This is a genomic window from Streptomyces sp. NPDC001515 (genome assembly GCF_053597115.1).
On the sequence record NZ_JBSFHN010000005.1, the window covers coordinates 1 to 55,352 of the forward strand.

Here is a 55,352-nt window from a genome sequence, read left to right on the forward strand (position 1 = left end):
CAGGAGTCCACACAACCCCCGATGATCACGCGGTGGCCGTACCCGTTTCCAGCCGGGTCCACCAGCAAGATCGCGAAGTCAGACTGGAGTACTAGGTGCATTGCCCTGTGAGGTTGGGGACGCGGCTGGCGGGTGGTTTGCCTGCGAGTGCGGTGTGTCCGCAGGGGTGATTGCAGGTGTGCAGTCAGCCGGGGAACGCGTCGCGTCGCTCCTGCTCCGGTTGGTAGGGGCGGGCGTAGGCCCATTCGTCGAGCAGGGTGCGGTTGAGGCGTTCGACCTTGCCGTTGGTCTGCGGCCGGTAGGGCCGGGTTCGCTCGTGGGTGATCCCGGCCGCTGCCAGGGTGTCGCGCCAGGTGTGGGACTTGTAGCAGGAGCCGTTGTCGGTCAGGACGCGTTCGACGGTGATTCCGACGCTGGTGAAGTAGGCGTGGGCCCGCTGCCAGAAGGCGGTGGCGGTCTCCTTCCTCTCGTCGGCGTGGATCTCGCTGCAGGCGAGGCGGGAATGGTCATCGACGGCGGTGCGGATGTAGCTGTAGCCGGCGTTCTTGCGGGTCTTGCGGCCGGCCTGCGGCCCAGCACCTTGTGGCCGCCGCCGTCGGGGATGTTGCCGAGCTTCTTGATGTCCACATGCACCAGTTCGCCGGGCTTCTCGCGTTCGTAGCGGCGTATGTTCCGGCCGGTCGCACGGTCCAGATGGGTCAGACGGGCCAGCCCGAACCGGGTCAGGACCCGGTGCACGGTCGAGGGCACCAGTCGCAGGTGGTGGGCAATGCGGGCCGGGCACCAGCGCCGCAGGACACGAACCTTGATGATGCGCCGCTCGGTGCGGGTCGGGGTCCGCCCGGGACTGTGACGAGGACGTGAGGGTCGGTCGGACATGCCCGCTGCGCCGGCGTGCCGGTAGCAGGCAGCCCACCGCCGGGCTGTGGTCGGTGAGACCTGGAAGCGTTCGGCGGCTCGGCGCAGCGGCCAGCCCTCCTCGACCACACAACGGGCCAGGCGCAGGCGGCCGGTCTCGGTCAGGGCGTCGTCCTTTTTTGGAACCCACGGCCTGGCCTTGCGGGCGCCGGCCGCGTGCTGGTTGACCCGGCAGGTCGTCGAGTCGACGCCGACCATGCCCCGGTCGATCAGCCCGGCAAGGTCGGCGTCGGCCTGGACCGCCCGCAGGAGGCGGGCCCAGGTGCCGTCCGCCGGCCAGCGGCGATGCCGTTCATAGACGGTCTTCCACGATCCGTAGTGTTCCGGCAGATCACGCCAGGGAATACCGGTGCGGACCCGGAACAGAATCCCGTTGAGCACGGTCCGGTGATCGTTCCACCGGCCGCCCCGGCCACCCGGCGAAGGCAGATGCGGCTCCCGTCGCGACCACACGCGATTCGACAGATCCCCCAGATCCATGACCCAACCAACGAACGGCCGGCCGGCCGGAACGTCACATGATCCGCCGGACAGGCCCTAGACCATTGCCGTCAGAACGCCCCCGTCGGCTCGCAGCGCGGCTCCGTTGGTGGCTGCCGACAGCGGGCTGGCCAGGTAGAGCGCGAGCTGCGCGATCTCGGACGGTTCGATGAAGCGTTGCAGGAGCGTGGTCTGGTTGGCGCCGATGATCGCGGCCTTCATCTCGTCGGCCGGCATGTTCCGGGACTGGGCGATGCCGGCGACGGCGTCTGCGACGCCGTCCGAGTAGGTGGGGCCGCCGAGGATCGTGTTGACGGTGACCTCGGTTCCCCGCGTCAGCTTGGAGAGGCCGTTGCCAAGGGCGATCATCGCCGCCTTCGTCACTCCGTAGTGCACCATGTCGGCGGGGATGTTCACGCCCGATTCGCTGCTGATGAAGATGATGCGGCCCCAGTTCCTGTCGAGCATGCCTGACAGGAACTGGCGCGAGAGCCGGACGCCGCTCATGACGTTGACGTCGAAGTAGCGCTGCCACTCGTCATCGGAGACAACCTCGAAGCGGTCGAGCCCGAAGAGACCGACGTTGTTGACGAGGATGTCGAGATCACCCAGTGATCCCAGCAGATCCTGGACCTGAGCGGCATCGCTGAAGTCGGCGACCCGTCCGGAGACTTCCGCGTCCGGCAGTTCGGCGCGGAGCCGCCGCAGGGCGTCCTGGACGCCGCTCTCGCTGCGCCCGTTGATGACCACCGTGGCGCCCTCACCGAGCAGTGCGCGCGCTACGGCGAAGCCGATGCCTTGTGTGGAACCGCTGACGAAGGCGGTCTTGTCTTTCAGTCGCAGGTCCATGAATCTTCTCGTTCCTGTGGTGCCGTACGGGCCGCATTGACTTTCCTGAGCAAGTAAAACTAGAACGGGATGACTTTCTCAGTCAAGTCATCCGAGGTAGGCTGGTGCCATGTCACGACTCAGCAGCGACGACCTCGAAACCTGGTCAGCCCTGGCCACCGTCCTGGAATGGCTACCGGCTGCCCTCGACACGCAGTTGCAGCGGGACGCCGCGCTGACGCACTTCGAATACGGCGTGATGTTCGCGCTTGCCCATGCCGATGACCGCACCCTGCGGATGAGCACCCTGGCCGGCTACTCCAACAGCTCTCTGTCTCGCCTCTCGCGCGCGGTGGCCCGCCTGGAGACGAAGGACTGGATACGCCGGGCGCCCGACCCGACCGACGGTCGCTTCACTCTCGCCATCCTCACCGACGCCGGCGAGCGGAAAGTCGAACAGGCCGCCCCCGGGCACGAGGCCACCGTCAACCGGCTGGTCTTTGATTCCCTGACCGCTGCCCAGACGCGGCAACTGCGCGACATCAGCCGGCGCATCACGACGGCCATCCGCTCCGAAGACGGCTGGACACTGCCCCCCAAGGCAACCCCGTAAGCGGGTCGTGCTCCCGATCGCGTCGATGTACTTCGTGGTCCAGAGCCGGTATTCCCTGGCGTGACCTGCCGGAACGCTACGGATCGTGGAAGACCGTCTATGAACGGCATCGCCGCTGGCCGGCGGACGGCACCTGGGCCCGCCGCCTCCTGCGGGCGGTCCAGGCCGACGCCGACCTTGCCGGGCTGATCGACCGGGGCATGGTCGGCGTCGACTCGACGTCCTGCCGGGTCCACCAGCACGCGGCCGGCCCCCGCAAGGCCAGGCCGCGGGTTCCGAAAGGAGGACGACGCCCCGGCACCACCGCCCCGATGAGGGACTCGGGCGGTCCCGGGGCGGTCTGACCTCCAAGATCCACCTTGCCGGTGAAGGCGGCTGCCGGCCCATGGCCTCCAAGTCAGTGGGGTGATGCCCCGCACATGATCGAGGTCATGGAGCGGATCAGGGTTCCCCGCCGACTGGTCGGGCGGCCCCGGACGAGGCCCGATCACGTCAGTGGCGACAGGCATACAGCTCCCGTCGAATCGCCGCTACCTGCGAAGACGACACATCCGGCACACGATCCCCGAGCCGAAAGACCAACGGGCCAACCGCCGGCGCAGAGGCAGCGCGGGCGGCAGACCCGCCGGCTTCGACCGCGAGCGCTACCGGCGCCGCAACCAGGTCGAGCGGACCATCAACCGACTCAAGAACTCCGTGCGGTCGCCACCCATCACGACAAGAGGGCCTACGTCTTCCATGGCACCGTCACCGCAGCGGCAGTCCGCTTATGGCTCCGCCCATGATCCACCGGACACGCCTCAACGGTCCGCGTCGCGGGCGCGCAGCAGCCGGCTGATCTGCTTGACGAGTTCGTCGTCGCTGCTGACCCGGGCGCCGGAGACCAGCGCGCCCAGCCGCTCCGCGGTCTGGAAGTCGTACGCCCGCTCCGCCTCCTCGCCGGGGACGTTCGCGTACTCCTCCTTGGCGCGGAAGCCGACGGTCAGGTCCACCACCTTGGCGATGATCCAGGTGAGGAGGAACGAGAAGGCGATCACCGAGACGATGGCGACGAGCTGTTTGCCGAGGAGTCCCCAGCCGCCGCCGTAGAAGAGGCCCTTCTTGCCGCTGATGCGCGCGGTGGCGAAGAGGCCGACCATGATCAGGCCGATCAGCCCGCCGACGCCGTGCACCCCGACCACGTCGAGGGTGTCGTCCACGTTGAAGCGGAACTTGAGGGTGATGGCGAAGGCGCACACCGCGCCGACGACGAGACCGGTGATGACGGCCCCGAGGGTGTTGATCTCGCCGCAGGCCGGGGTGATCGCGACCATGCCGGCCACCGCCGAGGAGACGACGCCCATGGTGGTGACCCGGCCGGTGCGCCACTTCTCCACCAGGGGCCAGGTGATCATGGCGCCGGCGGCGCCGAGCTGGGTGTTGATGAAGGCCGCGGCGGCGGTGCCCTGGTCGCTGAGCGCGGAACCGGAGTTGAAGCCGAACCAGCCGAACCACAGCAGCCCGACACCGATGACCACCAGCGGGATGTTGTTCGGGCGCTCCTCGCGGCGGGCGAAGTCGCGCGGCGCCCGCAGCACCAGCGCGACGGCCAGTCCGGCGACGCCCGAGTTGAGCTCCACCGGGAGCCCCCCGGCGAAGTCGAGGGCGCCGAGGTGCTTCACGATCCAGCCATCGGGGTCGAACACCCAGTGGGCGATGGGGATGTACACGATGAGCAGCCAGAGCACGACGAAGACCAGCCAGCCCCTCATCGTGGCGCGGTCGGCGATGGAGCCGCTGACCAGGGCCACGGTGATGACGGCGAAGCCCATCTGGAAGGTGCTGTAGACGTAGGTGGGGATGTGGCCCGTGAGGGTCGTGAGCCCGATGTCGTGCATGAAGACGTGATCGAGGTTGCCGATGAGTCCGGCGCCCCCGACGTCGGGACCGAAGGCCAGGGTGTAGCCGATGACCCACCAGACGAGCGTGCCGAACGCCAGCGCGGCGAAGCTCATCTTGATCATCATGAGCACCTGACGGGTGCGCACCATGCCGCCGTAGAAGAACGCGAGACCGGGCGTCATCAGCAGCACCATGGCGGTGGAGGCCAGCAGCCAGGCGGTGTCGCCGGAGTCGTACGCGGCCGGCATCGGCGCGGGAGCGGTGTTCATCGGCGGATCCCTCGGGTCGTGGGGGCGGGGCGGGCTACGGTTTGCGCAGGTCGGGTGCGGGGTGGCCGGTGAGCAGCCGGCGTACGGCCTGGTGGGCGGCTCGCTGCGCGGCGGCGACCAGGACCGGGCTGTCGTCCAGGACCCGCGCCCAGGCGCCGCAGTCGTGGGGCAGCACGCTCACCCCGTGGAGCACGCCGAGCCCGTCGAGCGCCTCGTGCAGGGCGTCGGCCAGCGCGGCGGCCGGCACGCGGTCGGTCACCGCGTAGAGCGTGGCCACGTGGTCGCGGCCGGCGAAGACCCCGGGGCCCACCACGCCCGCGCCGTCGTGCCCGGGGGCGAGCCGCAGGGTGTCCAGGGCGAGGAGCGCGCCGTCCGGCCGGGCGATGCGCAGATCGGTGGCGAGCACCCGGTAGGCGTGGCGCTCGCCCCGGGCGAGGCGGCCCGCGGTGACGGTCTCACCGAGGACGACGGTGGCGCCCGGGGCCACGGTGACCTCGGTGCGCTGGTAGAAGCGCGCGTCCCGGAACGGGATCAGCGGGTCGGGCAGGTATTCGACGTAACTCCCGGCCTCCGCCGTCAGATGCACCCGCTGGCTCGCGTAGTCGTGCTCCATGCGGAAGATCTTGGTGGCGGCCTGGGTGGTGAGGTGGACCTCGGTGTCCGGGCCGCAGCGGAAGTCCATCCGGTAGCGGTCCGCCTGGGCGATCCCGCCGCCGGTCGCCATCATGTAGACGTAGCTCATGCCGGGGCGCGCGGGGTCGATCCACAGCGGCCGCATGATCTGGAGCGGGGTCTTCTGGTAGCGCTCGACGAGTTCGGTGCGCTCGCCCCGCACCGCGAAGGCCAGGTCGAGGATGCCCACCTTGGCCGGGGAGCCGGGGGCGAGCGTGTCCGGCACGGAGGCCAGGGACGCCACCTCCGGGGGGACGCGGACGGGGGTGTAGTAGTCCTCGGCGAGGCGGTCGGCGCGGGGCCGGTGCGGGGCGAGCGTCATGTCAGATCAGCACCTTGCGGCGCGACTCCAGGAAGACCGCGATGTCGTCGATGCCGACGCCGGTCAGGCAGTCGGTGAGGACGACGGGGCGCTCGCCGCGGACGCGGTGGGCGTCGGACTCCATGACGCCGATGTCCGTGCGGACGTACTGCGCGATGTCGATCTTGTTGATGACGAGGAGATCGGATTCGGTGATGCCGGGGCCGCGCTTGCGGGGCATCTTCTCGCCCTCGGCGGTGTCCAGTACGAAGAGGAAGAGGTCGACGAGGGCGGGGCTGAACGTCAGGGTGAGGTTGTCGCCGCCGGACTCGTAGAGCAGGGTGTCGACGTCCCCGAAGCGCTCCAGCATCTCGGCGCCGGCCGCCAGGTTCATCGTGGGGTCGTCCCGTACGGCGGTGTGCGGGCAGGCGCCCGTCTCGACGCCGACGACCCGCTCGGGTTCGAGCACGCCGGCCAGGGTCCGGCGGACGTGCTGGGCGTCCTCCTGGGTGTAGATGTCGTTGGTGATGACGGCGGGGCGGTGGCCGCGCTCGATCAGGACGGGGACCAGCGCCTCGATGAGGGCGGTCTTGCCGGAGCCGACCGGTCCGCCGATGCCGACCCGCAGTACGTTGTCGTCCATGGTGCTCCTTCGGGGTGTGGGGTGTCAGCTCGCGAAGAGCCGGGCCTCGGCGCGCTCGTGGCGGCCGGACATGACGTCGGAGGCGAAGACGGTGGCACCGAGGTCGTCGAGGTCGCGGCGCAGGGCCGCCTCGACGGTCTCCTCGATGACGGGGGCCGCGCCGCGCAGCAGGGTCTGCGCCGTACGGTGGTCGGTCAGCCGCAGCCGCAGCGCGGCACCCGCGAAGCTGACGCAGAAGGCGAACAGATCGGCGGCGACGGCCTGCCGGGCCGGGACGCCGGTCGCCGCGTAGATGACTCCGGCGGCCACCGCCTGGGTGCCCGGTGCCTCGCCGCCCGTGACGCGGGCGAAGTAGGCGGCGATCTCGGGGCGGTCGAAGACCTCGCTGCCCAGGTCGAGGAGCTGGCGTCCGGTCCGGGTGGCCGCCTGGCGCATCTCCCGGCCCAGTTTGGTGGCCAGCAGATGGTGGTCGACGCGGACGACGGCGTCCGGCTCGCCCGCCGCCGTCGCGCGGTGGGCGAGCGCCAGCGCGGTGGCGTCGGCGGGGCCGACGCCGTGGAGCAGCAGGTCGTTCAGGAGGTCCGGCAGGCTCGCGGCGTCGACGGCCCCGGCCTGGGCGTACCCCTCCAGGCTGTGCGACAGCGTGTAGAAGCCGCTGGGGAAGGCGGAGTCGGTCAGCTGGAGGCTGACCAGCAGGGGCCCGAGGCCCGCGCCGGTGCCGCCACCGGTCACGGTGACGGCCTCCTCGCGGGCTTCGCTCTCGTTGCGGTACATCGCCCCTAGACCAGGAAGTAGAGGTGGTTGAGGGGCAGCGTCTCGGCCGGGTCGATGGTGGCGACCTTGCCGTTGAGCGTGACCTTGAAGGTCTCCGGGTCGACCTGGATGTCCGGCAGGGCGTCGTTGCGGACCATGTTGTGCTTGCCGATGGTCCGGGTGCGGCGCACCGGGAGGACCTTGCGCTCCAGGCCGAGCGCCTCGGGAACCCCGGCGGCGATGCCCGCCTGCGACATGAAGGTGGCGTGCGTGGCCTGGTGGGCCTTGCCGTACTGGCCGAACATCGGCCGGTAGATCACCGGCTGCGGGGTGGGCAGCGAGGCGTTGGGGTCGCCCATCTGCGCCCAGGAGATGATGCCGCCCTTGATCACCATCTTCGGCTTGGCGGCGAAGGAGTGGATGGGCCAGAGCACGATGTCGGCGAGCTTGCCCTTCTCGATGGACCCCACGTGGTCGGCGATGCCGGAGGCGATGGCCGGGTTGATGGTGACCTTGGCGAGGTAGCGCAGCACCCGCTCGTTGTCGTTGCGCTCGGAGTCGCCCTCCAGCACGCCGAGCTTGTCCTTGCAGTGGTGCGCGATCTGGAAGCAGCGGGTGAAGGACTCGCCGACGCGGCCCATGGCCTGGGAGTCGGAGGAGACGATGCTGATCACGCCGAGGTCGTGGAGCACCGATTCGGCGGCGATCGTCTCGGCCCTGACCCGGCTGTCCGCGAAGGAGACGTCCTCGGGGATGTCGTGGCTGAGGTGGTGGCAGACCATCACCATGTCGAGGAGTTCGTCGACGGAGTTCTTGGTGTACGGCAGCGTCGGGTTGGTCGAGGACGGCAGGACGTTGGGCTCGCCGGCGATCCGCAGGATGTCGGGGGCGTGGCCGCCGCCCGCGCCCTCGCTGTGGAAGGTGTGGATGGCCCGGCCGTCGATCGCGGACCGGGTGTCCTCGAAGAAGCCGCTCTCGTTGAGGCTGTCGGTGTGGATGGAGACCTGGACGTCATGGGCGTCGGCGACGTTCAGCGCGTTGTCGATGACGGCCGGGGTGGCGCCCCAGTCCTCGTGCACCTTGAGCCCGCAGGCCCCGGCCTCCACCTGCTCGTTGAGGGCGCCCGGGAGGCTGCCGTTGCCCTTGCCCATGATCCCGAGGTTGACCGGCAGGGTCTCCGCGGCCTGGAGGAGCTTGGCGATGTTGTACGGGCCGGGGGTGCAGGTGGTGCCGTTGGAGCCGTCGGAGGGTCCGGTGCCGCCGCCGATGAGCGTGGTGATGCCGTTGGTCAGCGCCTGCTCGGCCTGTTGCGGGGCGATCAGGTGGACGTGGGTGTCGATGGCGCCCGCCGTGGCGATCAGGTGCTCGCCCGCGATGGCCTCGGTGCCGGGGCCGATGACGAGGTCCGGGTCGACGTTGTTCTGGGTCTGCGGGTTGCCGGACTTGCCGATGCCGACGATGAAGCCGTCCTTGATCCCGATGTCGCACTTGACGACGCCGACCATCGGGTCGATGACGACCACATTGGTGATGACGGTGTCCAGGGCGCCCTGCGCGGCGGTGGCCTGCGGGTCGGCGGCCATGCCGTCGCGCATGGTCTTGCCGCCGCCGTAGACGACCTCGTCGCCGTACAGTCCCTCGCTGTAGTCCTTCTCGACCTCGACGACGAGGTTGGTGTCGGCGAGCTGGAAGCGGTCGCCGACCGTCGGGCCGAACATGTCGGTGTACTGCTTGCGCGGGAGGATGGGCATCAGCGCGAACCCTTCTTCTTTTCCTTGGCGGCCTTGGCGGACTTGGAGCCCTGCGAACCCTTGGGGTCCTGCGAACCCTTGGAACCCTGCGCACCCTTGGCGCCCTTGCCGGACGTGCCGCCCGCCCCGGTGTCCGCGGCGCCCTCGAAGCCCTGCTCGATCGCCTTGCGGACGGCCTCGAGCCGGGCCGGGTGGGAGGCGAGGCTGCCGTTGAGCAGCCCGCTGAAGCCGACGAGGCGGCCGGTTCCGGCGTACGCGCAGAGCTCGACCTCGCGCGAACCTCCGGGCTCGAACCGCACGGAGGTGCCGGCGGCGATGTTGAGGTGCATGCCGAGCGTCTCCTGGCGGTCGAACGCCAGGGCCGAGTTGACCTCGAAGAAGTGGTAGTGCGAACCGACCTGCACCGCCCGGTCACCGGTGTTGCTCACCGTGACCTTGAGGGTGCGGCGGCCCGCGTTCAGCTCGATGGGGTCCTTGCCGTACAGATATTTCTGACGGAACGTCATGCGATGCTCCCGATGGCTCGGTCCGCGCCAGCGGCGGACGGGTGATGGTGGTGCGGGTGCAGGTGCCCCGGTCCGTGCGGGCCGTGGCCGTGCGCGTCGTCCGGGGGATGCGGGTGCGGGTGGCCGTGCGCGTGTCCGTGGCCGTGGTCGTGGCCCTCGCCGGGCGGGTGCGTATGGGAGTGGCCGTGGTCGTCGGCGGCGGTCAGACCGGCGGCGATGCCGTCGTCGCCGTGGTCCCGCCACCGCCGCCGGGCGTCGGACACCCGTTCCGCGAGCACCCGGCGCAGCGCCTGCAGCGAGAGCAGCGGACCGGCCAGGTCCACCGGCACCGGCCCGTCCGCCCCCGGCACCTCCGGCAGCGCGAACGCGGCCGGCAGCAGCGTCACCCGCCGCGCGCCGAGCAGCCGGCACCGCCGGACTCCCTCGGCCGGATCCGGGTCGCCGCCGGAGAACGCCACTTCGACGAGGCCCGGCCGGCCGTGGCGGCGCACCAGGGCGGCGACGCGGTGGAGTTCGGCGTCCTCGAACGGGTCCCCCGCCGGGGCGGTGACCAGCAGCGCCGCGCTCTCCTCCACCCGTCCCGCCGCCGCGCGCAGCCAGCCCACGAGGTGCTGGGCGGTACCGAAGGGCGCGGCGAGCAGGACGGTGCCCCGCTCGCCGGGCGGGACCGCGCGCAGGGTGCGGGCGGTCTCCGCGACGAGTCCGGGCTCCCGGCCCAGCGTCATGGGGACGACGACGGTCTCCTCGCCGCGGCGGCCTCGGGCGGTGACGGTCCGGAACAGGGCGCGTCCGGCGGGGACGACGTTCACCCCGTCGGCCGCGAGGCCGTCCAGGGCGCTCCCGTCCCCGGCCTCGTGGCCGCGGACGGCGATGACGGCGCCGCGTTCGGCCACGGTCAGCCGCCGATGGGGTCGTGGCAGGACACCAGCTTGGTCCCGTCCACGAAGGACGCCTCGACCTGGAGCAGGCCGAGCATCTCCCGTACGCCGTCCATGGTGTCGGCCTCGCCCACGACATGGCGGCCCAGCTCCATGCAGTCGGCGACGCTCTTGCCGTCGCGGGCCGCTTCGAGGATCGCCTCGGTGATCAGCGCCACCGATTCGCTGTAGTTGAGCTTGAGTCCGCGGCTCTGGCGTTTGCGGGCCAGATCGGCCACGACGTAGACCAGCAGTTTGTCGATCTCGCGGGGGGCGAGGTTCATCGTCAGTACCTTCCTCGGGTGTACGGGCGGGAGGGGGCGGGTCCGGTGCGGTCAGTCGCTCCGGCGCAGACGGGGCAGGAGCGGCACGGCGGCCAGCAGGGCCCAGGTGGTGAGGATGAAGGGCCAGGTGAAGGTGTGGCCGCCGAAAGGTTTGAAGAAGGAGGTCAGCGAGGCGGTGAGCCCGGTGCTGGCGGCCGCGCCGAAGAGGGCGTAGACGCCCGTCCAGACGGTGTTGGCCATGAAGACGGCGCCCAGGGCGATGGCGACGAGCACCGCGTTGTAGCCGTAGATGCCGTTGGCGATCAGCGCGGTGGGCGCGCCGAGGAGCCAGGCGGCGAAAATCCCGGCCACGCTTCCGGCGGCGGCGTAGAGCACCACGCGCAGGGAGGCCAGGGCCAGGCCGACGAGCATGATCAGGCCGACGTACCAGCTCTCGACCAGGAAGATCTGCGAGACGTTGTTGAAGAACGCGTGCCACAGGGCGTTCCACGACATGGCCGTGTCCCCGCTGGTGGTGCTGGAGACCGCCTTGGGCGCCCCGTTCCAGACACGGGCGAAGGACGGGGCTCCGACCACCATCACGCCGGAGACCAGGCAGAACGGCGCGGTCATGGGGGTGAGCCGGTACGGGGTGAGGAAAGTGGCGAGGGTCGCCATGAGGATGGTGCTCATGACGGCGCCGACCACGGTGAGGACGTACGTGGCGGGGTGGTGGCCCAGCGAGGAGACCAGGGCGATACCGGTGAGGCAGCCGGCGAATCCCTGGAGGCCGAGCGCGATGCTGCCCCGGTCGACGGCGAGCGCGTAGGCGGTCGCCGTCGCGATCAGGGTGCCGAGCGTGGCGAACAGGCCGGTCTCCCAGCCCGCCACCCAGAGTCCGGCGAGGATCGCCGCCCCGGTGAGCAGACTCGACTGGAAGTCGACCTGGCCGACGCCCCTCAGGGAGGCCAGCAGATATGCGGACGGCTGACGGCTCTCCAGCCGCCGGACGATGTCCGGCTCGGCGAGGGGCATGACGTGCTCCAAGGGCGCGACAGATGATGCCCCAGCGCGGACACGATGTGGCATATGACGACATAAGCCATCCACGCACAGAGTGAGACGATTATCACCCTGTGTGCGTGTCCGATAGCCCAGTCAGGTGCGGTCCCGGCCCTTCGGGCGCGCTCAGCCCCGTGCGCGCGTCCCGCTTCCCTAGGTTCGCGGCATGCGCCAGAAGATGAGGTTGCACCTCCGCACCCACCCCGACCACCACCCCGGGGTGCAGTGGTCCGTCGTGGCCGTCGTCGCGGTCGGCGGCGCCGCCGGAGCCGCCGCGCGGCACAGCGCCGAGGACATCTGGCCGAACGCCGCCTCGGCCTTCCCCTGGACGATCCTGCTGGTCAACACGGTGGGCTGTTTCCTGATGGGGATCCTCATGGTCACGCTGAAGCTGCGCTTCCCGCACGCGCCCCGGCTGATCAGCCCGCTGCTGGGAACCGGGGTCCTGGGCGGCTTCACCTCCTTCTCGCACTACACGGACAACGTGCGCCAGCTCTTCGAGAACGATCAGCCGGGGTACGCGGTCGGCTGCCTGGTGCTGACGGTGGTGTGCGCGCTCGCCGCCGTCACCGCTGGCGCGCTCGCCACCCATGCCGCCTTCGGGCGCTCCTACCGCACGGAGGGCGACGCCCCGTGACCGACATGCTGCTCGTCCTGGCCGGGGGTCTGGTGGGGGCGCCGGTGCGCTATCTGCTCGGCGTCGACGCGAAGTTCCGCCTGCACAGCGCCTTCCCGTGGGGCACCTTCACGGCCAACGCCGCAGCCGCCCTGATCCTCGGCTTCCTGGCGGAGGCGGTGACCGACGGCGATCTGAGCACCCGGCTGAACCTGCTGCTGGCCACCGGTTTCTGCGGGGCGCTGTCGACCTGGTCGACCTTCTCGTACGAACTGCTCACCCTGACCTCCGCCCGCCGGCTGGTCCTGGCGGCGGGGTATCTGGTGGTCACCGTGGCCGCGGGCGTCGGGCTCTCGTTCGGCGGGGCGGCCGTGGCGGACGCGGTCTTCTGACCCCGCCGGAAAAGGGCTCCGGCCCCGTCCCTGTGCGGGGCGGGGCCGGAGCCGGTGTGACCTGGGGGGGCGGAGCACTCAGTCGATGCCAGGCAGGATGTGCGGCTCGGCGAGGTCGTCCTCGTAGCCGGCCAGCCGGATCGGTGCGGACCGGGCCCAGACCTCGATGTTGCGGAGCGGCTCGGGCCGGCGGGCCCGCTCTCCGCGTCGTTCGGCGGGCCGGTTCTCGTGCTTCGTCAGTTCGGGTGTGGTCACCGCGCACTCCTTTGTGTCGCGTAGCCCCGGGCGCAACCGACGCTACGGCGTCATATCCGGTCGTCGACCGCCCATGGTGCGGGGCAGGGCAGGATCAGTTCGGTCGCGGTGGCGCCGGGTGAGAGGCGGGACGGCGATCCGGTTGACGGACCTGTCCCAGGACGGCCGAGGGGTCTTCGTGGATCCCTTGGTGGCGTCCGTTCCCCTCAGCCTAACCAAATGAGCGCGTCCCTGCTCGATGGAACGTGTGCAGTGAGTCACTTTCGGCCATTGTCCAGGGAAAAGACCCGGCCGGAAGAGGTTCCGGCCGGGTCTGCAGAGGTCCCTGCGCCGCCCGTCGGCGGCTCCGCTCACCAGTTGGCGGGCGCGTAGTCCTTCAGGAAGCAGCCGTACAGCGCCTCGCCGGACTCGCCGCGCACGATCGGGTCGTAGACCCGGGCGGCCCCGTCCACCAGGTCGAGCGGGGCGTGGAAGCCCTCCTCGGCCAGGCGCATCTTGTCGGGGTGCGGGCGCTCGTCGGTGATCCAGCCGGTGTCGACGGCGGTCATCAGGATGCCGTCCTTCTCGTACATCTCCTGGGCGCTGGTGCGGGTCAGCATGTTCAGCGCGGCCTTGGCCATGTTGGTGTGCGGGTGGCCGGCGCCCTTGTACCCGCGCCCGAAGACGCCCTCCATCGCGGAGACGTTGACGACGTAGGCGTACTTCGCGGCGGTCGCGGCCATCGCCGGACGGAGCCGGCTGATCAGGATGAAGGGCGCGGTGGAGTTGCAGAGCTGGACCTCCAGCAGCTCGATCGGCTCCACCTCGTCGACTGTCTGGATCCAGCTGTTGGTGGAGTGCAGGTCCGGGACGAGCCCGCCCGCGTCGATCGCGGTGCCGGCGGCGATGCGCGCCGGCGACGCCGACCCGCTCACCAGCGCGAGTTCGGTGACGTCCTGTGCGGTCAGCGCCTCCGAGCGGGCGGCCGGCAGCGCGGCCACCCGGTCCACCGAGCCGCTGCCGAAGGTGCCGATCACCTCGGCCGACGGCAGTTCGCCCGCCGGCAGCGGGGCGGACTCGGCGGCGACCAGCTCGCTGTATGCCCGCGGCGAGCGGCGCACCGTCTGCGCGGCGTTGTTGATCAGGATGTCCAGCGGCCCCTCGGCGGCCACGGAGTCGGCGAGCGCGACGACCTGGGCCGGGTCGCGCAGGTCTATGCCGACGATCTTCAGCCGGTGGATCCACTCGTCGCTGTCCGGCATCGCCTTGAAGCGGCGGATCGCGTCGTTGGGGAACCGCGTGGTGATGGTGGTGTGGGCGCCGTCGCGCAGCAGCCGCAGCGCGATGTACATCCCGATCTTGGCGCGTCCGCCGGTGAGCAGCGCCCGGCGCCCGGTGAGGTCGGTGCGGGCGTCGCGGCGCGCCCGGTTCTCGCGGGCGCAGTCCTGGCAGAGCTGGTGGTAGAACGCGTCGACCTCGACGTACCGCGTCTTGCAGACGTAGCAGGAGCGGGGGCGGCGCAGCACGCCCGCGATCTCCGAGGTGGCCGTGGACGAGGGCAGGACGCCCTGCGTCTCGTCGTCGATGCGCTCGGCGGAGCCGGTCGCGGTGGCCTCGGTGACGGCCTTGTCGTGCGCGGTCTTGGCGGCCCGGCGCTCCTGGCGGCGGCGCTGCTTCACGGTCCGGTAGATGCCGGCCGTGGCCCGGCGCACCGCGATCGCGTCCGGGTGGTCGATCTCGATGGAGTCGAGTTCGTCGAGCACGCTCAGGCAGACGGCCAGCCGCTCCGGGTCGATCCCGGGACCGAATTCCTCGATGCCGGGCGCGGTCTCCGGGCTGTCCTCTGTCACCGTCATTGCCGTTCCTCTGTCTGTGTCCCACGTGGCGGCGAACGCCCCGGTCAAGTCTGCCATGGGCCCGGGGCTGCTCCGTATCGGTCGGATCGGGGCCGCGAACGGGCCGCGCACCGGCCGTTTCCGCCGCAGATGCGTCACATATGCTTCGCAGCGACACGGCGGCGCGAGGCCCGGGGGGCGGTACGTGAGGGAACTTCCTGCGGGCACGGCGGAGGTGTCCCCGGTCCCCGTCGACGCCGTCCACGCCCAGCCCGGTCCCGCGGGCGGCGGTTCGGTGTGGGACGTGGACGCCGTGATCCTGCTCGTCGAGGACGACGCGGGGGACGCGCTGCTGGTCGAGGAGATGCTCGCCGACGGCGAGCTGGACTCCGCCCCGACCTGGTGCCGGACGCTGGCCGAGGCCCAGGCGTTCCTGGCCGGCTGCCGTACGCCCTGCTGTGTGCTGCTCGATCTCCATCTGCCCGACGCGGTCGGCGTGGACGCCGTCACCCGGCTCGTCGCCTCGGCCCCCGACGCCGCCGTGGTGGTGCTGACCGGCACGGCCGAGGCGGACACCGGGCTCGCGGCGGTGGCCACGGGCGCGCAGGACTATCTGGTCAAGGGCCGGCTCGATCCGCAGGTCCTGGCCCGCTCCGTGCGGTACGCGCTCCAGCGCAAGCAGGTCGAGCGGGCGGCGGGAGCGCTGCGCGCCAACCGGCTGATGGCCCGGGAGAACGCCCGGCTGGAGCGCGGACTGCTTCCGGTTCCGCTGCTGCGCGACGGCGGTTTCGAGTCCGTGGCGCGGTACGAGCCGGGGCGGGCCCACGGGCTGCTGAGCGGTGACTTCTACGACGTGGTGCAGACGTCCGACGGGACGGTGCACGCGGTGATCGGCGATGTCTCGGGGCACGGGGCGGCGGAGGCCGCGCTCGGGGTCTGCCTGCGGGTGGCCTGGCGGACGGCGGTGCTCTGCGGGACCGACCGGCTCGAACAGGTCCGGGTCCTGGAGGAGATCCTGGTCGCCGAGCGGTCCGACCCGCATCTGTTCGCCACGCTCACCTCCGTGTCCTTCCCGCCCGGCGGCGACCGGGTCGATGTGGTCAGGGCCGGGCACCCCGGGCTGCTGCTGCGCAGCGGCACGTCGGTGAGCTGGTCGGAGCCGGATCCGGGACTGGCCCTCGGGGTGCTCCCCGGCACCGGCCGCTGGACGGTGTCCGAGCTGGCGCTGCCCGCGGACGGGCGGATCGTGCTGTTCACCGACGGGCTCTTCGAGGGGCGCACCGGCCCGAGGACCCGGCTGGGCGAGGACGGGCTGCTCGCCCTGGCCCGCCGGAACGGGGCGCTGGGCGCCCGCCCCTTCGTCGACGCGCTGGTCGCCGAGGCGTCGAGGGCCGCCGCCCCCTACGGAGGGCTCGCCGACGACGTGGCGGTGCTGCACCTCGGCTGGGCACGCGGGGGTGCGTGGTGATCCGTCCGCGCCCCTCGACGGATCCGTACCGCCCGGGCGCCCTCGCCCGGCTGTCCGTACAGAACTGGGTCCATCTGATCCTCGGCGGCTTCGTGCTCGTGGTGTGCGGGGCGCTGGTGGCCGGAGCGCTGGTCATGTCCCGGATCTCCGACCGTACGACGGAACTGGTGGACCGGATCCAGCCCGCCCGGTCCTCGTCCTTCCAGCTTCAGAACGCCCTGCTCGACCAGGAGACCGGGGTCCGGGGATTCGCGCTGACCGGGGACGACTCCTTCCTCGACCCGTACCAGGCGGGGCAGCGCGCCGAGCGGGAGCGGCTGGACCGGGTCCGGACGCTGGTCGGTGACGAACAGCCCTTCGCCGGCGATCTGGACCGCATCGAGGCCGCCGCGCGCGGCTGGCGCGCCCATCACGCGGAGCCGCTGATCGCCGCCGTCCGCGGCAGCGGTCCGGCCTCGGAGACCTCGCGGCCGATCCGGGGCAGCAAGGACGGCTTCGACGCGCTGCGCCGCCTCTACGCCACGCAGCAGGACCATCTGGACAGCGCGCGCGACCGTGCCCGCGCGGATCTGGAGCGGGCCCGCACCACCCGGGACCAGGTGGTGATCGGCCTGGTCGCCGTGCTGCTGCTGGCGGTGGTCTCGCTGAGTCTGCTGCTGCACCGGACGGTGGGCCGGCCGCTGAGCCGGCTGAGCGCCGCGTCCGACCGGGTGCGGGCGGGGGCGTTCGGCAACCGGATCGAGGTGCGCGGACCGTCCGACGTCCGGGCGGTCGCCGCCGCCGTCGAGGACATGCGCCGGCGCATCGTGGACGAACTGGCCGAGTCGCGGGAGCGCGAGGCGCTGCTGGACGGGCAGGCGCAGGAGCTGCGGCGCTCCAACGCGGAGCTGGAGCAGTTCGCCTATGTCGCCTCGCACGATCTCCAGGAGCCGCTGCGGAAGGTCGCCTCGTTCTGCCGGCTGCTGGAGAAACGGTACGCCGGTGAGCTGGACGAGCGGGCCCGCCAGTACATCGACTTCGCGGTGGACGGGGCGGCCCGGATGCAGGTGCTCATCGACGATCTGCTGACCTTCTCCCGGGTGGGCCGGGTCCACGACCGGTGGCGGACGGTCTCGCTCGACTCCTGTCTGGACCGCGCCCTGGCCGATCTGGCGCTCGCTGTCGAGGAGGCCGGGGCCGTGATCGTCCGCGAGGCCCCGCTGCCGGAGGTCACCGGCGACCCGACCGCGCTCGCGATGGTGTGGCGGAACCTGATCGGCAACGCCGTGAAGTTCCGGCAGCCCGGGGTTCCGTGCCGGATCCGGATCGACTGCGTCCGGGACGGCGAGACCTGGCGGCTGTCGGTGACGGACAACGGCATCGGCATCGCGCCCGAGTCGGCCGAGCAGGTCTTCGTGATCTTCCAGCGGCTGCACGGGCGGGACGCGTACGAGGGCACGGGCATCGGGCTGGCGCTGTGCCGCAAGATCGTCGAGGTCCACGGCGGCGGGATCGGGATCGATACCGGGCACACCGGGGGGACCCGGGTGCGCTTCACGCTGCCCGTCGGCGAACAGCGCCCGCGACCGGCCGCGGACCGCCCGGACCCCGCCGCCTCCGTGCCCGCTCCGGGTGGAGCCGCGTGAGCGCCGGGCGGATCTCCGAGGATCCACCCGCCCCGGTCCGGAGTGGGACGGCCGTGCGCGGGTATGCGCACGCCGAGACATGGTCACCGACCTCCCCTGCGTCACCCTGGCGGGAGCACATGAACGAACAGGTCACCTCCGGGCCCGCCGGGTGTCCCGACGGGGACCCGACGCCCGAGGTCTTGCACAGCGCCGAGGTGTTCGACGGCGAGCCGGGCTGCATCGCCCGCGCCCGCGCCCTGGCCGACCACTTCCTCGCGCGGCTGGCGGCGGAGCTGTTCGCGGTCTTCGGCGAGCACACCCGCAGCGATCTGATGCTGGCGGTGAGCGAGCTGATCACCAACGCGGACCGCTACAGCCAGGGCCCCTATCTGCTGGAGCTGGAGGGCACCGCGCAGCGCGTCAGCGTGACCGTGTACGACAGCAGCTCCTCCCTTCCGCACCTGTACGCCCCCGATCCCACGCGCCCCGGCGGGCACGGCATGGAGATCGTCGTGGCGGTCTGCGACCGGCTGACCGCCGAGCGGGTGCCGGTGGGCAAGCGCATCCGGGCCGAGTTCCAGCTGAGCAGCTGAACGCCCGAGCCGTGGGGCGGGCGGGACGCCGCCCGCCCCACATCCACCCCGCCGGCGCGGCGGCTCAGCCCCTCCCGGCGGCGCCCGGGCGTCCGCGCGGCACCTGGTCGAGGGCGCAGTCGCCGCACAGCCCGCCGCCCGGGACCCGGTAGTAGAGGCAGCAGGTGCGCCGCCGGAAGCCGGAGGCGTGCGGCGCGCCCGTGCCGCGCAGGCGCGGATCGTCGAGGAGCGCGGCGGCCAGGGCACGGGCGCGGGCCGCGGCGTCCGGCCGCCCGTGCGTACGCGCCCACGCCGCCAACTGCCCGGCGGCGCCCGCCAGGGCGGATCCCGCGTTGCCCCACAGCAGCCGCTCGGACACGGGGGTGTCCCGGCGGACCGCCGCGACGAGCGGGACGAGATGGCCGTGGAGGACCGTCTCCCGGATCCGGTCGGCGGTGCCGGGCAGACGGGTGTCCCCGTCGAGCCTGAGGTCGTCGGGGGCGGACGGCCCCGGGTCCCAGCACAGCAGCTCCGGCCGCAGGTCGGGGAAAGTGCCCGTGAGCGCCGCGGGGCCGAGCGCGAGCGACCAGAGCCGGGCCGCGAGACCCAGCTGCGCGACGGAGGCGGCGACCCGCCGCTCCGGCGTTCCGAGCCGCCGGGCGACGCTGTCCAGGCGGGCCGTGAGCGGGGCGTCCTCCCCCGCGTACAACCGGCTCAGCGGACGGTGCGCGCCGCCCGGCACCGGGGCGCTCGCCCCGGCGAAGAACCCTCCCGGGCCCGCGTCCTCGCCCTCCGTCATACGGTCGCCGCCTCCCTCTGCCCGGTCACCCGCCGTGGCCCGACGGCCACCCGCCGTGCCACGGGTTCGCCGTTCACCGTACCGTCGCGCGGTGATCGTTCTGACGTCGGCCGCGAGGAGGACTACCGTCGGGAGGAGGACACCCGGGCTGCTCCCGTACTACCAAAGCAGTACGTGAAATCGCCGTCTCAGGGACGACGACGCGGAGGCTTTGAAGGGAGATCGTGGTGTACATGAGTTCCCTCGCGCTGTCCGTGCTGCTGTCACTGGTCTCCGCGGTCGCCTACGCGGCCGGGGCGATCGTCCAGGAGCGCGTGGCGGCGGCTTCCGAGGACGGCGGTTCCCTCACCCCGCTGCGCAACCGCGTCTGGTGGGCGGCGGTGGTCCTGAACGGTCTCGGCGCGCTGCTGCACGTGGTGGCGCTGGCGTACGGACCGCTCAGCCTCGTCCAGCCGCTCGGCGCGCTGACCATAGTCTTCGCCCTGCCGATGGCCGCCGTGTTCGTGCGCCGCAGGGCCGGTGCGACCGCCTGGCGCGGCGCGGTCATGGCGACCGCGGGGCTGGCAGGACTGCTGGCGCTGACCGGGAGCGCGGACGGGCACGCGCTGGGTGGTCCGCAGCAACTGATGCTCGCCGTGGTGACGTTCGGCGCGGTGGCGGCGCTGATGCTGCTCTCGCGGGCCATGCGGCGGCCCGTGGTGCGCAGCGTCGTCCTGGCCGGTGCGGCGGGCGTGGCCTTCGGGATCGCCTCGGTGTTCACGAAGACCGTGGCGATGCGGTGGACCTCCGGTCAGGTCGGCGAGGGCCTGCCGTCGCTGCTGGTGATCGCGGCGCTCGCGGGGGCGGGGCTGCTGCTGTCCCAGGCCGCGTACCGGGGTGCCGGGCTGACGGCGCCGCTGGCCACCGTGACGGTGGTCAATCCGGTGGTGGCGGCGGCGGTCGGTCTCACGCTGTTCGGCGAGCAGTTCCGGCACGGCACGGTGGGGACCCTGCTCGCCCTGGTGTGCGGGGCCGTCGCGGCGGGCGGTCTGATCATGCTCACCACCGAGCGGATGGGTGCGGAGCGCGCGGCGGACGCGTCGGCCGGGCCCTCCGATGCGGGGTCCGCCTCCTCGTCCACGCTCGCCACCGCCATCGCGCCCGGGGAGCGCGGGGATTTCGCCGGGCCCGCCGGCTCGCCGGTCCCGGCGGGCACACCGTCCGGCCGGCCGGACGGGCCGCCGACGGCGGAGGAGCCGGTCTTCCCGGACGCGGTGCCCCTGCCCGCGCCCCAGGATCCGAGGCGGCCCGCGGTGGTTCTGGGGGCGGTCCCGGCGCCGCCGCTGCGCCACCGGCTGTACCGGGTGGAGTTCGGACCGGCACCGGGTCCGGGCGGCGGCGCGCACACGAGCGCCGCGCCCGTGGGATCTGCCGCCGGGACCGGTGACGGGCCCGGCGTTCAGACGCTGACGCCGCCCGCCCTGAGGTAGGCCAGCGGGTCGATGTCGGAGCCGTAGCCGGGGCCCGTGCGGATCTCGAAGTGCAGATGCGGTCCGGTGACGTTGCCGGTCGAACCGGAGCGGGCGATGCGCTGTCCGCCGCCGACGTGCTGGCCGGAGCGGACCAGCAGCGAGGAGAGATGGGCGTACTGGCTGTACTTGCCGTCGCCGTGCCGGATGACGACCTGGTAGCCGTACGCCCCGCCCCAGCCCGCCGAGACCACCGTGCCGGACGCCACGGCCTTCACCGAGGTGCCGGTCGGCACCGGGAAGTCGACACCCGTGTGGTAGCCGCTCGCCCAGGATCCCGACTGGTGGTAGGGGGTACCGGTCCGGGCCGCGACCGGGGCGGTGAGCCCGGTGTGCTTCCGCGCCCGCTCGGGCTTGTGGCTCTCGGTCTTGTGGCTCTCGGTCTTCTTGGGCGCGACCGGATGGGTCTGCTTGGGCTTGGCGGCGGGTGCGGGGTGGGTCCGCTTCGGCGTGGCGGCCGGCTTGGGGCGCGCCTGCTGGGTGTGCTCGGGCCGGGCGGTCTCGGTCGCGGCCGGGCGGGCCGCCTCGGGCGCGGCCTTGGCCGCGCGCTTCTGGCCGGCGGAGGCGTCCTCGGCGTGGTCCGAGGACGTGGCGCCCTTCTTCGGGGGCGTGCCGGAGACCGTCCGCGCCGTTGTGCCGATGCTCAGCCGCTGACCCGGGAAGATGAGGTCCGGGTCGTCGCCGACGACGGAGCGGTTGTCCGCGTAGAGCCGCTGCCAGCCGCCCGTGACGTGCCGTTCGGCCGCGATCCCGGAGAGCGAGTCGCCGCGCGCCACGGTGTAGGAGTCGCGCACGCCGGGCACGGTCGTCGGGGTCGCGGCGGGGGCGGCCTTGGGAGCGGCGGGCGTGCGGGTGGCCGGCTTCGCCACCGGGGCCGTGTGCTCGGTCTGCGGGCTGATGTCGGGGGTGTCCCCGCCCCGGGACAGGCCCGCCTTCCCGGAGCAGACCGGCCAGGCGCCCGGTCCCTGGCCCTTGAGGACCTTCTCGGCGATGGCTATCTGCTGGTCCCGGGTGGCCAGGTCGGCGCGCGGGGCGTACAGGGTCCCGCCGTACGCGGCCCAGGTCGAGCGGGTGAACTGAAGTCCGCCGAAATACCCGTTGCCGGTGTTGATGTGCCAGTCGCCGCTCGACTCGCACGCGGCGACCTTCTCCCAGACGTCGGCCGACGCCGCGCCCGCGGAGGCGGCGGTGATCAGCGGGAGGGCGATGCCCGCGCCGCCGGCCGTGACCGTCAGCGAGGCCCGGTTGATGCGGCTCGGCTGGTACTTGCGGTGCCGTCCGTTCGCGGCCATGGTGTGGCTCCCCCACTGCTGTAGGACACGTCGCAAGCGGTCAACTTATGTGCAGACAACGGGTGATGACAAGGGCACAGCGCGTTCCGGCCAACCCGTCCACCAGGGGCGCACGGGGCGTCAGCGGAGCGCGAAGGTGGTGGGCGGGGCGGTGCCCACGGAGCGCGCGGAAGCTCCCGGGGCCCGTCCGGTCACCCGGGCGGTGAGGGTGAGCAGGCGTACGCCGCCGTCCAGGGCGCGGGCGCCGGCGAAGCGGAGCCGGAGCGGACGCGCCGAATCCGCGGGCAGGGCTCCGATCGGCAGGGTGAGCGTGTCGCCGCCGAGGGAGCCGTCGTCCGGCGGGGCCACGTCCTTCCAGCGCCCGCCGTCGTCCCACTGGACGCGCAGCTCCGCCGTCACCCGGCGGTTGTCCGAGCCCGGACCGCAGGTGCCGGCGGACTGCGGACCGTCGAGTCCGCTCACGCAGGCACGGAACTCGGCCAGCGCCGTGGCCTGCGGATAGGCGGTGCGCGAACGGTTGGTGACGGTGTAGCGCACCTCGGTCCACGGCCCGTCGCCGAGGGAGGCCGGTTCGTGGAGCTCGGCCCTGCCGAGCGACAGCGCCACCGGGTGCACGCCCCCGTGCGCCCGCACGAGCGTGCGGGCGCCGTCGGACACGCTGATGTCCAGCGGGAGCGCGTCGCCCTCCGCCCGGGGTCGCCCGTGCGGCGTGAAGCCCAGGAAGGCGGTCGTGCCGCCGTGGGGCAGGCCCATCCGGAACGTGCCGGACGCGCCGCTCCCGTCCTTCCTGAGCGGCAGCTTCGTCCAGCCGTGGCCCGACTTCTCCTCCACGTCCGGCAGGGGGTCACCGGAATGGCCGGATCCGATGTGCAGCCGCACGACGACGTCCGGGCGGGCGGCCGTTCCGTTGGAGAGACGCAGCATCAGGCCGAGCCAGTCGTCGGACGGGCTCATCTCCTCCAGCTCCAACGAGACGGCGCCGGAGGCCGAGGGGCCCGGTCGCGGACCGGCTCCCCCTCCGCCGCACGCCGCCACGAGGGCGAGCGCAACGAGTACGACCGTGCCGCGCAGCCCTCTCGCGCCTCCACCCGACATGGCGCGCCCTCCCCCGGAACCGACGACCGCAGGCATCCTAGGCCACTTCCGCGCGGTGGACCGGGCATCGCGGTACGGGCGTCACGGTCCCCATTGACACGGTCGGCGTCGGCCAGCGACGCTGGGCGCGACATCCTGGGAGAGCGCTCTCCGATCATGGGGGCGCGGTGCGCGAAGGAGCACGGCCGCCATGACGGACGAAGAGATCGACGCGTTGCTCGACAAGCTCGACACGGCGGGAAAAGTGCGGCTGCTGACCGGCGCGAGCACCTGGCGCACCCGCGGTGAACCGGCGATCGGGCTGCGGCAGCTCACCCTCTCCGACGGGCCGGCCGGAGTGCGCGGCGAGACCTGGGACGAACGCGAGACCTCCCTCGTCCTGCCCTCCCCGACCGCGCTCGCCGCGACCTGGGACGAGCCGCTGCTGACCGGCCTCGGCGCACTGCTCGCCTCGGAGGCCCGCCGCAAGGGGGTCGACGTACTCCTCGCGCCCACGCTGAACCTGCACCGGTCGCCGCTGGGCGGACGGCATTTCGAGTGCTTCTCCGAGGACCCGCTGCTCACCGGGCGGACCGGTGCCGCGCTCGTCCGGGGCATCCAGTCGGGCCGTGTGGCGGCCACCGCCAAGCACTTCGTCGGCAACGACGCCGAGACGGACCGGCTGACCGTCGACGTCCGCATCGACGAACGGACGCTGCGCGAGGTCTACCTCGCCCCGTTCGAGGCCGCCGTGGACGCCGGGGTGTGGGCGGTGATGTCCGCGTACAACCGGGTGGAGGGCGTGACGATGTCCGCCTCCCCGCTGCTGGAGCACCCGTTGAAGGAGGAGTGGGGGTTCGACGGGACGATCGTCTCCGACTGGGGAGGCGTGCGCACCCTGCTGGACTCCGCACGCTCCGGCCAGGACCTGGCGATGCCGGGCCCGGAGGGGCCGTGGGCGGCGGGGCTGCTCGACGCGGTGGAGCGGGGGCTGGTGGACGCCGCGACGGTCGACGACAAGGTGCGCAGGCTGCTGCGGCTGGCCGGACGGGTGGGCGCCCTGGGACCGGAGCGTCCCGCGCGGCGGCCGGCCCCCGCCCCCGACGCCCGCCGCGCGCTGCTGCGCCGCGCCGTCTCGGCCGGCGCGGTGCTGCTGCGCAACGACGACGCGCTGCTGCCGCTCGACCCGGCGGCCCTGCGCTCGGTCGCCGTGATCGGTCCGCACGCCACGGCCGTACGCGTCCAGGGCGGCGGCAGCGCCGAGGTGTTTCCCGAGAGCGTGGTCACCCCGCTGGCCGGGATCGAGAAGGCGCTGGACGGGGTGGCGGCCGTGTCCTACCGCCCCGGCCTCCCGCCGTCGCCGCGTCCCGTCCCGCTCGGCCGCGACCGGGCCCGCGATCCGCGCACCGGCGAACCCGGTGTGCTCGTCCGGCTGCTGGACGAGCGGGGCCGCGAACTGCACGCCGAACACCGGCTGTCCGGGCGGATCGTCGAGCCGTCGGTCCCGGCCGGCCCGGCCGCGGCCGTGGAGATCCGCGCCCTGTTCCGGCCGGGCGCGACCGGGGAGTGGACCTGGGCGGTGGGCGGCTGGGGCCGCATCTCCCTCTCGGTGGACGGGCACGAGGTGCTGAACGGAAACTTCCCGGTGGACAGCGACGATCCGACCCGGGTCCATGTCGCCCCGCCGCTGCGCACCGCCCGCGCCGCGCTGACGGCGGACCGCGAGGTGGAGGTGGTGGCCCGGCGCGCACTTGCCCCGGGCTCCGGCGTGGCGACGGTCCTGGCCGCCGCCCCTCCCCCGTCCGATCCGGGTCTCGCACGGGCCGAGGCGGTGTCGGCGGCCCGGGTGTCCGACGTCGCCGTGGTGGTCGTCGGGACGACGGAGCAGAGCGAGTCGGAGGGGCACGACCGTACGGACCTGGCTCTGCCGGACGGACAGGACGCGCTCGTACGGGCCGTGGCACGCGCCAACCCGCGCACGGTCGTCGTCGTGAACTCCGGAGGCCCGGTCGCCCTGCCCTGGCACGAGCGGGTGCCCGCGCTGCTGCTCGTCTGGTTCCCCGGGCAGGAGGCCGGTGACGGTCTGGCGGACGTGCTGTTCGGGCGGTCCGAGCCGGGCGGCCGGCTGCCCACGACCTGGGCCGCCGCGCAGCGCGACGTCCCCGTCCTCACGACCGCGCCGGGTCCGGACGGAACGCTGCGCTACGAGGAGGGCCTCCACATCGGTCACCGGGCCTGGCTGCGCTCCGGCGTGGCCCCGGCGTACTGGTTCGGCCACGGCCTCGGGTACACCGACTGGGCGTACCAGGAGCTGTCGACCCCCGCGTCCGTGGCGTCCGGGGAGCCCTTCGACGTCCGCGTCCGGGTGCGCAACACCGGGCGGCGGCGCGGTCGCGAGGTGGTGCAGGTGTACCTGGCGCGGGAGGCGTCGGCCGTGGAGCGGCCGGTGCGCCGGCTCGTGGGATACGCGGCGGTGGAGGCGGACCCCGGCGAGAGCACGGTCGCGGTGGTCCGGCTGGACGCGCGCGCCCTGGCCCACTGGTCGCCCGAGCGGGGCGGCTGGGAAACGGAGCCGGGCGGATTCACGCTGCTCGCAGGGCGTTCGGCGGGTGATCTGCCGCTGGCCGCGGGGGTGGTGGCCAGGGCTCCGGCGGATTCGCCCGGGAAAGGATCCGGTAACGGTTCGGAGCACGATGGAGAGCGCTCTCCGCTGGTGCTATAAATGCGCTCATGACGGATGACCCGAGACCGGCCGGCACACCCACTCTCGAAGACGTGGCGAGGGCGGCCGGGGTCTCCCGCGCCACCGTCTCCCGGGTGATCAACGGCGTACGCAATGTGGACCCGGTGATCCAGGAGACGGTGCGCCGGGCGGTCTCCGAGACCGGTTACGCGCCCAACCGGGCCGCGCGCTCCCTGGTGACGCGCCGCACGGACGCCATCGCGCTGGTGGTGTCGGGGGCGGGCGTGGAGTCCGAGCCGGTCGAGGGGGCGGAGGGGACGGAGAGCGACGACGGGGCGTCGTTCACCGCCCAGGTCTTCGCCGACCCGTTCTTCGGGCGGGTGGTGACCGGGGTGGTCAACTATCTCCGGCCGCGCGGGATGCATCCGGTGCTGATGTTCGCGGAGACCACCCGGGCGCGCGAGGACGTGGTGTCGTTCCTGCGGCAGGGCAGCGCGGACGGCGCGCTGGTGGTCTCGACGCACGCGGAGGACCCGCTGCCGGGCCTGCTCACCGACGCCGGGCTCCCGGCGGTGCTGTACGCGCGCCCGGCCCGGCCGGTCCGGATCAGCTATGTCGACCTGGCCCACCAGGACGGTGCCCGGCTGGCCGCCGAACATCTGCTGGCCCGGGGCTGCCGCCGGGTGGCGACGATCGCGGGTCCGCTGAACGTGCCCGCCGGCCAGGAGCGGCTGACGGGCTTCAGCGAGGCGATGGCGCGGCACGGCCACGCGTACACCCCGATCGCGGAGGGGCGGTTCACCCAGGAGAGCGGCGAGGCGGCCATGGAACGGCTGCTGGCCGAACACCCGGACATCGACGGGGTGTTCGCGGCCAACGATCTGATGGCCGTGGGCGCGTGCCATGTCCTGCGGGAGCACGGCAGGCGGGTGCCCGAGGACGTCGCCGTGGTCGGTTTCGACGACAGCAGCGCGGCGTCCGCCTGCCGGCCGCCGCTGACGACGGTCCGCCAGCCGGTGGAGGCCATGGCGGCCGAGATGGCCCGGCTGCTGATCGAACGTCTCGGCACACCGGACGGCGCCGCGACCTCGGTGATCTTCGAACCGGCGCTGGTGGTGCGGGAATCGGCGTAACCGCGGTCCTGCCGTGCCTCGGGGTCCTCCGTTCGGACCGGGCCGGATCGGGGAGCGCGCCGCCGCGTGTTGTGCGGGGCGGCGCGGCCGTAAAGGATCGGAGGGTAGCGGTGGATGTGGATCGGGGGCCCTGGTGAGCGTGACCGAACGGATTCTTCCCCTCGCGGGTGTCGCCCTGGGCGCGCTCCTGTCGTGGGCGGTGAGCAGCCTGAACGAGCGGGCGAAGTGGCGCAGGCAGCAGTCCGTGCGGTGGGACGAGCGGCGTCTGACGGCCTATGCGGAGTACGCCCACGCGGTGAAGGAGCTGGCGGCCCGCTACCACATGGTCGCCGCCGCGCAGGGGCTGGTGACCGGGCCGATGGAGCTGGAGCCGACGCCGGAGGTGCTGGCCGAACTCGGGGAGATGGAGTCCCGTCGCTCGGCACTGTCGGAGACGCTCGGGCTGCTCGGTGACACGGAGGCGAACACCGCGTCGAAGACCGTGGACCACTGCCTGTGGCGGCTGGAGTGCCTGGCCCGGGGCGTTCCCCTGGAGACCGAGCAGAACTGGGACGAGGCCCTTCAGGAGTTCCGCGCCGCGCGGAGCCGGTTCGTTGAGCACGCGCGGGCGAGCCTCGGTGTGCGGGGGGCCGCGGCCCGGGACGTGCCCTGGCCCGCGGAGTGGCGTCCCGCCTCCCGGACGCCGTCCTGAGCCACGGCCCTCCTCACCTCGTCGCGTCCGGCGCGGAACGGGCGCGGTCCCTGCCGCGTACGGTGTCGGCGGCCGTGCGCAAGCCGGGGGCCGGGGCGGCGGGCCGCGGTTCGGGCGACGGGCGGCTGCCGCCCCGGGCCAGGAAGTCCGAGAGGGGCAGCGTGGCGGCGCCGACCGTCACGGCGTCGGGCCCCAGGCTTCCCATCTCGATGGTGGTGCGGGCCGCCGCGTGGCGCAGCGCGTACTCCTCCGCGTAACGGCGGATGTCGGGCAGCAGATGGGGGCCGATGAGCAGTCCGGCCCAGCCGCCGATGAGGATCCGCTCGGGCAGGAAGAGGTTGATCAGGTCGCCGAGGGCCGCCCCGAGGCATTCGGCGGTCTCGTCCAGGAGGGAGACGGCCAGCGGATCGGGGTCCGCCCCGTCGTCCGGGTAGGCGGCGGTGAGCAGGGCGGCGAGCGCGGTCTCGTCGTCGGCGTCGGCGGGCAGCGGGCCGCCGGCCTCGTGCCAGCGCCGGCGCATGGCCTCGGCGCCGGCGTACGCCTCCAGGCAGCCGATCGAGCCGCAGCGGCAGCGGCGGCCGCGCAGTCGCACGGTGGTGTGGCCCCATTCGAGGGCCATGCTGTCGCGGTCGTCGTCGAGCAGGTCGCCCCGGTTGACGCAGGCGTTGACGCCGGAGCCGATGAGGGCGATGGCCGAGGCGCCCGCGCCGCGTCCGCCACCGAACCACATCTCCGCCTGGCCGAGCGTCTTGGCGCCGTTGTCGATGAAGAAGGGCACTTCGGCGGGGACCTTGACGGCGTCGCGGAGCAGCCGTTCGAAGGGGACGGCGCTCCAGTCGATGGTCTGGCCGTGGACGACCGAGCCCACGTCCCCGATCGCGCCGTCGGGGGCGTCGCGCTCGATGATGCCGGGGACGCCGATGCCGATGCCGAGCAGTGAGCGCGGGTCGGCCCCCGCGTCGCGCAGGACGTCCGCGACGCCGCTGCGGACATGGCCGACGATGCGGTCGACGTCGTAGCCGTGCTGGGCCAGCAGGCGTTCGGTGCGGGCGAGTTCGGTGAGCGCGAGGTCGAACAGCTCGACCCTGATCCGGGTCTCCCCGATGTCGATGCCGACGAGCAGTCCCCCGCCGGGGGCGACGCGCAGGAGCGTACGGGGGCGGCCGCCGTCGGAGTCGACGACACCGGCCTCCTCCAGCAGGCCCTCCGCGACGAGTTCCGCGACGACGTTGCTGATGGACCCCGAGCTGAGCCCGGTGGCGGGACCCAGCTCCTGGCGGCTCAGCGGGCCGTCGAAATACAACCGTTGCAATACCCGGGCCCGGTTGCCCCGTCGCAGGTCACGCACGGTCCGTCTGTTGCGCTCAGCCATGTGGCTCCTTCCCTTCCCGCAACATACCGCGACCGCGGGACTTGACGCGACCTTCCCTCACCTCTTAAATCACGTCATAAATTAAGACCTGAAGGTCGTTCGGTTCCCGGACACGGCCTTCCTCCCCGGAAAGGGGCCATCCCGTATGCGCACCATCAGAGCCGCGGCAGCCGCCACCCTCGCCGTCTCCATCGCCGCCGGAGTCACCGGCTGCGGCGGCGGCACGTCCTCGGGCGGCAGCAACGATTCACCCAAGACCCTCACGTACTGGGCGTCCAATCAGGGCCCGAGCATCGAGGCGGACAAGAAGATCCTGACCCCCGAGCTGAAGAAGTTCGAGGAGCAGACCGGCATCAAGGTCAAGCTGGAGGTCGTGCCCTGGGCCGACCTGCTCAACCGCATCCTCGCGGCCACCACGTCCGGCCAGGGCCCGGACGTCCTGAACATCGGCAACACCTGGTCCGCGTCCCTCCAGGCGACCGGCGCGCTGCTCCCCTGGGACAAGGCCAACTTCGACGCGATCGGCGGCCGGGACCGCTTCGTCGACTCCGCGGTGGCCTCGGCCGGCGCCGAGGGCAAGGACCCGGCCGCGGTGCCCCTCTACTCCCTGGCGTACGCCCTCTACTACAACAAGAAGAGCTTCGCCGAGGCCGGCATCACCAAGCCTCCGGCCACCTGGGACGAGCTGGTCGAGGACGGCAAGAAGCTCTCCAAGGACGGCAAGTGGGGCCTGGGCGCGGAGGGATCGAACCTCTCCAACAACATCCACCAGACCTTCGTCCTGGGCCGGCAGCACGGCGCGGACTTCTTCGACGCCGAGGGCAAGCCGACCTTCACCTCCGACGGCGCCGTCGCGGCCGTGAAGCAGTACATCGACTTCATGGCCAAGGACAAGATCATCGCGCCCGGCAACGCCGAGTACGCCCAGAACCAGTCCCTGACGGACTTCGCCAAGGGCAGGACCGCGATGGTGCTGTGGCAGGCCGCGGCCTCGACCTTCGCCTCCCAGGGCATGAAGCCCGAGGACTGGGGCGCCGCCCCCGTGCCCGTCCCCTCCGGTACCCCCGGCCAGGGCGAGAACGTGAACTCGATGGTCGCGGGCATCAACATGGCGGTCTTCAAGAACACCAAGAACCTCGACGGCGCCAAGAAGTTCGTGAAGTTCATGACGAGCGACGCCGAGCAGAAGCTGCTCAACAAGACCTACGGATCCATCCCGCCGGTCAAGGCCGCCCAGGCCGACGCCGCCTTCTCCGCGCCCGACCTGGCGGTGCTGCGCGACACCCTGGCCAAGAGCGCCGCGCCGCTGCCGCAGGTGCCCAACGAGTCGCAGTTCGAGACCGCCGTCGGCACCGCCGTCAAGGAACTGTGGGCCGATGCCGCGGCCGGACGTTCCGTGACCACCGAATCCGTCAAGGCGCGCCTCGAAAAGGCCCAGCAGACGATGCAGCAGTAAGGCAGCTTCATGACCGCCACCGTGACCACCGACCACCCGAAGCGGACATCGGGCGGGGTGACGAGCCGGGGCACCGGGGATGCGCGCGGGAGACTGCCGCGCATCCCCGACCGGATCCGCCAGGGCGGACTGCCCTATCTCCTGCTCCTGCCGGCCGTCCTGCTCGAACTCCTCGTCCATGTGATCCCGATGATCATCGGGATCGTGATGAGCTTCCGCCGGCTCACGCAGTTCTACATCAACAACTGGGGCGGGGCGCCCTGGAGCGGCTTCGACAACTACAAGGTCGCCGTCGACATCAACGCCCCCATCGGCGAGGCACTGCTGCACTCGTTCTTCGTGACCTGTGTCTTCACCTTCTTCGCCGTCGGCCTGGCGTGGCTGTTCGGTGTCGCGGCGGCGATCATGCTCCAGGAGAACTTCCGCGGCCGCGGCATCCTGCGGGCGATCTTCCTGGTCCCGTACGCGCTGCCCGTCTACGCGGCCGTGATCACCTGGGCGTTCATGTTCCAGCGGGACAACGGGCTGATCAACCACGTGATCCACGACCAGCTCGGGCTCACCGACCAGCCGTCGTTCTGGCTGATCGGGGACAACAGCATCTACGCGCTGATCATCGTCTCGGTCTGGAAGGGCTGGCCGTTCGCCTTCCTCATCGTGATGGCCGGCCTCCAGAACATCCCGCGCGAACTGTACGAGGCCGCCTCGATCGACGGCGCCGGCATCTGGCAGCAGATCCGCAAGATCACGCTGCCCTCGCTGCGCCCGGTCAACCAGGTCCTGGTCCTCGTCCTGTTCCTGTGGACGTTCAACGACTTCAACACCCCGTACGTACTGTTCGGGAAAGCCGCGCCTTCGAGCGCGGACCTCATCTCGATCCACATCTACCAGTCGTCGTTCGTCACCTGGAACTTCGGCACCGGATCGGCGATGTCCGTCCTCCTGCTGCTGTTCCTGCTGCTCGTGACGGCCGTCTACCTGTTCGTCACCTCGCGCGGAAGGAAGGGCTCCCATGCCTAGCCACGCCCAGCCGGCCGCGCTGCCGGCCTCGCGGGGAACACGCTCGCGCCCCCGTTCCCGCACCCGTTCGCCGATGGCCGCGCCGCAGTCCTTCCTGTGGACCCGTCGCGTCGTCCTGACGTTCCTGGCGCTCTTCGCGCTGCTGCCCGTCTACGTCATGGTCAGCAGCTCGCTCAAGCCGCTCCAGGACGTGTCGGGGAAGTTCCACTGGATCCCGTCCGGGCTGACCGTCAAGCCGTATTTCGACATCTGGAAAACCGTTCCGCTCGCCCGCTACTTCGTCAACTCGCTGATCGTGGCGGGCACGGCGACGGTCCTCTCGGTGATCATCGCGGTGTTCTCCGCGTACGCCGTGAGCCGCTACAAGTTCCGCGGCAAGCGCGTCTTCACCGTCACGGTGCTGTCGACGCAGATGTTCCCGGGCATCCTCTTCCTGCTGCCGCTGTTCCTCATCTTCGTCAACATCGGGAACAGCACCGGGATCGCCCTGTACGGCTCGCGCGGCGGACTGATCCTCACGTATCTGACCTTCTCGCTGCCGTTCTCCATCTGGATGCTCATCGGCTACTTCGACTCGATCCCGAGGGATCTGGACGAGGCGGCGCTGGTCGACGGGTGCGGACCGCTCGGTGCGCTGTTCCGGGTCGTCGTCCCGGCCGCGGTGCCCGGCATCGTCGCCGTCGCCGTGTACGCGTTCATGACGGCCTGGGGCGAGGTGCTCTTCGCCTCCGTGATGACCAACGACACCACCCGCACGCTCGCCGTCGGCCTCCAGGGCTACGCCACGCAGAACGACGTGTACTGGAACCAGGTCATGGCCGCCTCCCTCGTCGTCAGCGTGCCGATCGTCGCCGGGTTCCTGCTGCTCCAGCGGTATCTGGTGGCCGGCCTCACGGCGGGAGCCGTCAAGTGACCGCAAAGGAAAGGAATCCGGTGAACCACCTCAGTGCCCTTCCGGCCGGCTTCACCTGGGGCGTGGCCACGGCCGCGTACCAGATCGAGGGAGCCGTGGCCGAGGACGGCCGCGCACCCTCCATCTGGGACACCTTCTCCCACACCCCGGGGAAGACGGCCGGCGGCGACACCGGCGACGTGGCCTGCGACCACTATCACCGGGTGCCGGAGGACATCGCCCTGATCAAGGAGGTCGGGGCGGGCGCCTACCGCTTCTCGATCGCCTGGCCGCGCGTCGTCCCGGGCGGCGACGGCCCCGTCAACAAGGCCGGCCTCGACTTCTACGACCGCCTCGTCGACGGCCTCCTGGAGTCGGGGATCACCCCCTTCGCCACCCTGTACCACTGGGACCTGCCGCAGGCCCTCCAGGACCGGGGCGGCTGGACCGTACGGGAGACGGCGGAGCACTTCGCCGCATATGCCTCGGTCGTCGTGGACCGGCTCGGTGACCGGGTCAAGGACTGGGCGACCCTCAACGAGCCACTGTGCTCCGCGTGGATCGGCCACCTCGAAGGCACCATGGCCCCGGGTCTCACCGATCTGACCGCGGCGGTCCGGGCCTCCTACCATCTGCACCTGGGCCACGGCCTGGCCGTCCGCGCCATCCGCGCGCTCTCCCCGGACGCGCGGATCGGCATCGTCAACAACCTCAGCCCGGTGGAACCGGCGACCGACCGCGAGGCGGACCGCGCGGCCGCGTTGCGCGGCGACGGCCACACCAACCGCTGGTGGCTCGACCCGATCCTCGGGCGCGGCTACCCGCAGGACATGCTCGATCTGTACGGAGTCGAACTCCCCGTCCAGGACGGCGACATGGAGCTGATCTCCGCACCGCTCGACTGGCTCGGCGTGAACTACTACTTCCGCCAGGTCGTCACCGCCGACCCGGCCGGCCCCGTCCCGCACGCCAAGCAGGTGTACCTCCCCGGCTCCCGCCACACCCACATGGACTGGGAGGTGCACGCCCAGGGCCTGGAGGACCTGCTGCTGCGCCTGACCGAGGAGTACGGCGTACAGCGCCTCTACGTCACCGAGAACGGCTCCGCCTACCAGGACGTCGTCCTCCCCGACGGCTCCGTCCACGACCCCGAGCGCACGCGCTACCTGGAGGAACACCTCTCCGCCTGCGCCCGCGCCGTCCGCAAGGGCGCCCCGCTGGCCGGCTACTTCGCCTGGTCCCTGCTCGACAACTTCGAATGGGCCTACGGCTACGACAAGCGCTTCGGCCTCGTCCACGTCGACTACGCCACCCAGCGCCGCACGGTCAAGTCCAGCGGCCGGCGCTACGCCGAGCTCATCCGCGAGGCCCGCGACCGCCGCGCACCCTGACCCGCCCCACCCCGACGGCCCCCGGCCGCGACGGACCACCGCCGCCGCCGGGGGCTCCCGCGTACCGGTCACCGGCGGCCCCCCGGACCCCACGACGGGCGCACGGCCCGGCAGGACGCGGTGGCGGCCCCCACCGGACCGCGCCGCGTGTCAGGCGCTCTCCGGACCGGTCTCCGGCTCGCCTCCCTCCTCGCCCCGGGCCCGCAGGCGGGCCACCCGCTCCTCCGACGCGATCCTGAGCCGCTCGGTCTCCGCTTCGAGGGTGTCCTTGCGGCGCTGGGTCGTCGCCTCCAGCTTCGCCCGGACCACGGACGCCGCCGCCGTCACGGAGGCCGCGACGGCCCCGCCGGCGAGGACCTCGTTCATCAGCTCGGTCTCGGACTGCCGGGCGACCGCCTGGGCGGCCGACTCGACGACCCCGGTGTCACCGGGACGGGCGCCCGTCACCACGTCGGAGGCGGGGCCGTACCGCACACGAATGGACTTGGTGGCGACCGTGTCCTCGTCGGAGGGGACGAGCGGGGGGTCCGTGGCGTCCGGGTGCCGGCCGAACTCCGCCACGGCATAGGGGAATTCCAGCGCCCGCGCGAACGAGCGGGCGATCTCCGCGGCCTGTTCGTCGAGGTGGATCACGGCGGTCAGACAGCGCTGCGCCGCCACCCAGTCCACGTCCAGGGCATTCTCCGCCGCGGCCGTCAGCAGCCGCCGCACGGTCGTCCGTACGGGAGTGTCGGCGAGGGCGGTCGTCCGGTCCAGCGCCGCCCGGAGATCACGGGCGACCGCGTCCGCCCGATCGGTTGCGTCCATACGGACAGCTTCCCCCGCCACGGCCCGCCGGAACAGCGGAAGTCCGGCATCCGACCGCTCTCACCCCGGCCCGTCCGCCTCCCCCACGGCGGCCGGCCAGTGCTCCAGGAGGTAGTGCAGGGCCTCGACGCCGCGCTCCCAGGACGTCTGGACGGAGCGGGCCGCGCCGAAGCCGTCGGCCGCCTCCAGGGCGGCGAAGCCGTGGAAGGTGCTGCGGAGCAGACGTACGGCGTCGGTGAGGTCGGGTTCGGTGAGCCCGTAGGCGCGGAGCATGGACGCGGTGGTGTCGAGCGTGCGGTGGTACGCGGGAGAAGCGGCGACGATCTCGGGGTCGACGCGCATCTGCGTGGCCCGGTAGCGGCCGGGGCACTCCAGCGCGAAGGCGCGGTAGGCATCGGCGAAGGCGGTCAGGGCGTCCTTGCCGGCCCGGCCGGCGACGGCCGCCTCGATGCGGTCGATGAACTCGCCGGCGGCGAGCAGGGCGACCCGGGTGCGCAGGTCCTGGAGGTTCTTCACATGGGAGTAGAGGCTGGCGTCCTTGACGCCGAAGCCCCGGGCCAGCGCGGAGATGGTGACCTGGTCGAAGCCGATCGCGTCCGCGAGATCGGCCGCCGCCACCACGACCCGGTCGGTCGTGAGCCCCGCGCGCGCCATTCCGTACCCCCACAGCCCTGCTGCCTAGACCCCTTAGTTTTGCCCCGAATATACACAGCCGCGTCCGGACGGCCGGGCGGCGCGTGGCATCCGCGTCGCTGAACAGGCCGTCCCGGGTCCCGGTATCCATACTGGACAGCGCGGCGCGCCCCGCGCGCCTCCCCCCGGCGGCACCGCCGCCTCCCCCCACGGATGGCAGGTGTGGACACATGAGCGGCACTGCGCGGATCGGCGTCACCGGGCTCGCGGTGATGGGCAGGAACCTGGCCCGCAACTTCGCCCGCAACGGCTACACCGTCGCGGTGCACAACCGGACGGCGGCGAAGACCGACGCGCTGGTCGCGGAGTTCGGTGAGGAGGGGGAGTTCGTCCCGGCGCACACCCCCGAGGAGTTCGTCGCGGCGCTGGAGCGCCCGCGCCGGCTGGTGGTGATGGTCAAGGCGGGCGAGGCGACGGACGCGGTGATCCAGGAGTTCGCCCCGCTGCTGGACGAGGGCGACATCATCGTCGACGGCGGCAACGCGCACTTCGAGGACACCCGTCGCCGGGAGAAGGAGCTGCGCGGACGCGGGATCCACTTCGTCGGCGCGGGCGTCTCCGGCGGCGAGGAGGGCGCGCTGAACGGGCCGAGCATCATGCCGGGCGGCAGCGAGGAGTCGTACGCGGCGCTGGGGCCGATGCTGGAGCGGATCGCCGCGAAGGCCGACGACGGCGCCCCGTGCGTCACCCATATCGGCCCGGACGGTGCCGGTCACTTCGTGAAGATGACGCACAACGGCATCGAGTACGCGGACATGCAGCTCATCGGTGAGGCGTACCAACTGCTCCGCGACGTCGCCGGGTACGAGCCCGCGCGGATCGCGGAGATCTTCCGTACGTGGAACACCGGGCGCCTGGACTCGTATCTGATCGAGATCACCGCCGATGTCCTCGCGCACGTCGACGCGGCGACCGGCCGCCCCTTCGTGGACGTGGTGCTCGACCGGGCCGAGCAGAAGGGCACCGGCCGCTGGACCGTCCAGATCGCCCTGGACCTGGGTGTCCCGGTCTCGGGCATCGCGGAGGCGGTCTTCGCCCGCTCGGTCTCCGGCCACGCCGCGCTCCGCGAGGCCTCGCGCCACCTCGCGGGGCCGTCGCCCCGCCCGCTCGGCGCGGACGAGGCGGCGGCCTTCGCCGACCGCGTCGAGCAGGCGCTGTACGCGTCCAAGATCGTCGCCTACACGCAGGGCTTCCACGAGATCGCGGCCGGCAGCGAGGAGTACGCGTGGGGCATCGACCTCGGCAGGGTCGCCGCGATCTGGCGGGGCGGCTGCATCATCCGGGCCGCGTTCCTGGACCGGATCACCCGTGCGTACGAGAAGCGGGCCGACCTGCCGAGCCTGCTCTCCGACCGGGGTTTCGCCGAGGAGATCGCCGCCGCCCAGGACGACTGGCGCGCGGTCGTCGCCACCGCCGCCGCCCAGGGCGTCCCCACCCCCGCCTTCGCCGCCACCCTCGCCTACTACGACTCCCTGCGCGCCGACCGCCTGCCCGCCGCCCTGACCCAGGGCCAGCGCGACTACTTCGGCGCGCACACGTACCACCGCACCGACCGGCAGGGCACCTTCCACACGCTGTGGGGCGGGGACCGGAGCGAGGTGGAGCGCTGACGGGAGCCGGGGTGCGCCCGGCTCAGCCCGTGCCGTCCGGGCGGCGGTGGACGCTCACCGCGTAGCCGCCGCCCTCGTACGGGGCGGCGTCCCAGGTCGCGAAGCGGTCCAGAGGGGTCAGGCCGGCGGCGGCGCAGGAGGCGTCGTAGTCCGCGAGGGTGAGGGCGGGCGGGACGGGGAGGTGGGCGGCGTCCAGACCGAAGCCGGCGACGAGGAGGCCGCCGGGGCGCAGGGCGGCGGAGAGGCGGCGGACGACGGCGGGTTCGGTGCCGGGGGCGAGGAGGGCCATGACGTTGCCCGCGGCGACGACGAGATCGAAGCCGGGGGCGATACCGAGGGCGGCCGGGTCGAACGTGGCGAGGTCGGCGTGGAACCAGGGCAGGTGGGGGGCCTGCTCGCGTGCGACGGCCAGCATCGAGGGGTCGACGTCCACGCCGACGCAGTCGTATCCGAGTTCCGTGAGCCGGAGGGCCACCCGGCCGGTGCCGCAGCCGGCGTCCAGGACACGGGCGCCCGCGGGTGCGAGGGCGGCGCAGAGGCGCGCCTCGCCGTGGACGTCCTTGCCGCTGCGGGCCAGGGCCGCGAAGCGGGCGGCGTAGTCCTCTCCCGAGGTGTCTCCGGTCAGTTCCGTCCAGCGGTTGCTCATGCGGCCCACTGTAGACGGGCCCCGCGACGGCCCGGAGGAGCGGCACCGTTCGCTCCTCCGGGCCGGGCGGGAGGGGGTCAGCAGCTCCCGAGGTCCTGCCAGACCCCCCACTCACCGGTGGAGCCGGGGATCTCGTTCTGGGTCCACCACTTGGCCTTCCAGGTGTGGCCCGCGTACGAGACGGTGGCGCCTCCGGTGTAGACGGATCCGCTGTTCCACGCGGCGGCGGTGCAGGTGCCGGTGGGCGGGGGTGTGGTCGGCGGCGTGGTGGTGGGCGGGGTGACGCCGGCGAAGCGCACGGCGTACTTCGCGAAGTCCCAGTCGGACTGGACCACGCTGCTGCACGTGCCGGAGGTCTTGCCGTTGTTGTCCGGCGGGCTGCACTGGCGGTCGCGGTTGAGGGACCAGAAGGTGAAGCGGTCCATGTGGTGGGTGGTGGCGAAGTCCAGCACGGTCTGGAAGTCGGCCTGGGTGAAGTACTCGCCGGTGTCGCTGCGGCCGTTCATCCCGGAGAAGCCCTCGTGGGCGTAGGCGGTGGCCTCGTCCCAGCCGAAGGTGGAGCGCAGGATCGCGTTGAAGTGGGTGAGTGCGCTCGTCTGGGCCGCGGCCCCGTTGAAGCCGCCGTCGAAGGGCATGATGGAGAAGTTGTTCGGCGTGAATCCCTGCACCTTGGCCTCGTTGAGCATCTGCTTGCCGAACCAGCCGGTGCCGTCGGCGGTGGCGGCCGTGGTGACGGAGACGTAGAGGCCGGGGTTGTTCTGCTGGAGGATCTTGGCGGCGCCGATCTCGCGGGCGATGGCCGCCGTGTTCTCGTACTCCGGTTCTTCCAGGTCGAAGTCGATCGCCTTCAGCTGGTACTTGGTGATGACCTGCTGGTACGCGGCGGCGGTGGACGCGGCGTCGGGGCAGGTCTGGCCGAGTTTGGTGCCCCCGTAGCCGCCGGCGGAGACCGAGACGTCCCCGCCCTTGGCCCGGATGGCGCCGATGACGGAGGCCACGGCGGTGTCGGTCGAGACGGGCGACGTCCCGTCCCAGGTCGGGCTGCACCCTCCCCCGTTCGGCGCGAGCACGAACGCCAGCTGGAACGCCTTCAGTCCGGAGGCGTCCATGATCGCGCCCGCGTCGGGCGGGTTGTTGTCGTGGGGCATCAGATAGGGCGCGGCGGCGTACCAGCGGGTGCTGAGCGCGGTGTCGGCTGCGGAGGCTCCCGAAGCCTGCTGAGCGGCGAAGGCGGCGAGGCCCGCGGTGGCCAGCGCGGCCGTGGCCGCACCACAGAGCAGAGCGCGAAGACGCTTCATAGGGGCTCCTGTCGGAAGAAGGTTCCGCCAGAATCGAAGCGTGACGCATTCACGTCAACGTGTTGGCCTAGACCATTGCCCAGTCTTGAAGATTGCCGCGGCGGACGGCGCGGGGGACGCCCCGCCGCGCTCCGTCACGGAAGGAGCCGGGCCGCCCGTGAGCCGGCCGGCGGCCTCCCCCGCGTCCGGTTGTCAGGCGATCCGCTTGAGCAGTTCGTCGGCGAGCGGGGCGGACGACGCCGGGTTCTGACCGGTGATCAGCGTGCGGTCGGCGACCACGTGCGGGGCCCACGGCTCGCCCTCCTGGAAGTCGGCGCCCACCTCCACCAGCCGGTCCTGGAGCAGCCACTTGGCCCGGTCCGCGAAACCGGCCTGGCGCTCCTCGGCGTTGGTGAATCCGGTGAGCCGGTATCCGGCGAAGGCGTTGCCGCCGTCCCCCCGCACCGCCGCGAGCAGAGCGGCGGGGGCGTGGCAGACGACGCCGAGCGGCGTCCCCGAGTCCAGCGCCCGCACCAGCAGCCGGCCGGAGTCCGCGTCGACCGCCAGGTCCTCCATGGGGCCGTGGCCCCCCGGGTAGAACACGGCCGCGTAGTCCGCCGGGTCGACGTCCTCCAGCTTCAGCGGGGTCCGCAGTTCGCTCATCGCGGCCAGCGCGGCCGCCACCCGGTCGGCGCTCTCCTGGCCCCCGTTGGCCTCGGCGCCCAGGCTCCCCGCGTCCACCTCGGGCACCACGCCCCCGGGCGTGGCGACGGTGATCCGATGCCCGGCCGCCGTGAACCGCTCGTACGGGGCGACGGCCTCCTCCGCCCAGAATCCGGTCGGGTGCACCGTGCCGTCGGCCAGGGTCCAGTGGTCGGAACCGGTCATCACGAAAAGGATCTCTGCCATGTCATGCCTCTCGGTGGGCCGGAACGCGCGACGCCCCGGCGTGGTGTGCGACGGGCGGCCCACCGGTGGTCCGCCCGCGCGCCGACGCCGTCGACCGTACGGCCCGAGACCGCCGGTCCTCCAATAGGATCGATGACGTGAGCGATAGGGAATCCGATGGGATGACGGGAATGCGGCAGACGGCTGCCTCCGGTCCGCTGGATCTCCCGCTCCTGCGGACCTTTCTGGCCGTCCACCGCGCGGGTTCCTTCACCGGGGCGGCCCGTCTGCTCGGGCTGTCCCAGCCGACCGTGACCGCCCAGATCCGGTCCCTGGAACAGCAGGTGGGACGTGAGCTGTTCGAACGGCGGGCCAGGGGCGTGGTCCCGGTGCCGTACGCGGACTCCCTCGCCTCCCGCGTCGGCGCCCCGCTCGACGCCCTCGCGGCGGTGACCGGCGACGACGCCTCCGGCACCCCGCCGGAGCCGGGCCCCGTCCAGCTCGCCGGACCGGCCGAGCTGCTCTGCGCACGCGCGCTGCCGGCGCTCGCACCGCTGGTGGCCGAGGGCGTACGGCTGCGGGTGACCCCGGGGCTCACCGACCCGCTCCTCGACGAGCTGCGCGCGGGCCACCACGACCTGGTGATCGCCACCACCCGGCCGCGCGGGCGCGCGCTGAGCGCGGACCCGCTGATGGACGAGGAGTTCGTGCTGGTCGCGGCCCCGGAGACCGCCGCCCGCGTCGGGGGCGCACCTGCCGTCGCCGCCGACGGCCCGGCCGCCCTCCACGCGCTGCCGCTGGTGACGTACGCGGAGGACCTGCCGATCGCCCGTCGCTACTGGCGCCATGTCTTCGGCCGGCGCCTCACCCGGCCTGCGGCCGTGACCGTGCCCGATCTGCGCGGCGTGCTGGCCGTGGTCCGCGCGGGAACCGGCTTCACGGTCCTCCCCCGTTACCTCTGCGTCCAGGAGCTGGCCTCGGGCGAGCTGGTCCTGCTCGCCGACCCCGAGGACCCGCCGATCAACACGGGCTATCTGGTGCGCAGGCCCGGCGCCTCCACCAACCCGCACGTCGAGCGGGTGAGCGAGCATCTGCTGCGGGCGGGGCGGGGCTGGTAGCCGGCGGGCCTCCTCTCAGCCGGCCGTGCGGACCGCTGAGCCCCTCAGCCGGCCGTACGGTCGGCTCAGCCCTTCTCAGCCGACCGTACGGGCACGCAACGCCTCCTGGAACCAGGCAAGTTCCGGGCCGAGCGGGTCCGGGGCGGGCCAGCGGTTGACCACGGCGAGCAGCTCGGCGTACCGCTCGCGCCGAGGGTCGTGCGCGGTCTCCAGCCGGTCCAGCAGCCGCCGGCGGAGCGCGGCGTCGTCGGGGCGCCCGCAGTGGGCGGCGTACGCGGCCGTCACCGCGTCCACCACGGACCGCGCCCGCGCGGACCGGGGATCGACGCCCTCCCCGTGCGCCGGAGCGGCGAGAGCGCACACCACCGTCTCCGGGTCCGGCCTCAAAACGCCCTCGCCGTGCGCGCCCCGGTCATCGACGTGATGGCCGACGATCCTGCCCATGAGCTTCCGGAACGCGGCGTCGCCGGAGAGCTCGGCCAGCTCGATCCAGGCCGCGACCTCCGCCTCGGCGGGATCCTCGGCCAACTGCGGCGTCATCGACCGGGCGATGCCCGTCAGGCCGGGCGCCCGGCCCCGGTCACCGAACACCTCGTCGAGGAACGCCCCCGTCAGCGCCCGGCGTTCGTCCTCGGTCAGTGCGGCCAGTCGGTGCATCAGTTCCCACTCCTCGGGGGTCGCGTCGCGTGCCGCGGCGGTCATCAGGACGGCGCGCCGGGCACCCAGCTCCCGGATCCGCTCGGCAAGCTCCGCCGCGTGCGCCTGCGCGATCTCACCGGGCGGGGTGCCCCGGTCCAGGGCGTCCCGGATCGTCGCCACCCCGATCCCGAGCGCACGCAACGTCCGCACCCACCGCAACCGGGTCACGGCCTCGGGGCCGTAGCGCCGGTAGCCCGCCGGGCTCCGCTCGACCGGCGGCACGAGACCCCGGTCCGAGTACGAGCGCACGGCCTTGACCGTGAGCCCGGTCCGCCGGGCCAGCTCACCGATCGAGAGAAGCGCGTCGCCGTTCATGGGTCCCACATTGCCGTCTCCCCCGGGGGGAGACTCAAGAGGGGCGGGGGCCGGGGTCCCCCGAACGGGTGAGCCGGGATGCGGTGGCGGCCGGGACGTGGGTAAGTGGCAGCGGGTCCCGACGTCCTCGTCCGCGACGAGGTCGCGGACGCACGCCGTCGTCGCCGAGCCAGCGCATGGAGCCGCCGCATGTCCGAGACTCCCGGGGAAGCACCGGCGGCGCAGCCGGTCGTCTCGCCCCTGACCAGCGCGGCCCTTGTGCTGGTCGCCACGATCGAGCCCGGCGGCGAGCGGGTCGTGCACGAGGCGCTGCCGGACCTGGCGGCGTTCGCCCGCTCGATCGACTTCCGCTACCCGTCGGCCGGGCTCGTCTGTGTGACCGGTTTCGGCTCCGGCGCCTGGGACCGGCTGTTCTCCGGCCCCCGGCCGGCCTCGCTGCACCCGTTCCGCGAACTGCACGGCCCCCGCCACCACGCCCCGGCCACCCCGGGCGATCTGCTGTTCCACATCCGGGCCGACCGGATGGACGTGTGCTGGGAGTGGGCGTCGCGGCTCATGGACCGTCTCGGCGGCGCGGTGAAGATCGTCGACGAAACACACGGGTTCCGCTACCTCGACCACCGCGATCTGCTCGGCTTCGTCGACGGCACCGAGAACCCGGTGGGCGACGACGCCCGCGCGGCGGCGCTGGTGGGCGACGAGGACCCGGATTTCGCCGGCGGCAGCTACGTCATCGTGCAGAAGTACCTCCACGATCTGACCGCGTGGAACGCGCTGTCGACGGAGGAGCAGGAGCGGGTGATCGGCCGGACGAAGTTCACCGACGTCGAACTCGACGACGACGTGAAACCCGCCGACTCGCACGTCGCTCTCAACACCATCACCGACCCGGACGGCACGGAGCGCGACATCCTGCGCGCCAACATGCCGTTCGGCAGTTTCGGGCAGGGCGAGTTCGGCACGTACTTCATCGGGTTCGCCGCCGATCCGGACGTCACGGAACGGATGCTCCGCAATATGTTCCTGGGCGATCCGCCCGGTACCCACGACCGCATCCTCGATTTCTCGACCGCGGTCACCGGCACGCTCTTCCACACCCCGAGCGCCGACTTCCTCGGCGCTCCGCCGCCGTTGCCCGGTGCCGCGGAATCCCTCCCCCGGCCGGAACCGGTGTCCGCCCCGGTGGGCGGGCCCGTGGCCGCGCCGGTGGTCCGGGACGGTTCGCTGCGCATCGGCAGCCTGCAAGAAAGCGCCCAGTGATGAACAACCTCCACCGCGAACTCGCCCCCATCACCCAGGCCGCCTGGGACCAGATCGAAGAAGAGGCCCGGCGTACGTTCAGCCGCCATCTCGCCGCCCGCCGGGTCGTCGACGTCAGCGACCCCGGGGGCCCGACGCTGGCGGCGGTGGGCGACGGCCATCTGCGCGACATCGACCCGCCCACGCCGGACGTCCTGGCGCAGGCCCGTACGTCGATGCCGGTCGTCGAGTGGCGGGTCCCGTTCACCGTGACCCGGGCCGCCGTCGACGACGTGGTGCGCGGCTCGGACGACAGCGACTGGCAGCCGGTCAAGGACGCGGCACGCACCTGCGCGTTCGCCGAGGACATGGCGATCATCGACGGGTACGCGGCGGCCGGCATCACCGGCCTGCGCGACGGCTCCTCGCATACGGCGCTCCCGCTGCCCGCCGACGCCCGCGCCTACCCCGCCACCATCAGCCAGGCCCTGACCCAGTTGCGGCTGGCCGGTGTCGACGGTCCGTACCGTCTCCTCCTGGGCGCGGACGCGTACACCGAGGCGACCGAGACCTCCGACCACGGATACCCCGTCTTCACCCATCTCGCCCGGCTCCTGGAGGACCCGATCCTGTGGGCCCCCGCCGTGAAGGGCGGCGTCCTGCTCTCCACCCGGGGCGGCGACTTCGAACTCTGCCTGGGCGAGGACCTGGCCATCGGCTACCAGGACCATGACGCGACGGAGATCCGGCTGTACTTCCACCAGTCGTTCACGTTCCGCATGCTGACCCCGGAGGCGGTCGTCCCGATCATCGCGTGACCGTCCGGTCGCGCAGCGCCGCCCCGTCCGACGGGACGGCCGGCGATCCGCCGGGCACTCGGTGGCGTAACCGCTGCTGGACAGCCGCCGGCCCCCGGTCCCGGGTGCCGGGGTTGCGCGTGCCGTCGGTGTGCCCGGCCGTGGCAGCGAGCGAGACCGCCCATGGGCGGTCCCGCTTCCGCGGCCCTGGGGGCTCCGCCCACGGTGGGCGCGCTCCCCGCGGCCGACCGCCCCGCACGCCCGCCCGCTCGTACACGGGGAGGCGGGCACGTTCCTCGTCCTCGGGTGCCCGAACGCGCGCCCGCTCGTGCACGGACGGCCCGCAGGCCCCCCGCCCCCGTGGTCGGAGGTCGGGAGCCGTGCCGGGCGGTGGCCCGGGTCAGACCGGTGAGGGTTCCGGTTCGGGCGGCGGGACCGGTTCGGGGTCGGGCGAGGGCGGCTGGGGGATCGGGTCGGGTGCCGGTCCGGGTGGGGTCGGGGAGGGCGGCGTCGGGGCGGGGCCGGGCGGGACCGGCGTGGGTTCCGGGAACGGCTGGGGCGGGCCCGGCATCGGGCCCGGGGTCGGCGCCGGCGGAACGGGGTCGGGATAAGGGTGGGTCATCACGGACCTCCGGTCGATATCGGTGGATCTCTTCCACCGTCTCCCGGAGCGGCTGCCCGCGCCCGCCGAGTCCACACGTGGAGTGGACGCCCCTCCCCCGGCCGGCTCAGCGTCCGACGGCCGCTGCGGCGTCCAGACCGGCCCCGGGGCTGGTCAGCACGGGGATGCCGGTGGATGTCCGGTCGGCCGCGCCCGCCATCGAGACCTGGGCCAGCACGATGACATCGGCGTCGGTGACCGCGTCGGCCGCCGTGGCCACCCGGTCCAGATAGCCGTCGCGGTCGCCGGCCTCGAAACGCTCCCAGGCCCCTTCGACCACCAGGGTCCGAACCTCGACGTCCTGCGCTCCGGCCCGGTGCGCCTCCTCGGCGAGCAGGGCGCCGGTCGGCCCCACCGTGGCGGGATGCGCGACGAGCACGGTGATCCGGCGGGTCCGTACGGCCTCGGCCGCCATGGGCCGGTCGACGCGCAGCACGGGGCGGCCCAGCCGGGCCCCGGCCGCCTCGGCGATGCCGCCGAGCGTGGAACAGGTGCAGAGCACCGCGTCGGCCCCGGTGGCGAAGGCCTCCGCGACCACGGCCTCGATCTCCTCCGCGACCGCGTCCGGCCCGAGGGCGCCCGCCCGGCCGAGCAGGTCCTCGTACACACGGTGGCGCAGGTCGAGCCCGGGGTGACGGGCGTCGCGCAGGGCATCGAAGACCGGAATGTGCACCGGCGAGGTATGCAGCAGAACGAGGCTCATCCGCCCCACGCTATCGGCGCCCCCGGAACACGATCCCCGGGGGCGCCGAACGCGTCCGTACACGTCGGTGCGCGTCGGTGCGCGTCAGTAGAGCTCGGGACGGGCGCGGAGCTGTGTCTTGGCCCGCTCGACCAGTTCCGCCGCCGGGGCGGGTGCCTCCTCGGGGTGGCGCGAGGCCCACTTCGCGGCGTACGGGCAGAGCGGTACGACGGGCACACCCTCGCGTGCGGCCATCGCGTAGAACTCCCTGACCAGGGCGCCACCGATGCCCTTGCCCTCGTGTCCCGGCTCCACGATGGTGTGCACGGCGACCAGCCCCGCGGGCGTCCCGTCCATCACGAAGTAGACGATGACCCCGGCGGCCTCGCCGTCCACGTACGCGAGCAGCTTGCCCGCCGCCCGGTCGTCCCGGATCTCCGGGGTGATCGGTCCGGTCTGCTCTGCCATGGCGGATGCTCCCTCGCTGAATGGAGCGCGTCAGCGCGCCGCGGGCACGGCGTGCGGACTGCGCTCGGTGTCGGATCCCGGCACGGGGGCGGAGGCGTCGGCACCCAGCCCGACGATTCGGTTCCCCGCGTCGACATGGACGATACGCGGAACGAGCGCCCGCGCCTCGGCATCCTCCACCTGCGCGTAACTGATGAGAATGACCAGGTCACCCGGGTGCACCAGATGCGCGGCAGCACCGTTGATCCCGATCACCCCGGAGCCCCGCTCCCCCTCGATCACGTACGTCTCCAGCCGGGCCCCATTGTCGATGTCGACAATGTGCACCAGCTCACCGGGCAGCAGATCGGCGGCTTCCATCAGCTCCGCGTCGATCGTCACGGATCCCACGTAGTGCAGGTCGGCCTGGGTGACGGTGGCGCGGTGGATCTTGGACTTGAACATCGTCCGTATCATGAGGTACTCCTGAGAAAGAGGCTCCCTGCCCGCATTTTTTGCAGGTCAAGGGCTGTTTCGACAGCGTACAACGGGGCGCGTGTCGGGGCGGCTGTCCGGAGGATTCTCGCGGCTCGCGCTCCCGTCACCCATCGGCTTGACGTGGCTGTACCGGAACACGGCCCATCCCGCGTCAAGCGCGCAGCCCCTGGCCGACACCGCAGCGGCGGCCCTCACGGCCTTCGGCCACGCCACCCCCAGACACACCCTCGACGTCACGCAGGGCGGCGCACGCTGCCCACCCGGCCGGTACGCTCACGGATCTCCGTCCCCGGACGGAGCCCGGCCCCGGGGCACGATGGCGACGGGACACGAGGCGTGGTGCAGGGCTCGATGGGCCACCTTGCCGATTTCCAGCCCGACCAGCCGGCTCCTGTGTCGCGCGCCCACGACCAGCAGGTCTGCGGCGGCCGAGCGCTGGGCCAGCACCCTGTGCGCGGCCCCCTCCACCGGACTCCTCCGCAGACGCACTCGAGGATGTTCACGCACCATCGCGGCCACGGCCCGGTCGAGCAGCTCCGAAGCGCTCTGCGCGTGCTCGGCGACGTCGCCGGTGAGGAGGGGGTGCTCGACCGGTTCGTGCGCCGGCCGACGCCAGGCATGGAGCACTTCGAGCTCCACGTCCCGGACTGATGCCTCGCGAAACGCGAACCGCACAGCGGGCGAATTCACGTCTTCGCTCCCGACGCCCAGCAAAATGCGCTGATGCCGGGCTTCCAGCGCCTGCCGGTCGCCCCTGACGACAACAACGGGGCAGTGGGCACGCGCGGCCACAACGAGACTCACGGAGCCCAGAAGCAGGTCGGCGACGGCGTTTCTCCCCCGAGACCCGACGGCCAGGACGGCGGCCTCGTCCCCCTCCCTGAGCAGACCCTCCGACGGGCCTTCGGCGAGTACCTCCGTAGTGACGGTGAGCCCTGGCCGGCGGCGGCCGGCCCGTTCTCCGGCGGCCTCGACAGTGCTCTCCGCCAGGACCTGGTCGGCAGGCCGGTCTGTTGACCCGGTCGGTGCGGCCCCCTCGTACCGCTCCCACGACGAGGCGTACACAATGCGCAACGACCATCCGTGCCAGGCCGCTTCATCGGCGGCCCAGTCCACCGCGACGAGGCTGGCGTCCGACCCGTCCACTCCTACCACGAGGGGAAAATCCATCGTCCCCACCGCCTTCCCGGTGCGAGGTGGATCGAGTCCCAGCCTCGCATCGGAGTCCGCTCAGGAAGAGAGCCGACCGGCCCCCATGCGTACCCCTCCCGACGGCTTCGCTTCCGCACCCTTTCGGACCGAAGGCCCTCTGCGCCGCTGCGAACCGGCCGGCAGCCTCCGAAGGGCCGAAAGCCCCCGCGCAGACCCGTTCCGCCCCCGCCCCACGGGTGCGGACTTCGCACCGGAGTGGGAGGCAAAGCGAACGGCGTACTTCCAAGGAGGACCGTCATGCGGCATCGCACCGGGGCAGGAGCCGTCCTCCGCCCCATTTGGCGGTCACCGGTCGGCACATACAGGCCGGAGCTCGCTGTCCGCCGCCCGCTCCCGGCCGGCTGCCCACCTCCGTTCAGGCATGTGCTCCGGAGGCGCCCGAATCGATCCCGACCACGGGAACGGCGCCGCAGAAGGGACGAACGGGCCGGGCCATGACCTCGACGGCTCATGCGCCGGGGCTCCGCGCCGCCTCATCGTGGAGGAACAAGGCACCACGACCGTACTCGGAGGTGCGCTGTGCCACGCCCCGTGACCGTCGGCCTGAACGGAACACCGGCAAGCCTCGCCGCCGCCTTCTGGGGCGCCCGCGAGGCAAGCATCAGGCACCTTCCCCTTCGCCTGGTCAGCGCCTGGGAATGGCAGCCCTACTCCCACGCCCCACTCGCCGGAACCGAAATGCCGGAGCAGTGGTCGCGTCGCCTGCCCGGGGAAGTCGCCGCCCAGTTGGCGCCTCGATTTCCCGACCTGGAGATAGGTACGCAGCAGCTCACCGGGCCACCCCCCGAGATGCTGTGCAGAGAGGCTGCCGAGGCCGAGCTGTTGGCCATCGGGACCGCGGGCGTCGGAGCCCTTGTCGGCTTCGTCATGGGATCCGTCGCGATGGCGACGGTCGCCCACTCGCACCGGCCCGTGGTGCTCGTGCGGCCGGAGGCACGGGTGCAGCCGCGCGACGATGGAGGCCTGACGCAGCGCGTGCAGGACGAGGGGCGACGGGACATCGACGGACCGGTGGTGGCCTCCATCGACCTGGGTCCCGCCACCGATGGCGTCCTGCGGTTCGCCTTCGAAGCGGCGTCCGTAAGCTGCCGAAACCTGCGGGTCGTACACAGCTGGAACCCTCCGGTGGGCTACGTGCAGGACATAGGCGGAGGCCTGCTCCGGCGAGCCGATAGCGCAGCCGAAGGAGCGAACATGATGCGCTCCCTGCTGGAGTCGGATTCGAAGAAGCACCCGGACGTAACCGTGATTCAGCACGAGGAGATCGGATCGCCCTCGCGCCGCATCGTCGAGGCCGGGGCCTCAGCGTCGCTGGTCGTCATCGGCAGGCGAACGAAACGATATTGGCCGCGGAAGCCGCGGATCGGGCATGTCGCCCACGCGGTTCTGCACCACTGTCCGGCCCCGGTCGCAGTTGTTCCGCAGGACTGATCACGCGCCCATCCGGTCCCCTTCGGGGAAGAACGGCCCCTGTCTGTGCCCATGTCCGCCGTCCGAAGCTGGAGGTGCAGCGCTTCCGCACAGATGTGGTACGTACGACCGAGACCTGGAGGAGCGTGTGAGTGATTCTCCGTACACCGTCAGCGACGTCATGACCCACACCGCCGTCGCGATCGGCACTCGTGCACCGTTCAAGAAGATCATCCAGCTGATGACCGAGTGGAGGGTCAGCGCCCTGCCCGTTCTCGCGGGCGAGGGCCGTGTCGTCGGTGTGGTGTCGGAAGCCGATCTCTTGCCGAAGGAGGCGTTTTCCCGGAGTGAACCCGAACACCCCGGGCACCTCGACGAGAGCTCGAAGGCGGGTGCGGTGCTGGCCGGGGATCTGATGTCGAGTCCTGCCGTGACGGTTCACCCGGACGCGACGATCGCCGAAGCCGCTCAGATCATGGCGCGCAAGCGGGTGAAAAGGTTGCCCGTGGTCGATGGCGCTGGACTGCTGGAAGGAGTGGTGAGCCGAGGAGACCTGCTCAAGGTGTTCCTCAGACCGGACACGGAACTCGCCACGGAGATCCGGAACAGCGTGCTCGGGCAGATCTCACCACCGCTTCGGATCGATGCCGCGGTGCAGGACGGTGTCGTCACTCTCAGCGGCCCGCTGCAGGACAGGTCCCTGGTCCCCCTGCTGGCCCGAGCTGTCCGGGCTGTCGAAGGCGTGGTGGACGTACGTATGGATCTTGACGAGAACCCGCCGGGCGCCTCGGCACGGACATAGCGCCGCGGCGGGGTGCCAAGCCTTCCCGAGTGCGCCGGTCCCGTCCCTGAGACAATGCCCGTAGGAGGGGCAGAGAGCCGACCGACCTCCAGGGGCGCACATGTCCGATACATCGACCGTCCCGGCCGAAGCGCCGGTCCGCGTCTTTCTGCTCGACGACCACGAAGTGGTCCGCAGGGGACTGCGCGACCTTCTGGACTCCGCGCCGGGGCTCGAAGTGATCGGCGAGGCATCCACCGCCGCCCAGGCACTGGCCCGTGGACCTGCGCTCAGGCCCGATGTCGCCGTGCTCGACGTCAGACTTTCCGACGGGGACGGGATCACGGTGTGCCGGGAACTGCGCTCGCGCATGCCGGACCTGGCGTGCCTGATGCTGACCTCCTTCGACGACGAGGACGCCCTGCTCGACGCGATCATGGCGGGTGCCGCCGGGTACGTGCTCAAACAGATCAACGGCTCGGAGCTGGTGACAGCCGTTCGGACCGTCGCGAAGGGCCAGTCGATGCTGGATCCCGAGACCACCGCCCGGCTTTTGCGCTCCGTAAGGGGTCCCGAGGCCGGCAGCACCCCGGAGGACGAGAGGCTCTCCGGGCTGTCCGACCGGGAGCGTTCGGTTCTCGACCTCATCGGCGAGGGACTCACCAACCGTGAGATCGCCAAGCAGCTGTATCTCTCCGAGAAGACCGTCAAGAATCACATCTCCCGGCTCCTTGGGAAACTGGGAGTGGAACGCCGCGTTCAGGCTGCCGTCATCGCCACGGAGGTGCGGGAGCACAGGGCGCAGGAGAAGTGACAGGTTCCTGACGCCGTAGAGCATCAACCGTTCGGACGAAGGCGCATGCCGTTCAGCCGTCCTCCGGAAGCAGCGGGACCCGCCACTCCAGCACCGTGCCACCGTGAGGCTTCGGGCGCCGGCTGACGGACAGAGCCCCGCCCAGCCGCTCCGCCCGCTCGGCCAGGTTGCGCAGACCGCTCCGACGGATTCCCTCGGGCAGCCCGACGCCGTCGTCGGTCACGGTCACGGTCAGCATTCCGGCATCCGCGACGACCGCCGCCTCGACCTGAGTCGCCCGCGCGTGACGAGCGACGTTGCTGAGCGCCTCGCCGATGACCGCGACCACGTGATCCGCCACTTCTTCGGCCACCTCCGTATCGATCAAGCCCTCCATCCTCACGGCCGGTGCGAACCCCAGGGGCCGCCGCGCGTCGTCCACTGCCCGGAGGACTCTGGATCTGAGCTTCGGGGGGCCTCCCGCCGTCTCGTGTTCTCGAAGGCCGAAGATGGTGCTCCGGATAATCTTGATGGTGGCGTCCAGGTCGTCGATGGCCCGGTTCAGCCTCTCGGCACCTTCGGGGTGCTCGACGAACGGACGGGCACTCTGCAGCGTCATGCCCGTCGCGAACAGGCGCTGGATCGCCAGGTCGTGGAGATCACGAGCGATCCGGTCACGGTCCTCCAGGAGACTCATCTGTTCTGCGTCCCGGCGGCGGTCGGCCAGTTCGAGGGCCAGGGCTGCCTGCCCGGCGAAGCTCGGCAGTGCGGTGACCTCCGCACCGGTGAAGACCGGTCTGCCGCGATGTCGCGCGAGGACCAGAACCCCACTCAACTTCTCCTTGGTTCCGATGGTCACAGCCACAGCGGGCCCGAAGCCCTGCCATCTCTCCGGCTGCTGCGTGATCCTGGCATCGGCTTCGACGTCCGCGACGGTGACGAGCCCGTCCCCCGCGAGCGCCTCAGCAGCGAGCGTCCCCTGGCAGTTCGGCAGAACGATGCCTCGATGCGCCTCGGCCCCCTCCCCCAGAGCGATCGATCCGGCCAGCTCCCCGTTCGGCCCGACGAGATAGAAAGCTCCCAGATCGGCACCGACGATGTCCACGGCCTGTTCCAGCATTCCTTCGAGCACCTCGGCCTCGGCGGCACCGGACAGCAGCGCGCTCGTGAAGTCCGAACTGGCGGCCAGCCACTGCTGCCTGCGCCTCCCCTCCCCGTACAGGCGGGCGTTCTCGATGGCGATGCCGGCTGCCACGGCCAACGTGGACACGACGGCCTCGTCCTCCTCGTCGAAGTCCAGCGCCCCCCGCTTCTCTGTCAGGTAGAGATTCCCGAAGACCTCGTCCCGGACCCGGATGGGCACGCCGAGGAAGGAACGCATGGGCGGATGATGGGCCGGGAACCCGTACGAGGAAGGGTGCTCCGAGAGCTCTCTCAGCCTCAGTGGAACCGGGTGCCGGATCAGTTCACCAAGGATCCCGTGACCGGAGGGGAGAGCGCCGATCTGTTCGCGCACCTCGTCGTCGATGCCGACGGGAAGAAACTCGGCGAGCCGCTCGTCGTTCCCGATCACCCCCAGGGCCCCGTACCGTGCGTCGACCAGACTGACGGCGGCCTCGACGATCCCGCGCAGAACATGTGGCAGATCGAGTTCCCTTCCCACCGACATGACCGCGTCGAGCAGTCCGTTCAGGCGGTCCCTGGTTCCCCGCACCTCATCGATACGGCCCTGGAGCTCTGCCAGAAGCTCGTCGAGTCTCAGACGCGGAAGCCTGGCCGCCGAGTCCTCATGGTCACCCCGCCCCATGGGACACCTCCGCCGACAGATGAGGCCGGACAGCGCGGATACGCGCGTGCTCCCAACCTAAGCCCGACCGCCCGTCGGATCATCTCGGGCGTGCCTCGCGTCACTCCGGGTGACGCATGGCATCGGGGAGCGAGGAGTCCGCGCACGCGTATCTCGGCCTCACCCGGCGGGGATGGTGATCACCCGACAGTGAGCTCGGTGCGGGCCGTGCACGACGGAGGCGACGCGCGCTCCGCGGTATCCGCCCCGCCCTCCGCGTCCCGCACCCGTCCCCTGTCCGGTACGGCGACGAGGCCGACCGAGGGATGCCGCGAGCCCATGAGCGGGAGCATGCCTCGCGGCCCCGTGCAGGGTGTGCGGACGGCCGGGCCGTGGGCCGTCCGCAGGCTTTCGGTGAATGCCGCGCCCGGTCGGGGCGAGAAGAGGTACCAAAGGCTCCTTCCTGCCCCGGCCGTGCCGAAAGGAACCACCGCAACGCGACCTTTCGGTCCGGGCGACGGACCGTTCGGCCTCTCCTGCGTCCGGCGTTTCCGTCGGACGCTGGAGGTGAGAAGGGGTGCTCATGCGCAACCAGTACCTCCATGAACCTGTCGGTCGGCTTCTGTTCCTGAGGCAGACCCGCCCGTGAAGCCGATAAGCACATAGTGAGAACAGGACACCCCCATGTCTACGGCCAAGGACGACGCGGCAGTGGTGACGGCGCTGGTTGAGGACGCCGTGACAGCACCGTCCATGCACAACGCCCAGCCCTGGAAGTTCGTCTTCTCCTCCGGCACGGGAGTACTCGCCGTTTACGGCGACCCGGTCCGGGCCATGCCGGTCGGCGACCCGGAGAACCGCGGACTGCACCTGGGGTGCGGAGCCGCGCTCTTCAATCTTCGCGTCGCTGCGGCCCACCGCCGCTGGGCTGCCCGACTGAAGCTCCTTCCCCACTCGTCGGATTCCTGGCATCTGGCTGATGTGTTGCTTCAGGAGACCGACTCCCCCGAGACGGAGTTGTCAGCGCTCCATCCGGCCGTACGGCAGCGTCACACGAGCCGGTTCCCCTTCTCCGACGAACGAATTCCGACGGCGATACTGGACGGGCTCTCCGCAGCGGCGCAGCTGGAAGGGTGCCTGCTCACTTTCCCGGGAGCCTGGCACACGGAAACCGTCATGGAACTCGTCCACGACTCGGAGCTCTTCGAATCGGCCAGTACCTCGATGCGTGAGGAGATCGCCGCCTGGACACGCACCGGCAGGGCGGGTGACGGGCTGAGCACCGACGGGATCCCCACGGCCGCATTCGGCCCGCGGCAGTTCGGTGTCAGCGCTCCCACGCGGGACTTCGATACTCTGCACGGCGAGCCGCACCGCGCCGAAGCCGTCTTCGAGAAGCGACCCCAGATAGCGCTGCTGGGCACGGTGAAGGACAGGCCCGTGGACTGGCTGCGGGCAGGCCAGGCCCTTCAGCACGTACTTCTGAGGGCCACTCTGGATGGGCTCGCGACCTCGCTCATGTCGCAGCCTCTCGAGTGGCCCGAACTCCGGTCCTTCGCGCGCGACCCCGGCTCCGCCGCGGGCTTCGTCCATATGCTGCTCCGGCTCGGCTACGGCCCGTCGGGAGCCGTCACACCGCGTAGGCCGGTCGACGAGGTCCTGACCATCAGCTGACACCGTACCCAGGACCCGCGGGAACAGGCGCCAGGCGCTCTGCGTCCGGCGTCACGGGAAGCGGAACCACCGCTCTTCCCCGGCCCTCACCGTCACGCGTCGCTCCGCGGGAAGCAACACGACGAGCGGCCCCAGCGAAGAGGCGGGGACACTGATGCCGATCCGGCCGGACTTCATCCGGATCCGAATACCACGATGTCCGTGAAAACAGAGAGTGAAGGAGAACCGGGGGATCTCCGGCAGCACCACGGGATCTACGCGAAGCCCTTCGGATCCGGCCTCCAGACCGGTCACCCCACGCTGGACCATGTCCAGAGTGCCTGCCATGGCACCCAGGTGTACGCCCTCACCGGTCGTACCGCCCTGCAGGTCCGCCACGTCGCTCAGCAGCGCTTCCTCCACGTAGTCCCACGCTTCCGGACCCTTCTCACGGGCGAGTACCCAGCCGTGGACAAGGCTGCTGAGCGTCGAACCGTGGCTGGTTCGCCTCGCGTAGTACTCGACGGTCTCGCGCCACACCTCGTCGTCCAGCCGGTATCCGAGTCTGGCGAACAGTGCGGCAAGGTCGGAAGGCCGGAAGAGATATCCGAGCATGAGAGTGTCTGCCTGCTTGGACGCCTGATACCGGTTGACCGTGTCTCCTTCCGCCTCCAGGATCCGATCCAGCCTGCGGATGTCCCCGTAGCGGCGGCGGTAGTGCGCCCAGTCCAGTTCTTCGAGCAGGCCGTAGCCGTCGAACTGGCTGACGACGCCTCGGTGGAAGGGGACGTACATGCGGCGGGAGATATCGTCCCAGTGGTCACGTTCGGTGCCGTCCAGGAACAGCTGCTCCATCAGTTCCCGACGCCGCGCCTCGGGCAGTTCGTCGAGCAGGTCGAGGCCACGGGCCATCACCCACGCGGCGGTCACGTTGGTGTAGGCGTTGTCGTCTATGCCCGCGGTCGGTGCGTCCGGATAGGCGTCGTGGTATTCGTCCGGACCGACGACTCCCTGTAGCCGGTAGCGCCGCCGGCCCTCGTCATAGGTGGCGGAGCCTGCCCAGTAGCGGGCGACCTCCAGCAGGATCTCCGCCCCGGCGGAGTGCAGGAATCCGCGGTCGCCCGTGGCCTGCGCGTAGCGCCACACGTTGAGGGCGACGGCCGACCCCACGTGTCGCTGGAGGTGGGAGTGGTCGGGCAGCCAACGGCCCGATCGGGGGTTGAGGTGCAGCGACTGGGTCTCCTCGCGCCCCGAAGCGGCACTCTGCCACGGGTACATGGCCCCTGCTTCCCCGGCTTGTCTCGCCGCGGCCCGGGCTGCGGGCAGCCGGCGGTGCCGGTACATGAGCAGCGCCCGGGCGACCTCGGGAAAGTGCATCGTCACGTAGGGCAGTACGAACAGTTCGTCCCAGAAGACGTGCCCCCGGTACGCCTCGCCGTGCAGCCCCC

The 55,352-nt window shown here is 72.0% G+C and carries 50 protein-coding genes and 3 pseudogenes (1 of these 53 running past the window's edge); 23 read left to right on the forward strand and 30 right to left on the reverse strand.

Annotated elements, in window-relative coordinates:
* Positions 1–91: 91 nt before the first annotated feature.
* From ACWCXC_RS07745 to ACWCXC_RS07755, 3 genes and pseudogenes are all read right to left on the reverse strand, one after another.
* Positions 92–1,023: pseudogene (locus ACWCXC_RS07745) on the reverse strand (IS481 family transposase).
* Positions 971–1,398: pseudogene (locus ACWCXC_RS07750) on the reverse strand (IS5 family transposase); the annotation flags it as partial. The pseudogenes ACWCXC_RS07745 and ACWCXC_RS07750, both read right to left, overlap by 53 nt.
* Positions 1,399–1,455: 57 nt before the next feature.
* Complete coding sequence (locus tag ACWCXC_RS07755) at positions 1,456–2,247, reverse strand: SDR family NAD(P)-dependent oxidoreductase (protein ID WP_450685945.1); 792 nt, start codon at positions 2,245–2,247, stop codon at positions 1,456–1,458.
* Between the two features lie 109 nt (positions 2,248–2,356).
* On the opposite strand from ACWCXC_RS07755, the gene ACWCXC_RS07760 reads away from it, so the two are divergent.
* Both ACWCXC_RS07760 and ACWCXC_RS07765 read left to right on the forward strand, forming a co-directional pair.
* Entirely contained in the window at positions 2,357–2,839 is a 483-nt protein-coding gene (locus ACWCXC_RS07760) for a MarR family winged helix-turn-helix transcriptional regulator (protein WP_450685946.1), read from the forward strand.
* Positions 2,742–3,624 (forward strand): annotated as a pseudogene (locus ACWCXC_RS07765) (IS5 family transposase). Before ACWCXC_RS07760 ends, ACWCXC_RS07765 begins: the two are co-directional and overlap by 98 nt.
* Positions 3,625–3,639: 15 nt before the next feature.
* Here ACWCXC_RS07765 and ACWCXC_RS07770 read toward each other — a convergent pair.
* The 9 genes from ACWCXC_RS07770 to ACWCXC_RS07810 are packed head-to-tail and all read right to left on the reverse strand — an operon-like array spanning position 3,640 to position 11,830.
* Positions 3,640–4,989 (reverse strand): ammonium transporter, encoded by a 1,350-nt coding sequence (locus ACWCXC_RS07770; RefSeq protein ID WP_450887282.1) that lies wholly within the window; start codon positions 4,987–4,989, stop codon positions 3,640–3,642.
* Between the two features lie 34 nt (positions 4,990–5,023).
* The gene (locus tag ACWCXC_RS07775; RefSeq protein ID WP_450887284.1) at positions 5,024–5,983 is read right to left on the reverse strand and encodes an urease accessory protein UreD; all 960 of its coding nucleotides are present in this window, start codon (positions 5,981–5,983) and stop codon (positions 5,024–5,026) included.
* A 1-nt stretch (position 5,984) separates the two neighbouring features.
* Entirely contained in the window at positions 5,985–6,605 is a 621-nt protein-coding gene (gene ureG / locus ACWCXC_RS07780; protein ID WP_450887286.1) for an urease accessory protein UreG, read from the reverse strand.
* A 24-nt stretch (positions 6,606–6,629) separates the two neighbouring features.
* Positions 6,630–7,379 carry an urease accessory protein UreF gene (locus ACWCXC_RS07785; RefSeq protein ID WP_450887288.1) on the reverse strand — a complete coding sequence of 250 codons (750 nt, stop codon included), beginning with the start codon at positions 7,377–7,379 and terminating at the stop codon, positions 6,630–6,632.
* Positions 7,380–7,384: 5 nt separating this feature from the next.
* On the reverse strand, positions 7,385–9,109 hold the full coding sequence (gene ureC / locus ACWCXC_RS07790) for an urease subunit alpha (RefSeq protein ID WP_450686231.1): 1,725 nt from the start codon (positions 9,107–9,109) through the stop codon (positions 7,385–7,387).
* Positions 9,109–9,615, reverse strand: a complete 507-nt coding sequence (locus ACWCXC_RS07795) for an urease subunit beta (protein ID WP_450686230.1) — start codon at positions 9,613–9,615, stop codon at positions 9,109–9,111. Before ACWCXC_RS07795 ends, ureC begins: the two co-directional genes overlap by 1 nt.
* A complete protein-coding gene (locus ACWCXC_RS07800) occupies positions 9,612–10,508 on the reverse strand; it encodes a sirohydrochlorin chelatase (protein ID WP_450887290.1) in 897 nt (298 codons plus the stop codon). Before ACWCXC_RS07800 ends, ACWCXC_RS07795 begins: the two co-directional genes overlap by 4 nt.
* Before the next feature lie 2 nt (positions 10,509–10,510).
* Positions 10,511–10,816, reverse strand: coding sequence for an urease subunit gamma (locus tag ACWCXC_RS07805; protein ID WP_383635527.1), 306 nt, complete (start codon positions 10,814–10,816; stop codon positions 10,511–10,513).
* A gap of 51 nt (positions 10,817–10,867) precedes the next feature.
* On the reverse strand, positions 10,868–11,830 hold the full coding sequence (locus ACWCXC_RS07810) for an urea transporter (RefSeq protein WP_450887292.1): 963 nt from the start codon (positions 11,828–11,830) through the stop codon (positions 10,868–10,870).
* Between the two features lie 193 nt (positions 11,831–12,023).
* On the opposite strand from ACWCXC_RS07810, the gene ACWCXC_RS07815 reads away from it, so the two are divergent.
* On the forward strand, positions 12,024–12,494 hold the full coding sequence (locus ACWCXC_RS07815) for a fluoride efflux transporter FluC (protein WP_450887294.1): 471 nt from the start codon (positions 12,024–12,026) through the stop codon (positions 12,492–12,494).
* A complete protein-coding gene (locus ACWCXC_RS07820; RefSeq protein ID WP_450887296.1) occupies positions 12,491–12,865 on the forward strand; it encodes a fluoride efflux transporter FluC in 375 nt (124 codons plus the stop codon). Before ACWCXC_RS07815 ends, ACWCXC_RS07820 begins: the two co-directional genes overlap by 4 nt.
* Positions 12,866–12,943: 78 nt before the next feature.
* Here ACWCXC_RS07820 and ACWCXC_RS07825 read toward each other — a convergent pair whose 3' ends face one another.
* Positions 12,944–13,120 (reverse strand): hypothetical protein, encoded by a 177-nt coding sequence (locus ACWCXC_RS07825; protein ID WP_450685972.1) that lies wholly within the window; start codon positions 13,118–13,120, stop codon positions 12,944–12,946.
* Between the two features lie 350 nt (positions 13,121–13,470).
* Positions 13,471–14,955, reverse strand: coding sequence for an SDR family NAD(P)-dependent oxidoreductase (locus tag ACWCXC_RS07830; RefSeq protein ID WP_450887298.1), 1,485 nt, complete (start codon positions 14,953–14,955; stop codon positions 13,471–13,473).
* Positions 14,956–15,169: 214 nt separating this feature from the next.
* Here ACWCXC_RS07830 and ACWCXC_RS07835 point away from each other — a divergent pair, with 214 nt between their 5' ends.
* The 3 genes from ACWCXC_RS07835 (at position 15,170) to ACWCXC_RS07845 (ending at position 18,602) form a co-directional block, all read left to right on the forward strand.
* Positions 15,170–16,402, forward strand: coding sequence for a PP2C family protein-serine/threonine phosphatase (locus ACWCXC_RS07835; protein ID WP_450685974.1), 1,233 nt, complete (start codon positions 15,170–15,172; stop codon positions 16,400–16,402).
* Positions 16,399–18,027, forward strand: a complete 1,629-nt coding sequence (locus ACWCXC_RS07840; RefSeq protein WP_450887609.1) for a sensor histidine kinase — start codon at positions 16,399–16,401, stop codon at positions 18,025–18,027. The genes ACWCXC_RS07835 and ACWCXC_RS07840 overlap by 4 nt, the downstream gene beginning before the upstream one ends.
* Positions 18,028–18,146: 119 nt before the next feature.
* On the forward strand, positions 18,147–18,602 hold the full coding sequence (locus ACWCXC_RS07845) for an ATP-binding protein (protein WP_450685970.1): 456 nt from the start codon (positions 18,147–18,149) through the stop codon (positions 18,600–18,602).
* A gap of 64 nt (positions 18,603–18,666) precedes the next feature.
* Here ACWCXC_RS07845 and ACWCXC_RS07850 read toward each other — a convergent pair whose 3' ends face one another.
* Positions 18,667–19,380, reverse strand: a complete 714-nt coding sequence (locus ACWCXC_RS07850; protein WP_450887300.1) for a (2Fe-2S)-binding protein — start codon at positions 19,378–19,380, stop codon at positions 18,667–18,669.
* A gap of 224 nt (positions 19,381–19,604) precedes the next feature.
* Here ACWCXC_RS07850 and ACWCXC_RS07855 point away from each other — a divergent pair, with 224 nt between their 5' ends.
* Positions 19,605–20,849, forward strand: a complete 1,245-nt coding sequence (locus ACWCXC_RS07855) for a DMT family transporter (protein WP_450887302.1) — start codon at positions 19,605–19,607, stop codon at positions 20,847–20,849.
* On the opposite strand, the gene ACWCXC_RS07860 is transcribed toward ACWCXC_RS07855, so the two are convergent.
* The gene (locus ACWCXC_RS07860) at positions 20,819–22,180 is read right to left on the reverse strand and encodes a transglycosylase family protein (RefSeq protein ID WP_450686181.1); all 1,362 of its coding nucleotides are present in this window, start codon (positions 22,178–22,180) and stop codon (positions 20,819–20,821) included. The genes ACWCXC_RS07855 and ACWCXC_RS07860 overlap by 31 nt on opposite strands.
* A 120-nt stretch (positions 22,181–22,300) precedes the next feature.
* Entirely contained in the window at positions 22,301–23,275 is a 975-nt protein-coding gene (locus ACWCXC_RS07865; protein ID WP_450887304.1) for a hypothetical protein, read from the reverse strand.
* Between the two features lie 190 nt (positions 23,276–23,465).
* On the opposite strand from ACWCXC_RS07865, the gene ACWCXC_RS07870 reads away from it, so the two are divergent.
* The 3 genes from ACWCXC_RS07870 (at position 23,466) to ACWCXC_RS07880 (ending at position 27,761) form a co-directional block, all read left to right on the forward strand.
* Positions 23,466–25,976: a glycoside hydrolase family 3 C-terminal domain-containing protein gene (locus ACWCXC_RS07870; protein ID WP_450887306.1), complete on the forward strand. Its 2,511-nt coding sequence runs from the start codon at positions 23,466–23,468 to the stop codon at positions 25,974–25,976.
* 8 nt (positions 25,977–25,984) lie between these two features.
* Complete coding sequence (locus ACWCXC_RS07875) at positions 25,985–27,070, forward strand: LacI family DNA-binding transcriptional regulator (RefSeq protein ID WP_450887308.1); 1,086 nt, start codon at positions 25,985–25,987, stop codon at positions 27,068–27,070.
* Between the two features lie 133 nt (positions 27,071–27,203).
* A complete protein-coding gene (locus ACWCXC_RS07880) occupies positions 27,204–27,761 on the forward strand; it encodes a hypothetical protein (RefSeq protein ID WP_450887310.1) in 558 nt (185 codons plus the stop codon).
* A 13-nt stretch (positions 27,762–27,774) separates the two neighbouring features.
* On the opposite strand, the gene ACWCXC_RS07885 is transcribed toward ACWCXC_RS07880, so the two are convergent.
* Entirely contained in the window at positions 27,775–29,133 is a 1,359-nt protein-coding gene (locus ACWCXC_RS07885) for an ROK family transcriptional regulator (RefSeq protein WP_450887312.1), read from the reverse strand.
* Between the two features lie 145 nt (positions 29,134–29,278).
* Here ACWCXC_RS07885 and ACWCXC_RS07890 point away from each other — a divergent pair, with 145 nt between their 5' ends.
* From ACWCXC_RS07890 to ACWCXC_RS07905, 4 genes are all read left to right on the forward strand, one after another.
* Positions 29,279–30,589 (forward strand): ABC transporter substrate-binding protein, encoded by a 1,311-nt coding sequence (locus ACWCXC_RS07890; protein ID WP_450685997.1) that lies wholly within the window; start codon positions 29,279–29,281, stop codon positions 30,587–30,589.
* 9 nt (positions 30,590–30,598) lie between these two features.
* On the forward strand, positions 30,599–31,609 hold the full coding sequence (locus ACWCXC_RS07895) for a carbohydrate ABC transporter permease (RefSeq protein WP_450887314.1): 1,011 nt from the start codon (positions 30,599–30,601) through the stop codon (positions 31,607–31,609).
* A gap of 73 nt (positions 31,610–31,682) precedes the next feature.
* Complete coding sequence (locus ACWCXC_RS07900; RefSeq protein ID WP_450686000.1) at positions 31,683–32,522, forward strand: carbohydrate ABC transporter permease; 840 nt, start codon at positions 31,683–31,685, stop codon at positions 32,520–32,522.
* 20 nt (positions 32,523–32,542) lie between these two features.
* On the forward strand, positions 32,543–33,892 hold the full coding sequence (locus ACWCXC_RS07905) for a GH1 family beta-glucosidase (RefSeq protein WP_450887316.1): 1,350 nt from the start codon (positions 32,543–32,545) through the stop codon (positions 33,890–33,892).
* A gap of 150 nt (positions 33,893–34,042) precedes the next feature.
* Here the strand turns inward: ACWCXC_RS07905 and ACWCXC_RS07910 are convergent, their stop codons facing one another.
* Complete coding sequence (locus tag ACWCXC_RS07910; protein WP_450887318.1) at positions 34,043–34,699, reverse strand: hypothetical protein; 657 nt, start codon at positions 34,697–34,699, stop codon at positions 34,043–34,045.
* A gap of 60 nt (positions 34,700–34,759) precedes the next feature.
* The gene (locus ACWCXC_RS07915) at positions 34,760–35,353 is read right to left on the reverse strand and encodes a TetR-like C-terminal domain-containing protein (RefSeq protein ID WP_450887320.1); all 594 of its coding nucleotides are present in this window, start codon (positions 35,351–35,353) and stop codon (positions 34,760–34,762) included.
* A gap of 209 nt (positions 35,354–35,562) precedes the next feature.
* On the opposite strand from ACWCXC_RS07915, the gene gndA reads away from it, so the two are divergent.
* On the forward strand, positions 35,563–37,002 hold the full coding sequence (gene gndA / locus ACWCXC_RS07920; RefSeq protein WP_450686055.1) for an NADP-dependent phosphogluconate dehydrogenase: 1,440 nt from the start codon (positions 35,563–35,565) through the stop codon (positions 37,000–37,002).
* Positions 37,003–37,024: 22 nt separating this feature from the next.
* On the opposite strand, the gene ACWCXC_RS07925 is transcribed toward gndA, so the two are convergent.
* From ACWCXC_RS07925 to ACWCXC_RS07935, 3 genes are all read right to left on the reverse strand, one after another.
* A complete protein-coding gene (locus tag ACWCXC_RS07925; protein WP_450686054.1) occupies positions 37,025–37,648 on the reverse strand; it encodes a class I SAM-dependent methyltransferase in 624 nt (207 codons plus the stop codon).
* 77 nt (positions 37,649–37,725) lie between these two features.
* A complete protein-coding gene (locus ACWCXC_RS07930) occupies positions 37,726–38,946 on the reverse strand; it encodes a chitinase (protein ID WP_450887323.1) in 1,221 nt (406 codons plus the stop codon).
* A 192-nt stretch (positions 38,947–39,138) separates the two neighbouring features.
* Positions 39,139–39,834 (reverse strand): type 1 glutamine amidotransferase domain-containing protein, encoded by a 696-nt coding sequence (locus tag ACWCXC_RS07935; RefSeq protein WP_450887325.1) that lies wholly within the window; start codon positions 39,832–39,834, stop codon positions 39,139–39,141.
* Between the two features lie 170 nt (positions 39,835–40,004).
* Between ACWCXC_RS07935 and ACWCXC_RS07940 the strand changes: the two genes are divergently transcribed.
* On the forward strand, positions 40,005–40,931 hold the full coding sequence (locus ACWCXC_RS07940) for a LysR family transcriptional regulator (RefSeq protein ID WP_450887327.1): 927 nt from the start codon (positions 40,005–40,007) through the stop codon (positions 40,929–40,931).
* Between the two features lie 75 nt (positions 40,932–41,006).
* Here ACWCXC_RS07940 and ACWCXC_RS07945 read toward each other — a convergent pair whose 3' ends face one another.
* Positions 41,007–41,945: a MerR family transcriptional regulator gene (locus tag ACWCXC_RS07945; RefSeq protein WP_450887329.1), complete on the reverse strand. Its 939-nt coding sequence runs from the start codon at positions 41,943–41,945 to the stop codon at positions 41,007–41,009.
* Positions 41,946–42,134: 189 nt separating this feature from the next.
* Between ACWCXC_RS07945 and ACWCXC_RS07950 the strand changes: the two genes are divergently transcribed.
* Both ACWCXC_RS07950 and ACWCXC_RS07955 read left to right on the forward strand, forming a co-directional pair.
* On the forward strand, positions 42,135–43,205 hold the full coding sequence (locus ACWCXC_RS07950) for a Dyp-type peroxidase (protein ID WP_450686300.1): 1,071 nt from the start codon (positions 42,135–42,137) through the stop codon (positions 43,203–43,205).
* Entirely contained in the window at positions 43,205–44,002 is a 798-nt protein-coding gene (locus ACWCXC_RS07955) for a family 1 encapsulin nanocompartment shell protein (protein WP_450887331.1), read from the forward strand. Before ACWCXC_RS07950 ends, ACWCXC_RS07955 begins: the two co-directional genes overlap by 1 nt.
* A gap of 707 nt (positions 44,003–44,709) precedes the next feature.
* On the opposite strand, the gene ACWCXC_RS07960 is transcribed toward ACWCXC_RS07955, so the two are convergent.
* The 4 genes from ACWCXC_RS07960 to ACWCXC_RS07975 all read right to left on the reverse strand — a co-directional run bounded on the left by ACWCXC_RS07960 (position 44,710) and on the right by ACWCXC_RS07975 (position 47,439).
* Entirely contained in the window at positions 44,710–45,345 is a 636-nt protein-coding gene (locus ACWCXC_RS07960) for an arylsulfatase (protein ID WP_450887333.1), read from the reverse strand.
* An 84-nt stretch (positions 45,346–45,429) separates the two neighbouring features.
* Entirely contained in the window at positions 45,430–45,792 is a 363-nt protein-coding gene (locus ACWCXC_RS07965) for a GNAT family N-acetyltransferase (protein WP_450686366.1), read from the reverse strand.
* A gap of 30 nt (positions 45,793–45,822) precedes the next feature.
* On the reverse strand, positions 45,823–46,248 hold the full coding sequence (gene panD / locus ACWCXC_RS07970; RefSeq protein ID WP_450686367.1) for an aspartate 1-decarboxylase: 426 nt from the start codon (positions 46,246–46,248) through the stop codon (positions 45,823–45,825).
* A 294-nt stretch (positions 46,249–46,542) separates the two neighbouring features.
* On the reverse strand, positions 46,543–47,439 hold the full coding sequence (locus tag ACWCXC_RS07975; RefSeq protein ID WP_450887336.1) for a universal stress protein: 897 nt from the start codon (positions 47,437–47,439) through the stop codon (positions 46,543–46,545).
* A 573-nt stretch (positions 47,440–48,012) separates the two neighbouring features.
* On the opposite strand from ACWCXC_RS07975, the gene ACWCXC_RS07980 reads away from it, so the two are divergent.
* The 3 genes from ACWCXC_RS07980 (at position 48,013) to ACWCXC_RS07990 (ending at position 50,486) form a co-directional block, all read left to right on the forward strand.
* Positions 48,013–48,912 (forward strand): universal stress protein, encoded by a 900-nt coding sequence (locus ACWCXC_RS07980; protein ID WP_450887338.1) that lies wholly within the window; start codon positions 48,013–48,015, stop codon positions 48,910–48,912.
* A 127-nt stretch (positions 48,913–49,039) separates the two neighbouring features.
* Complete coding sequence (locus ACWCXC_RS07985; RefSeq protein ID WP_450887340.1) at positions 49,040–49,693, forward strand: CBS domain-containing protein; 654 nt, start codon at positions 49,040–49,042, stop codon at positions 49,691–49,693.
* Positions 49,694–49,793: 100 nt separating this feature from the next.
* Positions 49,794–50,486, forward strand: coding sequence for a response regulator (locus tag ACWCXC_RS07990; RefSeq protein WP_450887342.1), 693 nt, complete (start codon positions 49,794–49,796; stop codon positions 50,484–50,486).
* Between the two features lie 52 nt (positions 50,487–50,538).
* Here the strand turns inward: ACWCXC_RS07990 and ACWCXC_RS07995 are convergent, their stop codons facing one another.
* On the reverse strand, positions 50,539–52,272 hold the full coding sequence (locus tag ACWCXC_RS07995; protein ID WP_450887344.1) for a GAF domain-containing protein: 1,734 nt from the start codon (positions 52,270–52,272) through the stop codon (positions 50,539–50,541).
* 663 nt (positions 52,273–52,935) lie between these two features.
* Here ACWCXC_RS07995 and ACWCXC_RS08000 point away from each other — a divergent pair.
* Positions 52,936–53,925 carry an Acg family FMN-binding oxidoreductase gene (locus ACWCXC_RS08000; protein ID WP_450887346.1) on the forward strand — a complete coding sequence of 330 codons (990 nt, stop codon included), beginning with the start codon at positions 52,936–52,938 and terminating at the stop codon, positions 53,923–53,925.
* A 51-nt stretch (positions 53,926–53,976) separates the two neighbouring features.
* On the opposite strand, the gene ACWCXC_RS08005 is transcribed toward ACWCXC_RS08000, so the two are convergent.
* On the reverse strand, positions 53,977–55,352 hold the 3' portion of the coding sequence (locus ACWCXC_RS08005; protein ID WP_450887348.1) for a glycoside hydrolase family 65 protein. Its footprint extends 1,018 nt past the window's final position; 1,376 of the gene's 2,394 nt are visible here — the last part of the coding sequence; its start codon lies off the right edge, out of view — the gene reads right to left on this strand; its stop codon occupies positions 53,977–53,979.

What these genes read in the sequence shown, in the direction of transcription:
- ACWCXC_RS07755 (WP_450685945.1), bottom strand. Translation starts at nt 2,247, where the DNA reads ATGGACCTGCGACTGAAAGACAAGACCGCCTTCGTCAGCGGTTCCACA.
- ACWCXC_RS07760 (WP_450685946.1), top strand. Translation starts at nt 2,357, where the DNA reads ATGTCACGACTCAGCAGCGACGACCTCGAAACCTGGTCAGCCCTGGCC.
- ACWCXC_RS07770 (WP_450887282.1), bottom strand. Translation starts at nt 4,989, where the DNA reads ATGAACACCGCTCCCGCGCCGATGCCGGCCGCGTACGACTCCGGCGAC.
- ACWCXC_RS07775 (WP_450887284.1), bottom strand. Translation starts at nt 5,983, where the DNA reads ATGACGCTCGCCCCGCACCGGCCCCGCGCCGACCGCCTCGCCGAGGAC.
- ureG (WP_450887286.1), bottom strand. Translation starts at nt 6,605, where the DNA reads ATGGACGACAACGTACTGCGGGTCGGCATCGGCGGACCGGTCGGCTCC.
- ACWCXC_RS07785 (WP_450887288.1), bottom strand. Translation starts at nt 7,379, where the DNA reads ATGTACCGCAACGAGAGCGAAGCCCGCGAGGAGGCCGTCACCGTGACC.
- ureC (WP_450686231.1), bottom strand. Translation starts at nt 9,109, where the DNA reads ATGCCCATCCTCCCGCGCAAGCAGTACACCGACATGTTCGGCCCGACG.
- ACWCXC_RS07795 (WP_450686230.1), bottom strand. Translation starts at nt 9,615, where the DNA reads ATGACGTTCCGTCAGAAATATCTGTACGGCAAGGACCCCATCGAGCTG.
- ACWCXC_RS07805 (WP_383635527.1), bottom strand. Translation starts at nt 10,816, where the DNA reads ATGAACCTCGCCCCCCGCGAGATCGACAAACTGCTGGTCTACGTCGTG.
- ACWCXC_RS07810 (WP_450887292.1), bottom strand. Translation starts at nt 11,830, where the DNA reads ATGCCCCTCGCCGAGCCGGACATCGTCCGGCGGCTGGAGAGCCGTCAG.
- ACWCXC_RS07815 (WP_450887294.1), top strand. Translation starts at nt 12,024, where the DNA reads ATGCGCCAGAAGATGAGGTTGCACCTCCGCACCCACCCCGACCACCAC.
- ACWCXC_RS07830 (WP_450887298.1), bottom strand. Translation starts at nt 14,955, where the DNA reads ATGACGGTGACAGAGGACAGCCCGGAGACCGCGCCCGGCATCGAGGAA.
- ACWCXC_RS07845 (WP_450685970.1), top strand. Translation starts at nt 18,147, where the DNA reads ATGAACGAACAGGTCACCTCCGGGCCCGCCGGGTGTCCCGACGGGGAC.
- ACWCXC_RS07850 (WP_450887300.1), bottom strand. Translation starts at nt 19,380, where the DNA reads ATGACGGAGGGCGAGGACGCGGGCCCGGGAGGGTTCTTCGCCGGGGCG.
- ACWCXC_RS07860 (WP_450686181.1), bottom strand. Translation starts at nt 22,180, where the DNA reads ATGGCCGCGAACGGACGGCACCGCAAGTACCAGCCGAGCCGCATCAAC.
- ACWCXC_RS07865 (WP_450887304.1), bottom strand. Translation starts at nt 23,275, where the DNA reads ATGTCGGGTGGAGGCGCGAGAGGGCTGCGCGGCACGGTCGTACTCGTT.
- ACWCXC_RS07870 (WP_450887306.1), top strand. Translation starts at nt 23,466, where the DNA reads ATGACGGACGAAGAGATCGACGCGTTGCTCGACAAGCTCGACACGGCG.
- ACWCXC_RS07875 (WP_450887308.1), top strand. Translation starts at nt 25,985, where the DNA reads ATGACGGATGACCCGAGACCGGCCGGCACACCCACTCTCGAAGACGTG.
- ACWCXC_RS07885 (WP_450887312.1), bottom strand. Translation starts at nt 29,133, where the DNA reads ATGGCTGAGCGCAACAGACGGACCGTGCGTGACCTGCGACGGGGCAAC.
- ACWCXC_RS07890 (WP_450685997.1), top strand. Translation starts at nt 29,279, where the DNA reads ATGCGCACCATCAGAGCCGCGGCAGCCGCCACCCTCGCCGTCTCCATC.
- ACWCXC_RS07895 (WP_450887314.1), top strand. Translation starts at nt 30,599, where the DNA reads ATGACCGCCACCGTGACCACCGACCACCCGAAGCGGACATCGGGCGGG.
- ACWCXC_RS07900 (WP_450686000.1), top strand. Translation starts at nt 31,683, where the DNA reads ATGGCCGCGCCGCAGTCCTTCCTGTGGACCCGTCGCGTCGTCCTGACG.
- ACWCXC_RS07910 (WP_450887318.1), bottom strand. Translation starts at nt 34,699, where the DNA reads ATGGACGCAACCGATCGGGCGGACGCGGTCGCCCGTGATCTCCGGGCG.
- ACWCXC_RS07915 (WP_450887320.1), bottom strand. Translation starts at nt 35,353, where the DNA reads ATGGCGCGCGCGGGGCTCACGACCGACCGGGTCGTGGTGGCGGCGGCC.
- gndA (WP_450686055.1), top strand. Translation starts at nt 35,563, where the DNA reads ATGAGCGGCACTGCGCGGATCGGCGTCACCGGGCTCGCGGTGATGGGC.
- ACWCXC_RS07925 (WP_450686054.1), bottom strand. Translation starts at nt 37,648, where the DNA reads ATGAGCAACCGCTGGACGGAACTGACCGGAGACACCTCGGGAGAGGAC.
- ACWCXC_RS07930 (WP_450887323.1), bottom strand. Translation starts at nt 38,946, where the DNA reads ATGAAGCGTCTTCGCGCTCTGCTCTGTGGTGCGGCCACGGCCGCGCTG.
- ACWCXC_RS07935 (WP_450887325.1), bottom strand. Translation starts at nt 39,834, where the DNA reads ATGGCAGAGATCCTTTTCGTGATGACCGGTTCCGACCACTGGACCCTG.
- ACWCXC_RS07940 (WP_450887327.1), top strand. Translation starts at nt 40,005, where the DNA reads ATGCGGCAGACGGCTGCCTCCGGTCCGCTGGATCTCCCGCTCCTGCGG.
- ACWCXC_RS07945 (WP_450887329.1), bottom strand. Translation starts at nt 41,945, where the DNA reads ATGAACGGCGACGCGCTTCTCTCGATCGGTGAGCTGGCCCGGCGGACC.
- ACWCXC_RS07950 (WP_450686300.1), top strand. Translation starts at nt 42,135, where the DNA reads ATGTCCGAGACTCCCGGGGAAGCACCGGCGGCGCAGCCGGTCGTCTCG.
- ACWCXC_RS07955 (WP_450887331.1), top strand. Translation starts at nt 43,205, where the DNA reads ATGAACAACCTCCACCGCGAACTCGCCCCCATCACCCAGGCCGCCTGG.
- ACWCXC_RS07960 (WP_450887333.1), bottom strand. Translation starts at nt 45,345, where the DNA reads ATGAGCCTCGTTCTGCTGCATACCTCGCCGGTGCACATTCCGGTCTTC.
- ACWCXC_RS07965 (WP_450686366.1), bottom strand. Translation starts at nt 45,792, where the DNA reads ATGGCAGAGCAGACCGGACCGATCACCCCGGAGATCCGGGACGACCGG.
- panD (WP_450686367.1), bottom strand. Translation starts at nt 46,248, where the DNA reads ATGATACGGACGATGTTCAAGTCCAAGATCCACCGCGCCACCGTCACC.
- ACWCXC_RS07975 (WP_450887336.1), bottom strand. Translation starts at nt 47,439, where the DNA reads ATGGATTTTCCCCTCGTGGTAGGAGTGGACGGGTCGGACGCCAGCCTC.
- ACWCXC_RS07990 (WP_450887342.1), top strand. Translation starts at nt 49,794, where the DNA reads ATGTCCGATACATCGACCGTCCCGGCCGAAGCGCCGGTCCGCGTCTTT.
- ACWCXC_RS07995 (WP_450887344.1), bottom strand. Translation starts at nt 52,272, where the DNA reads ATGGGGCGGGGTGACCATGAGGACTCGGCGGCCAGGCTTCCGCGTCTG.
- ACWCXC_RS08000 (WP_450887346.1), top strand. Translation starts at nt 52,936, where the DNA reads ATGTCTACGGCCAAGGACGACGCGGCAGTGGTGACGGCGCTGGTTGAG.